The organism is Streptomyces sp. NPDC020996 (genome assembly GCF_040641355.1).
Taxonomy (GTDB): Bacteria; Actinomycetota; Actinomycetes; order Streptomycetales; family Streptomycetaceae; genus Streptomyces.
In genome coordinates, this window is record NZ_JBFADM010000045.1 from 1 (window position 1) to 56,515 (window position 56,515).

Annotated in this window: 51 protein-coding genes, 1 tRNA gene and 3 pseudogenes (1 of these 55 cut by a window edge); 31 read left to right on the forward strand and 24 right to left on the reverse strand. The window is 72.1% G+C overall.

Translation table 11 applies throughout. The features are described from left to right. Positions 1-25 precede the first annotated feature (25 nt). Positions 26-1,192, forward strand: coding sequence for a transposase (locus AB0G63_RS26770; protein ID WP_360754981.1), 1,167 nt, complete (start codon positions 26-28; stop codon positions 1,190-1,192). An 89-nt stretch (positions 1,193-1,281) separates the two neighbouring features. On the opposite strand, the gene AB0G63_RS26775 is transcribed toward AB0G63_RS26770, so the two are convergent. Next, a complete protein-coding gene (locus AB0G63_RS26775) occupies positions 1,282-2,010 on the reverse strand; it encodes a ScbR family autoregulator-binding transcription factor (protein WP_360754984.1) in 729 nt (242 codons plus the stop codon). 232 nt (positions 2,011-2,242) lie between these two features. Here AB0G63_RS26775 and AB0G63_RS26780 point away from each other — a divergent pair, with 232 nt between their 5' ends. The 8 genes and pseudogenes from AB0G63_RS26780 to AB0G63_RS26815 form a co-directional block, all read left to right on the forward strand. Next, the gene (locus AB0G63_RS26780) at positions 2,243-3,235 is read left to right on the forward strand and encodes a ScbA/BarX family gamma-butyrolactone biosynthesis protein (RefSeq protein WP_360755099.1); all 993 of its coding nucleotides are present in this window, start codon (positions 2,243-2,245) and stop codon (positions 3,233-3,235) included. After that, positions 3,232-4,182 carry an NAD-dependent epimerase/dehydratase family protein gene (locus AB0G63_RS26785; RefSeq protein ID WP_360754987.1) on the forward strand — a complete coding sequence of 317 codons (951 nt, stop codon included), beginning with the start codon at positions 3,232-3,234 and terminating at the stop codon, positions 4,180-4,182. The genes AB0G63_RS26780 and AB0G63_RS26785 overlap by 4 nt, the downstream gene beginning before the upstream one ends. Before the next feature lie 266 nt (positions 4,183-4,448). After that, positions 4,449-5,434, forward strand: a pseudogene (locus AB0G63_RS26790) (zinc-binding dehydrogenase). A 56-nt stretch (positions 5,435-5,490) separates the two neighbouring features. After that, positions 5,491-6,162, forward strand: a complete 672-nt coding sequence (locus tag AB0G63_RS26795) for an SRPBCC family protein (protein WP_360754989.1) — start codon at positions 5,491-5,493, stop codon at positions 6,160-6,162. A gap of 73 nt (positions 6,163-6,235) precedes the next feature. After that, the gene (locus AB0G63_RS26800; protein ID WP_360754991.1) at positions 6,236-7,798 is read left to right on the forward strand and encodes an AMP-binding protein; all 1,563 of its coding nucleotides are present in this window, start codon (positions 6,236-6,238) and stop codon (positions 7,796-7,798) included. Next, the gene (locus AB0G63_RS26805; RefSeq protein WP_360754994.1) at positions 7,795-9,810 is read left to right on the forward strand and encodes an FAD/NAD(P)-binding protein; all 2,016 of its coding nucleotides are present in this window, start codon (positions 7,795-7,797) and stop codon (positions 9,808-9,810) included. Before AB0G63_RS26800 ends, AB0G63_RS26805 begins: the two co-directional genes overlap by 4 nt. Then, on the forward strand, positions 9,807-10,115 hold the full coding sequence (locus tag AB0G63_RS26810; protein WP_360754995.1) for a hypothetical protein: 309 nt from the start codon (positions 9,807-9,809) through the stop codon (positions 10,113-10,115). Before AB0G63_RS26805 ends, AB0G63_RS26810 begins: the two co-directional genes overlap by 4 nt. Beyond that, a pseudogene (locus AB0G63_RS26815) lies at positions 10,112-10,303 on the forward strand (3-carboxy-cis,cis-muconate cycloisomerase); the annotation flags it as partial. The gene AB0G63_RS26810 and the pseudogene AB0G63_RS26815, both read left to right, overlap by 4 nt. An 825-nt stretch (positions 10,304-11,128) precedes the next feature. Here AB0G63_RS26815 and AB0G63_RS26820 read toward each other — a convergent pair. From AB0G63_RS26820 to AB0G63_RS26835, 4 genes are all read right to left on the reverse strand, one after another. Beyond that, on the reverse strand, positions 11,129-13,072 hold the full coding sequence (locus AB0G63_RS26820; RefSeq protein ID WP_360754998.1) for an anthranilate synthase family protein: 1,944 nt from the start codon (positions 13,070-13,072) through the stop codon (positions 11,129-11,131). Continuing rightward, positions 13,069-13,692 carry an isochorismatase family protein gene (locus tag AB0G63_RS26825; protein WP_360755001.1) on the reverse strand — a complete coding sequence of 208 codons (624 nt, stop codon included), beginning with the start codon at positions 13,690-13,692 and terminating at the stop codon, positions 13,069-13,071. The genes AB0G63_RS26820 and AB0G63_RS26825 overlap by 4 nt, the downstream gene beginning before the upstream one ends. Before the next feature lie 90 nt (positions 13,693-13,782). Beyond that, the gene (locus tag AB0G63_RS26830; protein WP_360755003.1) at positions 13,783-14,553 is read right to left on the reverse strand and encodes a 2,3-dihydro-2,3-dihydroxybenzoate dehydrogenase; all 771 of its coding nucleotides are present in this window, start codon (positions 14,551-14,553) and stop codon (positions 13,783-13,785) included. A 33-nt stretch (positions 14,554-14,586) separates the two neighbouring features. Next, positions 14,587-15,774 (reverse strand): 3-deoxy-7-phosphoheptulonate synthase, encoded by a 1,188-nt coding sequence (locus AB0G63_RS26835; protein WP_360755006.1) that lies wholly within the window; start codon positions 15,772-15,774, stop codon positions 14,587-14,589. A 401-nt stretch (positions 15,775-16,175) separates the two neighbouring features. Here AB0G63_RS26835 and AB0G63_RS26840 point away from each other — a divergent pair, with 401 nt between their 5' ends. Next, complete coding sequence (locus tag AB0G63_RS26840; protein ID WP_360755008.1) at positions 16,176-16,826, forward strand: restriction endonuclease; 651 nt, start codon at positions 16,176-16,178, stop codon at positions 16,824-16,826. A gap of 116 nt (positions 16,827-16,942) precedes the next feature. Here AB0G63_RS26840 and AB0G63_RS26845 read toward each other — a convergent pair whose 3' ends face one another. After that, positions 16,943-17,644 carry a DUF5324 family protein gene (locus AB0G63_RS26845; protein ID WP_360755011.1) on the reverse strand — a complete coding sequence of 234 codons (702 nt, stop codon included), beginning with the start codon at positions 17,642-17,644 and terminating at the stop codon, positions 16,943-16,945. A gap of 548 nt (positions 17,645-18,192) precedes the next feature. On the opposite strand from AB0G63_RS26845, the gene AB0G63_RS26850 reads away from it, so the two are divergent. Further along, entirely contained in the window at positions 18,193-18,726 is a 534-nt protein-coding gene (locus AB0G63_RS26850) for a peptidylprolyl isomerase (protein ID WP_360755014.1), read from the forward strand. 173 nt (positions 18,727-18,899) lie between these two features. After that, on the forward strand, positions 18,900-19,787 hold the full coding sequence (locus tag AB0G63_RS26855; protein WP_360755016.1) for a rhomboid family intramembrane serine protease: 888 nt from the start codon (positions 18,900-18,902) through the stop codon (positions 19,785-19,787). Positions 19,788-20,088: 301 nt separating this feature from the next. Here AB0G63_RS26855 and crgA read toward each other — a convergent pair whose 3' ends face one another. Then, positions 20,089-20,343 (reverse strand): cell division protein CrgA, encoded by a 255-nt coding sequence (gene crgA / locus AB0G63_RS26860; RefSeq protein ID WP_360755019.1) that lies wholly within the window; start codon positions 20,341-20,343, stop codon positions 20,089-20,091. Between the two features lie 140 nt (positions 20,344-20,483). Between crgA and AB0G63_RS26865 the strand changes: the two genes are divergently transcribed. Genes AB0G63_RS26865 through AB0G63_RS26890 form a run of 6 tightly spaced genes read left to right on the forward strand, consistent with a single transcriptional unit; the run spans position 20,484 to position 24,669 of the window. Next, a complete protein-coding gene (locus AB0G63_RS26865; RefSeq protein ID WP_360755021.1) occupies positions 20,484-21,263 on the forward strand; it encodes a DUF881 domain-containing protein in 780 nt (259 codons plus the stop codon). Between the two features lie 23 nt (positions 21,264-21,286). Further along, positions 21,287-21,997: a class E sortase gene (locus AB0G63_RS26870; protein ID WP_360755024.1), complete on the forward strand. Its 711-nt coding sequence runs from the start codon at positions 21,287-21,289 to the stop codon at positions 21,995-21,997. A gap of 19 nt (positions 21,998-22,016) precedes the next feature. Further along, a complete protein-coding gene (locus AB0G63_RS26875; RefSeq protein WP_324790054.1) occupies positions 22,017-22,214 on the forward strand; it encodes a hypothetical protein in 198 nt (65 codons plus the stop codon). Beyond that, positions 22,211-22,849: an aminodeoxychorismate/anthranilate synthase component II gene (locus tag AB0G63_RS26880; RefSeq protein ID WP_360755026.1), complete on the forward strand. Its 639-nt coding sequence runs from the start codon at positions 22,211-22,213 to the stop codon at positions 22,847-22,849. The genes AB0G63_RS26875 and AB0G63_RS26880 overlap by 4 nt, the downstream gene beginning before the upstream one ends. Next, complete coding sequence (locus tag AB0G63_RS26885) at positions 22,846-23,901, forward strand: class E sortase (RefSeq protein ID WP_360755028.1); 1,056 nt, start codon at positions 22,846-22,848, stop codon at positions 23,899-23,901. The genes AB0G63_RS26880 and AB0G63_RS26885 overlap by 4 nt, the downstream gene beginning before the upstream one ends. Before the next feature lie 15 nt (positions 23,902-23,916). Continuing rightward, positions 23,917-24,669, forward strand: a complete 753-nt coding sequence (locus AB0G63_RS26890; RefSeq protein WP_360755031.1) for a class E sortase — start codon at positions 23,917-23,919, stop codon at positions 24,667-24,669. A gap of 96 nt (positions 24,670-24,765) precedes the next feature. On the opposite strand, the gene pknB is transcribed toward AB0G63_RS26890, so the two are convergent. From pknB to AB0G63_RS26920, 6 genes are all read right to left on the reverse strand, one after another. Beyond that, entirely contained in the window at positions 24,766-26,790 is a 2,025-nt protein-coding gene (gene pknB / locus AB0G63_RS26895) for a Stk1 family PASTA domain-containing Ser/Thr kinase (protein ID WP_360755034.1), read from the reverse strand. Positions 26,791-26,960: 170 nt separating this feature from the next. Next, positions 26,961-28,442 carry a penicillin-binding transpeptidase domain-containing protein gene (locus AB0G63_RS26900; RefSeq protein WP_360755036.1) on the reverse strand — a complete coding sequence of 494 codons (1,482 nt, stop codon included), beginning with the start codon at positions 28,440-28,442 and terminating at the stop codon, positions 26,961-26,963. Then, positions 28,439-29,875 (reverse strand): FtsW/RodA/SpoVE family cell cycle protein, encoded by a 1,437-nt coding sequence (locus tag AB0G63_RS26905; RefSeq protein WP_360755038.1) that lies wholly within the window; start codon positions 29,873-29,875, stop codon positions 28,439-28,441. The genes AB0G63_RS26900 and AB0G63_RS26905 overlap by 4 nt, the downstream gene beginning before the upstream one ends. A gap of 27 nt (positions 29,876-29,902) precedes the next feature. After that, positions 29,903-31,462, reverse strand: a complete 1,560-nt coding sequence (locus AB0G63_RS26910; RefSeq protein ID WP_360755102.1) for a Stp1/IreP family PP2C-type Ser/Thr phosphatase — start codon at positions 31,460-31,462, stop codon at positions 29,903-29,905. 98 nt (positions 31,463-31,560) lie between these two features. Beyond that, positions 31,561-32,073, reverse strand: coding sequence for an FHA domain-containing protein (locus AB0G63_RS26915; protein ID WP_360755040.1), 513 nt, complete (start codon positions 32,071-32,073; stop codon positions 31,561-31,563). Between the two features lie 10 nt (positions 32,074-32,083). Continuing rightward, entirely contained in the window at positions 32,084-32,920 is an 837-nt protein-coding gene (locus AB0G63_RS26920) for a DUF3662 and FHA domain-containing protein (protein ID WP_360755042.1), read from the reverse strand. Between the two features lie 487 nt (positions 32,921-33,407). On the opposite strand from AB0G63_RS26920, the gene AB0G63_RS26925 reads away from it, so the two are divergent. Together AB0G63_RS26925 and AB0G63_RS26930 are read left to right on the forward strand one after the other, a co-directional pair. After that, a tRNA-Leu gene (locus AB0G63_RS26925) sits at positions 33,408-33,491 on the forward strand. Positions 33,492-33,869: 378 nt separating this feature from the next. Continuing rightward, positions 33,870-34,933: pseudogene (locus AB0G63_RS26930) on the forward strand (sodium:proton antiporter). A gap of 13 nt (positions 34,934-34,946) precedes the next feature. Here AB0G63_RS26930 and AB0G63_RS26935 read toward each other — a convergent pair. From AB0G63_RS26935 to AB0G63_RS26945, 3 genes are all read right to left on the reverse strand, one after another. After that, entirely contained in the window at positions 34,947-35,438 is a 492-nt protein-coding gene (locus AB0G63_RS26935; RefSeq protein WP_360755045.1) for a CBS domain-containing protein, read from the reverse strand. 31 nt (positions 35,439-35,469) lie between these two features. Next, positions 35,470-36,003 (reverse strand): TerD family protein, encoded by a 534-nt coding sequence (locus AB0G63_RS26940; protein ID WP_360755048.1) that lies wholly within the window; start codon positions 36,001-36,003, stop codon positions 35,470-35,472. An 82-nt stretch (positions 36,004-36,085) separates the two neighbouring features. After that, positions 36,086-37,078 carry a PP2C family protein-serine/threonine phosphatase gene (locus tag AB0G63_RS26945; protein WP_360755105.1) on the reverse strand — a complete coding sequence of 331 codons (993 nt, stop codon included), beginning with the start codon at positions 37,076-37,078 and terminating at the stop codon, positions 36,086-36,088. 369 nt (positions 37,079-37,447) lie between these two features. Here AB0G63_RS26945 and AB0G63_RS26950 point away from each other — a divergent pair, with 369 nt between their 5' ends. The 3 genes from AB0G63_RS26950 to AB0G63_RS26960 all read left to right on the forward strand — a co-directional run bounded on the left by AB0G63_RS26950 (position 37,448) and on the right by AB0G63_RS26960 (position 40,438). Next, a complete protein-coding gene (locus AB0G63_RS26950; RefSeq protein ID WP_360755050.1) occupies positions 37,448-39,001 on the forward strand; it encodes a DUF2252 domain-containing protein in 1,554 nt (517 codons plus the stop codon). A gap of 123 nt (positions 39,002-39,124) precedes the next feature. Then, entirely contained in the window at positions 39,125-39,946 is an 822-nt protein-coding gene (locus AB0G63_RS26955; protein WP_360755107.1) for a hypothetical protein, read from the forward strand. Positions 39,947-40,108: 162 nt separating this feature from the next. After that, positions 40,109-40,438: a rhodanese-like domain-containing protein gene (locus tag AB0G63_RS26960; RefSeq protein WP_360755110.1), complete on the forward strand. Its 330-nt coding sequence runs from the start codon at positions 40,109-40,111 to the stop codon at positions 40,436-40,438. A gap of 46 nt (positions 40,439-40,484) precedes the next feature. On the opposite strand, the gene AB0G63_RS26965 is transcribed toward AB0G63_RS26960, so the two are convergent. The 6 genes from AB0G63_RS26965 to paaA form a co-directional block, all read right to left on the reverse strand. Further along, entirely contained in the window at positions 40,485-41,618 is a 1,134-nt protein-coding gene (locus AB0G63_RS26965) for an acyl-CoA dehydrogenase family protein (RefSeq protein WP_360755053.1), read from the reverse strand. A 104-nt stretch (positions 41,619-41,722) separates the two neighbouring features. Further along, positions 41,723-42,778 carry a 2Fe-2S iron-sulfur cluster-binding protein gene (locus AB0G63_RS26970; protein WP_360755056.1) on the reverse strand — a complete coding sequence of 352 codons (1,056 nt, stop codon included), beginning with the start codon at positions 42,776-42,778 and terminating at the stop codon, positions 41,723-41,725. Further along, the gene (paaD, locus tag AB0G63_RS26975) at positions 42,778-43,305 is read right to left on the reverse strand and encodes a 1,2-phenylacetyl-CoA epoxidase subunit PaaD (protein ID WP_360755059.1); all 528 of its coding nucleotides are present in this window, start codon (positions 43,303-43,305) and stop codon (positions 42,778-42,780) included. The genes AB0G63_RS26970 and paaD overlap by 1 nt, the downstream gene beginning before the upstream one ends. Continuing rightward, on the reverse strand, positions 43,299-44,036 hold the full coding sequence (paaC, locus tag AB0G63_RS26980) for a 1,2-phenylacetyl-CoA epoxidase subunit PaaC (RefSeq protein WP_360755113.1): 738 nt from the start codon (positions 44,034-44,036) through the stop codon (positions 43,299-43,301). Before paaC ends, paaD begins: the two co-directional genes overlap by 7 nt. A 68-nt stretch (positions 44,037-44,104) precedes the next feature. Further along, entirely contained in the window at positions 44,105-44,392 is a 288-nt protein-coding gene (gene paaB / locus AB0G63_RS26985; RefSeq protein ID WP_324790035.1) for a 1,2-phenylacetyl-CoA epoxidase subunit PaaB, read from the reverse strand. Then, complete coding sequence (paaA, locus tag AB0G63_RS26990; RefSeq protein WP_360755063.1) at positions 44,389-45,384, reverse strand: 1,2-phenylacetyl-CoA epoxidase subunit PaaA; 996 nt, start codon at positions 45,382-45,384, stop codon at positions 44,389-44,391. The genes paaB and paaA overlap by 4 nt, the downstream gene beginning before the upstream one ends. 348 nt (positions 45,385-45,732) lie before the next feature. On the opposite strand from paaA, the gene AB0G63_RS26995 reads away from it, so the two are divergent. The 3 genes from AB0G63_RS26995 to AB0G63_RS27005 all read left to right on the forward strand — a co-directional run bounded on the left by AB0G63_RS26995 (position 45,733) and on the right by AB0G63_RS27005 (position 49,090). Then, complete coding sequence (locus AB0G63_RS26995) at positions 45,733-46,779, forward strand: DUF5819 family protein (RefSeq protein ID WP_360755066.1); 1,047 nt, start codon at positions 45,733-45,735, stop codon at positions 46,777-46,779. Continuing rightward, entirely contained in the window at positions 46,776-48,071 is a 1,296-nt protein-coding gene (locus AB0G63_RS27000) for an HTTM domain-containing protein (RefSeq protein ID WP_360755067.1), read from the forward strand. Before AB0G63_RS26995 ends, AB0G63_RS27000 begins: the two co-directional genes overlap by 4 nt. Before the next feature lie 254 nt (positions 48,072-48,325). Further along, positions 48,326-49,090, forward strand: coding sequence for a TrmH family RNA methyltransferase (locus tag AB0G63_RS27005; protein ID WP_360755069.1), 765 nt, complete (start codon positions 48,326-48,328; stop codon positions 49,088-49,090). 215 nt (positions 49,091-49,305) lie between these two features. Here AB0G63_RS27005 and paaN read toward each other — a convergent pair whose 3' ends face one another. Next, positions 49,306-50,997 carry a phenylacetic acid degradation protein PaaN gene (gene paaN, locus AB0G63_RS27010; RefSeq protein ID WP_360755071.1) on the reverse strand — a complete coding sequence of 564 codons (1,692 nt, stop codon included), beginning with the start codon at positions 50,995-50,997 and terminating at the stop codon, positions 49,306-49,308. Between the two features lie 160 nt (positions 50,998-51,157). Here paaN and AB0G63_RS27015 point away from each other — a divergent pair, with 160 nt between their 5' ends. Beyond that, a complete protein-coding gene (locus AB0G63_RS27015) occupies positions 51,158-52,675 on the forward strand; it encodes a 3-hydroxyacyl-CoA dehydrogenase (RefSeq protein WP_360755073.1) in 1,518 nt (505 codons plus the stop codon). After that, complete coding sequence (locus AB0G63_RS27020) at positions 52,672-53,262, forward strand: TetR/AcrR family transcriptional regulator (protein WP_360755075.1); 591 nt, start codon at positions 52,672-52,674, stop codon at positions 53,260-53,262. The genes AB0G63_RS27015 and AB0G63_RS27020 overlap by 4 nt, the downstream gene beginning before the upstream one ends. Position 53,263: 1 nt before the next feature. On the opposite strand, the gene AB0G63_RS27025 is transcribed toward AB0G63_RS27020, so the two are convergent. Next, positions 53,264-53,782: an Lrp/AsnC family transcriptional regulator gene (locus AB0G63_RS27025; protein WP_360755116.1), complete on the reverse strand. Its 519-nt coding sequence runs from the start codon at positions 53,780-53,782 to the stop codon at positions 53,264-53,266. Positions 53,783-53,969: 187 nt separating this feature from the next. Here AB0G63_RS27025 and pdhA point away from each other — a divergent pair, with 187 nt between their 5' ends. The 3 genes in view from pdhA to AB0G63_RS27040 are tightly spaced (each overlapping or abutting the next) and all read left to right on the forward strand, a layout consistent with a single transcriptional unit that may run on beyond the window. Next, positions 53,970-55,106: a pyruvate dehydrogenase (acetyl-transferring) E1 component subunit alpha gene (pdhA, locus tag AB0G63_RS27030; RefSeq protein WP_360755077.1), complete on the forward strand. Its 1,137-nt coding sequence runs from the start codon at positions 53,970-53,972 to the stop codon at positions 55,104-55,106. Further along, a complete protein-coding gene (locus AB0G63_RS27035) occupies positions 55,103-56,107 on the forward strand; it encodes an alpha-ketoacid dehydrogenase subunit beta (protein ID WP_360755078.1) in 1,005 nt (334 codons plus the stop codon). Before pdhA ends, AB0G63_RS27035 begins: the two co-directional genes overlap by 4 nt. Then, on the forward strand, positions 56,107-56,515 hold the beginning of the coding sequence (locus AB0G63_RS27040; RefSeq protein ID WP_360755082.1) for a dihydrolipoamide acetyltransferase family protein. Its footprint extends 1,100 nt past the window's final position; the window shows 409 of its 1,509 coding nt (coding positions 1-409); it begins with the start codon at positions 56,107-56,109; the stop codon falls past the right edge of the window. The genes AB0G63_RS27035 and AB0G63_RS27040 overlap by 1 nt, the downstream gene beginning before the upstream one ends.

The following is a 56,515-nucleotide window of genomic DNA, read 5'->3' on the forward strand; positions in this document are numbered from 1 at the left end:
ACACGACACACCGAAGGGGGACACTGTGAGCACTGCCGTCCTGAGGCCTGAAACATCTCCCGCGGAGGCCGGCCTGGCCGAACTGACCGACCTGCTCTTCGCCTCGCTGCGGCGGCGGGACCAGCGGGACAAGGGAGCGAAGTACCTGCGCGGACTGCTGACGGCCAAGGGGCGCAAGTCCATCCGCAACATCGCCAGCGTCACCGGCGGCTCGGCCGCCGAGCAGAGCCTGCACCACTTCGTGTCCTGCTCCCCGTGGGAGTGGGCGCCGATGCGCCGCGCGCTCGCGGAGTACGTGCACAAGGCCGTGGAGCCGCAGGCCTGGGTGGTGCAGTCGGTGCAGATACCCAAGGTCGGCGAGCACTCGGTCGGCGTCGGCCGGCATTTCGTCCCGCACCTCGGCCAGACCGTCAACGGCCAGCAGGCATTCGGCCTGTGGCTGGCGGGCCAGCGGGTCAGCGCCCCGGTCAACTGGCGGATGTATCTGCCGGGTTCGTGGCTCGACGACTCCGACCGGCGGCGCCGGGCGGAGATCCCCGAGGAACTGCCCGAGGAGACGCTGGCGGCCTGCGCTGCGGCCGTCGTCCTGGAGGTCGCCGGATGGGGGCTGCCGGTGCGGCCGGTGGTGCTGGACGCCCGCTCCCCCCAGGTGCGGGGCGCGCTCGACACCTTCGCCGCGCTGGGCGTTCCGTTCCTGGCGCGGATCGACCCGGGCGACCGGCTGACCGTCGCGGACCCGGCCCTGCCGGGGTACGGCGCCGGGGCGCTGCCGGCGCAGCACATCATGCGGTCCGTCAGCGGGTTACGCCGTCCCGTCCGGTGGCTGGACCCGAGTGCGCCGACGCCTGCCGCGCGCACCTCGCTGGCGGCGGCGATGCGGGTGGAGCCGGCGCGCGAGCCGTCCCGGCCCGCTGCCGCCGAGGGCGGGCGGGGGCGGATGCTGCTGCTCGGGGAGTGGCGCGATCCCCGGCGCCCGCCGGCCGAGCTGTGGCTGACCGGCATGGGCGCGGCGCCACCGGGCGCGCTGCTGCGCCTGGGCAAGCTGGTGCGCCGGGTGGCCCGCGACTACCGGGATGTGGGTGAGCCGAGCGGGCTCAGCGAGTTCGCGGGCCGTTCCTTCCACGGCTGGCACCGGCACGTCACGCTGGCCTCCGCGGCGCACGCCGCGGCCCTGCTGGGAGAGCGGCGGTGACCGCGTACCGGGCCGTGCCCGCGGTGCTGGTGCCCCGGGGACTCACCCTTCCGGCGGCGGGCATGCCGGCGGAGCCGCGGCCGGGTGCCTCAGCCGGTGCCGGCCGTGACCCCGGCGTCGCGGTCGGTGGGGTCGGCGTCCTGGCCGGTGGTTCCGGTGTCGGCGTCCTGGCCGGTGGTATCGGCATCGGCGTTCCGGCGGGCGACCTGTTCGGCCGGGTCGGTGGCGCCCTCCGGGCGCAGCCGGGCGATGGTGGCCGGGTGGGCGATGGACGGCAGGATGTGACACCACATCACACCGACCCGTACCCGCAGGTCGGCACGCCGGCTGACGGCCTCGGAGACCAGCTGGACCCCGGTGAAGGTGGCCACGACGAACTCGGCGGTCTCCCGTGGTACCACCTGCGGCAGCACCTCGCCCTGTTCCTGTCCCTGGGCCAGCAGCCGCGTGGTGAGGTCGAACCAGTCGTCCCACGGATGGGTGCCGTGGAAGAACACCCCCTCTATGGACAGCCGGGTGCCCGCCCGGGCCAGGGCGTCGTGACGCAGCACGTGCGCGAACTGGTGGGTGATGTCGATGACCGACTGCAGGGGTGACAGCTGCGGGGGGACGGTGACCAGGGAGGTCTGCCCGTCCATGATCGCCTGGGCGAGTGACTCCTTGGACGGGAAGTGGAAGTACATCGCGCCCTTGGTGACGTTCGCCCGCCGCAGGATCTCCGAGGTGGCCGCGCGTTCGTAGCCGTACTCGGCGAACACGCTCGCTGCGGCTTCCACGATCGAGCGCCGGGTCTGCACCGCGCGCGCCTGCTTGGCCATGTCTTCCCTCCGAGGCGATTGCACCGCCATTCTAGCCGACCATGCGGTCTGTTTCCGTAGGTCCCTCGTACCGGCCATGGGCGGAACGTTGCCGTCGAGGGTGGCCTGTCCCCTTATGGGGCAGTTGGGTCACCTGGCAAACGCCCTGGTTTACCTGAAGAAAGAGACCGCTCATCCCGTTTGTTTTCTCGCGACACCGGGCCACTCGCTGAAGGGGACACCACCCGTGACCATGCTCCTCGCCCCGCCCGACCACTCCACCCGCCTGCCGGTCCCGCGGGAGTTCGTCCACCGGAGTGCCGACGACGACGTCCTGATCACCCATTTCCAGACCGGTGCCGACGGAACCCACCGGATGGCCGCCCGCTGGCCCCGCGCCCACGCGCTGTTCGGCCCGGTCGCGGGCGGCGACAACCCGATGCTGATGGCGGAGACGATCCGCCAGGCGGGCGCGGCCGTCGCGCACATGGCCTACGGCGCCCCGACCGACCTGCACTTCCTGCTGTGGGACCTGCGGTACGAGGTGCCCGGCGACGTCCTCGCGGCCGGCGTCCCGCTCTCCCCGGCGACCGCGGTCGTGCGGTGCGACGACGTGCGGCGGCGCGGCGGCCGGCTGGCCTCCTTCCACCTGGAGGTGGACCTCTGGCGCGGCGGCCTCCGGGTCGGCCGCGGCGGCGCCTCGGCGTCCTGCGTCACCCGGGCCGCCTACCGCAGGCTGCGCCCGGCCCGCCCCACGGCGCCGACGGCCGTCGCGGCACCCACCGAAGTCGCGGTGCCTACGGCCGGCATGGCGCCCACCGTCGTCGCGGCGCCCGCCGTCGTCGACGGGCCCGAGCCGGTGACGCCCGCGCTGGCCGGGCGCGCCCGGGCCCGGGACGTGCTGCTCGCGGCCACCGGGACGCCCGGTGTGTGGCGGCTGCGGGCCGAGCGCGGCCACCCGGTGGTCTTCGACAGCCAGAGCGACCACCTGCCCGGCCGCGCGATCGTCGAGGCGATGCGGCAGGCCGCCCAACTGGCCACCGGGTACCCGCACATGGTGGTCCCCTCCCTGGACGCCGGGTTCCGCCGGTACGTGGAACTCGACCGTCCGTGCCACGTCACCACCTCCCTCGGGCGCCCGCTCCCGGGCGGCGGCCTCCCGGTCCGGGTGACCCTGGTGCAGGACGACGAGGTCGCCGCCGAAGGCGTGCTGACGGCGCGTCCGGTCGCCGGCGGTGCGTCGTGACGGGGCGGATCCTGGTCACCGGCGGCACCGGGTTCATCGGCTCGGCGGTGCTGCGGGCGCTGGCCCACGACGACGCGTCCACGGTGACGGCACTGGTGCGCCGCCTGCCGTTCCCGTCCGACGCGGTGCCCGGCGTCGAGTACACCGGCGGGGACCTCACCGATCCCGCCTCGCTGCGCGGCGCGTGCGGCGGCGTGGACACCGTGCTGCACTGCGCCTCCTGCGTCGGCGGCGACGAGGACAGGTGCCGGGCGGTCAACGTCGACGGCACCCGCGCCCTGCTCGCCGAGGCCGCGCGCGCCGGGGTGCGGCGGACCGTCCTGCTCTCCACCACCGCCGTCTACGGCGCCGGACCGCACCGGGGCCTGACCGAGCACGAACGCGAGCCCGCGCCCGCTTCGGCGACCAGCCGCACCCGGCTGCTGGCCGAGCGCGCCGTGCGCGCCGCGGGCGGCACGGTGGTCCGGGCGCCGCTGGTGTACGGCGCCGGGGACGTGTGGGTGGTCCCCTCCCTCGCCGAACTGCTCGACCGCGTACCGGCGTTGCCGGAGGACGGCCGGGCCCGGCTGTCACTGGTGGCGGTCGGCGACCTGGCCCGGCTGCTGGCCGCCCTGGCCCGCGATCCCGGCCTCGCCGCCCCGGGCACCGTCCACCACGCCGCCCACCCGGACACCCTCACCCTGCGCGAGTTCACCGGCCTGCTCGGCGACACCCTCGGCCTGCCCGTGCCGTCGGCCGGCCTGCCCCTGGACGCCTACCTGGCCCGCCTGGCCGAGGCGCCCGGCACCGTCAGCGCGCACCAGGCGCGGCTGCTCGCCGAGGACCGCTGGTACCGCAGCACGCTGTGGTCCCTGACCGGCTGCCCGCCCGGACCGGGCCACGCGGCGCGGCTGGCGGAGGCGGCCGCCTGGTACCGGGGGCACCTCGCGGCACGGAACCGCACCTGACGGCGCCGCACGCCCCGCCTGCCGCACGCCCCGCCTGCCGCACGCCCCGCCTGCCGCACGCCCCGCCTGCCGCATGCTGCTTATCACGCGCCCGCTCCCCGCCATCGCTGCCCTGCTGCCGTCTCCTCGCCGCCGCCTCCCTGCTGCCGCCTCCCCGCCAACGTCGCCCTGCTGCCGCCGCCTACCCGCCGCCGCTGTCCCGCTGCGGCCGTCCCACCGCCGCCGTCCCTCCCGCCCCCGCCCGGATTCCGGAGAGAGACCCGCCCATGCTCGCTGCGTACATCGACCGGTTCGGCCCGCCCGAGGTCATCCGTCACGGAGAGCTGCCCGACCCGGTGCCCGGACCCACGGACGTCCTGGTGGCGGTCGACGCGGTCGCCGTGAACCACGTCGACACCTTCGTCCGCTCCGGCGCCTGGCGCACCCCCGTCCTGTTGCCGTTCGTCGTCGGCCGCGACCTCGTGGGCACGGTCGTCGCGGCCGGGCCCGGCGCGCCCGGCTTCGCGCCCGGGGACCGGGTGTGGTGCAACAGCCTGGGGCACGAGGGGCGGCAGGGCGCCGCCGCCGAGCGGGCGGTGGTCGCCGACCGGCAGTACCACCTGCCGCCCGGCGCCGACCCGCTGGAGACGGTGGCGGTGGCGGTGGCGCACGGCGCGGCGACCGCCCACCTCGGCCTGTCACGCACGGCCGGCTGCGGGCCGGCGAGAGCGTGGTCGTCGTCGGCGCCGCCGGGAACGTGGGCGGGGCGGCGGTGGTGCTGGCCGCCCGCGCCGGGGCCCGGGTCGTCGCCGTGGCCTCGGCGCGCGACGAGGACCGCTGCCGCTCCCTGGGCGCCGCCGAGTTCGTCGACCACCGTGCTCCCGACCCGGCCGCTCGGATCCGGGCGGCCTGCCCGTCCGGCGCCGGGGTGTGGCTGGACCCGGCCGGCGTCAACGACCTGCCGGTCGCCGTGGACGCGCTGGCGCGGCACGGCGCGGCCGGATCGTCCTGCTGGCGGGCCTGCGCACCCGCCCCGCGCTGCCTGCCGGCCCCCTGGACCTGAAGGAGGGCTCGGTGCACGGCTTCGCCATCTCGCACGCCACCGTCCCCGAACTGGCCGAGGCGGCCGCAGCCGTCGGCCGGCTCACCGCGGAACGGGTCCTGGCCCCCCGGGCGACAGAGATGCTGCCGCTGAACGCGGCGGCCGAGGCGCACCGCCGCCTGGGAAAACGGCGAAGTGCGCGGCAAAATGATTCTGATCGTGAGGACTTGACGCACCCTCGAAGAACGCGTTGACCGTACCCGGAGGCGGTCGCGAGGATTTCCGGCATGACGACCGAAAGCATTCCCCACGCGTCCGCGTCCGGTGTCGCTGCCGGCGCCGCATCCGTCATCGACACCGTGCCGCTGTTCGAGTTCCGGGCAGAAATCCAGGTCGCCGCGGATCCGCACGGAGTCTATTCCGTCGTCAGCGATCTGCCGCGCAGCCGCGAATGGAGCCCGGAATGCCGCGGCGGCACCTGGAAGGGCGGTCCGCCCGCCGCCGTGGGCACCGTGTTCCGCGGCGAGAACGAGCGCTCGCCCGAGGTGGTCGGCTGGGCCCCCGTGGTCCGCGGCACCTGGTACACGGAGGCCGAGGTCGTCGCGGCCGAACCCGGCCGCACCTTCCGCTGGGCCATGCTCACCGCCGCCGGCGCGAGGCAGGAGAGCGTCTGGGGCTTCGACATCGAACCCGGCACCGCACCCGGCACCAGCACGCTCGTCCACCACTTCCGTATGGGCCGCGCCACCGAGGGAATCCGCTCGATCACCGCGGGACTCGACGAAGCCGCACGCCGGGATTTCGTCGCCGAATGGGGCGTGAAGCTGGAAAAAGATCTCGCCGCCACAGTACGGCGCATCAAGCAGGTCATCGAAGAGACCGCGGAGAAGGCCACCGAGAAGGTCACCGAGAAGGTCACCGAGAAGGCCACCGAGAACGTCGACGAACAGCAGGGCTGAGCACAGCGGCCTGAAATCGAGTTCCGTCGGTCACCGGCGGCCCGGCCTCTGCGGCAATGCGGGAGGAACGCACATGTTTCTGCAGCGGATAGCTAACAACGGAATCCGGCTGGGAACGCTCTTCGACAGGGCGGCCGCCAGGTTTCCGGCGAACTTCGTGGTGCTCGACCACGACCTCGACTGCGCGCCCGGTTTCGGCCGCCGTGTCACCGTCACCGAACTCGCCACGCTCGTAGACGACTTCGCCGCCCGGCTGTGGGCCGCCCGGGTCCGCCCGGGCGACCGGGTGGTGCTGCACAAGTCCGACGGCTTCGACATCCCCCTGCTCGCCGTAGCCGTTGCCCGCGTCGGCGCGACCGCCGTGCTGCTCTCGCCGAAGCTGGACGGGGCCACGGTCGCCGAACTCGTGCGCCGGGTGAACCAGCCGTACCTGATCACCGACCAGGACAAGCTGGACCACCACCTGCCCGCCGACATCGCCGGCCGCACCCAGGGCGTGCTGCTGGCGGCCGGCCGCCACGAACGGGCCACCGCCCTCGCGGACCTGGCCGGCGCCCCCCGCGTCGACCCGGTGACGATGTCCCCGGACCACCCGGTGCTCATCACCCACACCTCCGGCACCACCGGCATCCCGAAACTCGCCGTCCACACCAACCGCACCTTCCAGGCGCGCTACCGCCCCCAGGCGAGCGTCGTCCGCCTCATCGACAAGCGCGAACCGGTCGCGATGCACATGTCGTTCGTGCACTCCCGGCTGTTCACCGCGATGCCCATCTCCCTCCTCCAGGGCCACCCGCTGATCATGCTGCGGGACGACGAACCGGCGGCCGTGGCCGAGCTGTTCACCCGGGTCCGCCCCGGCATCGTCGAAACCCACCCCAACACCCTGCTGCGCTGGGAGGTCCTGGCCGACGACCCGCGCCGCCCGCTGGCGCACGTCAAGTACTTCTCCAGCACCTTCGACGCCATCCACCCCCGCACCGTCGCCACGATGCTGCGCGCCTCCGAACGCCGCAATCCCCGCTACGCCCAGATCTACGGCCAGAGCGAGGTCGGCCCCGTCGCCGCCCGCACCTACACCGACCGCCACCCCTTCGACGGGCGCTGCGTCGGCATGCCGTTCCCCGGCATGACCGGCGTGCGCGTCGTCAGCCGAGACGGCAACCCGGTCAGCAAGGCCAACCCCGGCTTCATCGAGGTGCGCACCGACGGGCGCATCCTCACCTACCTCGGCGAGCACCCGCGCTGGCAGAAGCAGGTGAACGACGGCTGGTGGCGCATGGGCGACCTCGGCTACCGCACCAGATGGGGCTGCCTGCACCTGCTGGACCGCGAGGTCGACCGCATCCCCGGCATCGACAGCACCCTGGAGATCGAGGACAAGCTGCTCGGCCGGCTGCCCGAACTGATCGAGGTCATCATCGTGCCCGGCTCCGGCGGCGTCCCCTCACCCGTGGTGTGCACCCGCGACGACCTGCCGCTGGACGGCGCCCGGTGGCAGGCCGCCCTGGACGGCCTGCCCGCCCTGGGCGAGCCGGTGCAGTGGCGGCAGCGCGACCTGCCGCAGACGGCCACCACCAAGATCAAACGACTGGAGCTGGCCCGGCTGCTGACCGCCCGGGAGGTACCGTCATGAACGGCCCCCGCACCAGCACCCGCACCGAGATCTGCGTGATCGGGGCGGGCCCGCGCGGCCTGTCCGTGCTGGAGCGGCTGCTCGCCAACGAGCGCTGCACGCCCACGCACGACGAGGTCGTCGTGCACGTCGTCGACCCCGCCGCCCCCGGCGCCGGCACGGTCTGGCGCCCGGAGCAGTCCCGCCACCTGCTGATGAACACCGTGGCCTCGCAGATCACGGTCTTCACCGACGACTCCGTCCGCATCGAGGGCCCCGTCGAACCCGGCCCCACCCTCTACGAGTGGGCCCGCAGCCTGTCCGTCCTCGGCCAGTTCGGCGACTACGACGAACACACCCTGAAGGAGGCCGCCGCCCTCGGCCCCGACACCTACCCCACCCGCGCGTTCTACGGCCGCTACCTGCGCGACTGCTTCCAGCAGATCGTCGCCGGCGCGCCCGCCCACGTCCGCGTGCGCGTCCACCGCAGCCGGGCCCTGGCGATGGCCGACACCCACGGCGTGCCCGGCGGCCCGCAGGGCGTCCGTCTGGAGGACGGCACCCGCCTCAACACCCTCGACGCGATCGTCCTGGCCCAGGGCCACGTACCGGCCCGCCTCACCCCGCGCGAGGCCCGCACCGCCAGCCTCGCCCGCATCCACTACCTGACCTACCTCCCCCCGGCCAACCCCGCCGACCTCGACCTCAGCGGCATACAGCCCGGCCAGACCGTGCTGCTGCGCGGCCTCGGCCTCAACTTCTTCGACCACATGGCCCTGTTCACGGCCGGCCGCGGCGGCGCCTTCGTACGCCGCGGCGACGGCGGGCTGACGTACCTGCCCTCCGGCCGCGAACCGAGGCTGTACGCGTTCTCCCGGCGCGGCGTGCCGTACCACGCGCGCGGCGAGAACGAGAAGGGCGCCCACGGCCGCCACCACCCGCGCCTGCTCACCCCCGGCTTCGTCGCGCGCCTGCGCGGCGGTACCGGACCGGGCCCCCGCATCGACTTCACCGGCGACCTGTGGCCGCTGATCCGCAAGGAGGTCGAGAGCGTCTACTACGGCACCCTGCTGCGCGCCCACGGCCGCGGCGCCGAGGAGGAAGCCTTCGTCGAGCGGTACCTGGCGCTGCCCGAGGACGAGGAGACGGCGCTCCTCGACGCCTTCGGCATCCCCGCGGCCGAGCGCTGGGACTGGGAGAAGCTCTCCCGCCCCTACGGCGACCGGGTCTTCGCCGACCGCGACGACTTCCGCGACTGGCTGCTGGAGCACCTGCGCGACGACGTGCGCGAGGCACGCGCCGGAAACGTCCACGGCCCGCTGAAGGCCGCCCTCGACGTGCTGCGCGACCTGCGCAACGAGATCCGGCTCGCCGTGGACCACGGCGGCCTGGACGGCGCCTCGCACCGCGACGACCTCGACGGCTGGTACACCCCGCTCAACGCGTTCCTGTCGATCGGCCCGCCCGCCTCCCGCATCGAGGAGATGACCGCGCTGATCGAGGCCGGGGTGCTGACCGTCACCGGGCCGGGCACCCGGGTGCGCATCGACACCCGCTCGCCCGCCTTCGTCGCCGACTCCGAGGCCGTGCCCGGACCGCCGGTCCGCGCCACCGTCCTCATCGAGGCCCGGCTGCCGGAACCCGACCTGCGCCGCACCGACGACCCGCTCCTGCAGCACCTGCTGAGCACCGAGCAGGCGGCGCCGTACCGCATCGACAGCGCCCACGGCCCGAGCTACGAGACCGGCGGCCTCGCCGTCACCGAGCGCCCCTACCGCCTCCTCGACGCCCGCGGCCGCGCCCACCCGCGCCGTTTCGCCTACGGCGTCCCCACCGAGTCCGTGCACTGGGTCACCGCCGCCGGCATCCGCCCCGGCGTGGACTCCGTCACCCTCGGCGACTCGGACGCCATCGCCCGCGCGGTCCTCGCCCTCCCGCCGCACGCCCGGCCACCGTCGGGCATCCACCCGGTGGGGACGGACGCGGACACGGACACGGACGCGGACGCGGATGTGACGGAGGTGATCGTGTGAACACCGCGGCCGCACACGCGGATCGCCCGGCCGGAGCCGAGGCCGCCTCCGACGTCGGAGCCGAGGTCAGGGTCGGTGACCGGGGCGCGGTCGAGGCCGGAGCCGGGGCCGGCGTCGGGTCCGTGGGCGAGGTGGTGGCGCGGCGCGGCTTCTCCGGCGCTGCGGCGGGGTCCGTCCTCGTGTTCCCGGCGGTGCGGGCGGCGGCGGACGGGGGGCCGCCGTCGGGGGCCGCGGCGCCGGGCGGTTCCCGGGCCGCGGGGCCGGGGCCGGTCGTGCGGGGCGTGCCGCGGGGGGTGGCCGCCTGAGCGCCGCCGCCCCCGCCGACGCCGGGCCCGGCGACCTCGTGGACGCCGGGCTGCTCTCCCCCGTCCGTGCCGGAACGCCCGTCGAAGCCGCCGTCGGCGACCGGGCCTGGCTGTAGGCCATGCTCGACGCCGGGGCGGCGCTCGCGCGGGCGCAGGCCCGGCTCGGCACGCTGCCGGAACGGGCCGCCGACGTCATCGGCGAGATCCCCGGCCTCGCACTGGACGCGGCGGACCTGGCCGCCCTGTGCGACCCGGCGACGTACACCGGAGCCGCCGCAGAACTGGTCGACCGGGCACTCCACGCGGCAGACACCTGACCGACACCAGCCCCCCACGGCCGCGCCTGGCTGGTGCCGCCACCCGGCCCCAACGACGGCTCCTGGGCTCCGCGGCCGCCGCCGGTCCCACGGTCGTCGCCTGGCCCCACGCCCGGCTCTGGCTCTGCGGTCGACGCCGGTCCCACGGTCGTCGCCTGGCCCCACGCCCGGCTCTGGCTCTGCGGTCGCCGCCGGTCCCACGGTCGTCGCCTGGCCCCACGCCCGGCTCTGGCTCTGCGGCCGCCGCCGGTCCCACGGCCGAAGCCTGGGCCGCCGGTCGACGCCCGGGCCTTCGGCTGGCATCCGGTCCACGGTCGCCACCTGGCCCTCCGGGCCGGCACGTGGCGCTCGGCCGGTGCCTGGTTCTGCGGGTTCGCACCCGCTCCCACGGCACCCGGTCTTGCGGTCGGCATCCCGCTCTGCGATCGGCACCCGGTTCCACGGCTGGCGCCCGGCCCTCCGGCCGGTACGTGGCCCTTGGCCGGCACGTGGCCCTTGGCCGGTACGGCCCTCGGCCGGTACGTGGCCCTCGGCCGGTGTCTGGCTCTGTTGCCGGCACCTGGTCCCACGGTCGGCATCCCGTCCCTGCGGCCGGCACCCGATCCGGCCCCACGACCCGAAGGGGCCGGCCTCCCGATGGACGGAGGCCGGCCCCTTTCCCGTTGCCCGTTCCCGGGGCGCGCGGGTGCGGGTGCGTCACCCGACCGCAACCGCCGGCCGCAGGCCGGTCAGCAGCCGGCCCACCAGGCGCGGCCCGTCCTGCGTGAGCACCGACTCCGGATGGAACTGCACCGACGCGAAGTGCGGCCCGCGCAGGGCGTGCACCTCGCCCGTGTCCGCGTCGCGGCAGACCTCGACGGCGCCGACGCCCGCGCAGTTGACCCGGTCGCCGTGCGAACGGGCCGCGAAGGTGTTGTAGAAGCCCACCCGCGCGCGTGTGCCGAACAGGTCGATCTCGCGCTGCACCCCCTGGTTCGGCACGTCCCGGCGCGCCAGCTCGAAACCCAGCCGCGTAGCGAGCACCTGGTGGCTCAGGCACACCGCGAGGAACGGCCGGCGCCCGGCGATCAACGCGTCGACCGCGGCGCGCAGGTGCGCGATCTTCGGATGCGCGCGCCGGCGCGGATCCCCCGGACCGGGGCCGAGGACGACGAGATCGTGGTCGGCGAAGGAGTAGTCCTCGTCGAAACGGCGGACCGTCACCGCCAGCCCCAGCGAACCCAGCTGCCGCCCGAGCATCGAGGTGAACGTGTCCTCCGCGTCGACGATCAGCACCCGGCCGCCGTCCAGCTGCGGCACCGGCCGCGTCTCCGCCGCCCCGTCGGCCAGCCAGAAACCGGCCAGCGAGGCGTTGCGCAGCTCCAGCGCCGCCCGCACGTTCGGGTGGTCCGCGAACCGCGCCGGCCCCTCCGCCTCCAGCGCGGCCAGCAGCCCCGCCGCCTTGGCGCGGGTCTCGGCGACCTCGGAGGCGGCGTCGGAGTGCCGCACCAGCGTGGCGCCCACCGACAGCCGCAGCCGCCCGCCGGCGTCGATGTCGGCGGTGCGGATCAGGATCGCCGAGTCGAGCGTCCGTCCGCCCCGCGCGTCCCGCCCGATCAGCGCGGCGACCCCGCTGTAGTAGCCGCGCCCGTCCGGCTCGTACCGCTCGACGACCCGGGCCGCGCTCTCCAGCGGGGAGCCGGTGACGGTCGGCGCGAACAGCGTCTCGCGCAGGATCTCCCGCGGGTCGCGGCCGGTGCGGCCCTCGACGAAATACTCGGTGTGCGCGAGCCGCGCCATCTCCTTCAGGTACGGGCCCACCACGCGCGGCCCGTCGTCGCAGATCCGGGCCATCATCTTCAGCTCCTCGTCGACGACCATGTACAGCTCGTCGGCCTCCTTGCGGTCGGCGAGGAAGTCGAGGACGCCGGAGAGGGTGGGACCGGTGGACGGGTAGCGGTAGGTGCCGCTGATCGGGTTCATCACCGCCGCGCCCTCGCGCACGCTGATGTGCCGCTCCGGCGTCGCCCCGACGAGCGTGCGGTCGCCGGTGTGCACCAGGAATGTCCAGTACGCGCCCGACTCCAGCGTCAGCAGCAGCCGGAACAGGGCCGGCGCGGTGGCGGGGCCGTAGTCGGTGAGGTCGGCGACGAAGGTGCGCTTCAGGACGAAGTTGGCGCCCTCGCCGGTGCCGATCTCGTCCCGCACGATCCGCCGGACCAGCTGCGCGTACGCCTCGTCGCCGATGTCGAAGTGCCCGCCCGCCAGCCGCACGGGCGTGCGCGGGGCCCGCGCGAGGAAGTCGTGCACGCGGACCGTCTCCTGCCCGGTGACGGTCATCGCCAGCAGCGGCGTGCCGTCGTCCGGGGCGGCGAAACCGCGCTCGGCGATCTGCCGGTACGGCACCAGCGCCAGCACCTCGTGCCGCCCGGCGCCCGGCTCCCGCCCCACGGGCAGGTCGGCGAGGCGGGCGACCTCCGCCACCTCGCCGGTGAGCACGTCGAGCAGGCCCGGACCGGTCGCCTCCGGCCGGTGGAGAAGCGCGTACGGCACTCCCGGACCGCCGGGAGCCAGCACCCGGTCCAGCAGGCCGCCACCGCCGCTCGTGTCGCTCGTGCCGCTCGTGCCGCTCGTGCCGCTCGTGCTGCTCGTGCCGCTCATGCGAAGACCTCCTTCGCGGTGGTGACCACGGCGCAGCGCCGGGCCGCGTAGTCGAGGGTCGTACGGTGCTCCGCCGCGCCGAAGTCGGCGACGCCGTCGGCCACCAGGAACGGCTGGATGTCGTGGGTGAAGGCGTCCACGGCCGTCATCAGCACGCCCACGTGCCCGTACACCCCGCACACCACCAGCTGGTCACGGCCGTGCGCCCGCATGCGTTCCAGCAGGTCGGAGCCGAAGAAGGCGCTGTAGCGCCACTTGGTGAACAGCCAGTCCCCGTCCCGGGGCGCCAGCTCCTCGACGATCTCCCGGTCGGCCGGCGCGGTACGCATGCCGGGGCCCCAGAAGTCCTTCAGCAGACCGCGCTGTTCGGGGCTCATGCCGCCGGGCTGGGCGGTGTAGGCCACGGGGACGCCGAGGGCCCGTGCCCGGTCGGCCAACGCCGCGACGTTGGCGACCAGCTCCGCGCGCAGGGCCTCGGGAAGCGGGGCGAGGAAATAGCGCTGCATGTCGTGCAGCAGCAGCACCGCCCGCCCGGCATCGGCCGTCCACGCGGCGGTGTTCGCGGGCAGCTCACCCGCGCCGGGCAGGGGATAGGGGGCGATCGTGGGTATGCCTGCCATGGCCGACGGGTCCTTTCGACGAAACCGGAGCGAAACCAGCGGAAGCAGCGAAACCAGCGAGGGGTGTATGAGAGGGGCGTCGGACCGGCCCTAGCTGCCCAGGGACGCGCCGCCGTCGACGGTCAGGACGTGCAGGGTGATGTGGCGGGCCCGGTCGGACAGCAGGAAGACGACGGCGTCGGCGACGTTCGACGGCTGGGCGATGCGGCCCAGCGGGATGCCGGTGCGGAACGCGCCCAGATCGCCTTCGACGGTGCCGGTCCGCCCGCTCTCGTCCCGCCACATGGAGTGCAGCATCGGCGTGTCGGTGGAACCCGGCGCCACCACGTTGCAGCGGATGCCGTGCCGGGCGACCTCCAGCCCCAGCGACTTGGTGAACATCGTGGCCGCGGCCTTGGACGCCCCGTACGCCGCCATCGCCGTACGGGGAGTGCCCGCCGCGTTGGACGCCACGGTGACGACCGAGCCGGCGGCCCGCGGCACCATGCGCCGTACGACGGCCCGGCACATGTGGAAGACGCCGTCGGTGTTCACCCCGAACGTCGCCCGCCAGTCCTCGTCGCTGTAGTCCAGGACCTCGCCCAGACGCAGCACACCGGCCGCGTTGACCAGATGGCCGACGGGCCCGAGCGTGCTCTCCACGTCGTCCACGACCCGTTCCACGTCCGCGCCGTCGGTCACGTCGACCGGGAAGGCGTGCGCGTCGTACCCGTCGCCGCGCAGCTTCTCCACCGTCTCCGTCAACCGGACGGCGTCACGGTCCAACGCGGCGACGACAGTTCCCTGTTCGCACAACGCCCGGGCCACCGCTGCGCCGATACCGCCGGCGGCGCCGGTGACCACGGCGACTCGGTTCTCCATGGTTTCCTCCCGCAACTGGAACAGCCGGAACGGCTAGGACCGCCAGGCCGACACGACGGTGACGGCCTGGCCGAGATTGAGCCGGGGATCGCACAGCGTCGTGTACGACAGCCGCCCACCGTCCCCGGTGAGACCGAGGTCGCACTCGACGACGTCGTGCGGCGTGGTCTCCAGATGGAGGCCGCCCGCGACACCGCCGGAGGACCGCACGGCCCGCTGGAACGCCTCCACCTCCGCGATCACGGCCTCGACGCGGCGGGTCTTCAGCCCGTACTCCGTGCTCACCGTGTTGCCGTGCATCGGATCGGTCAGCCACACGACCGGATGCCGAGCCGCCCGCACCGCCCACACCAGCGCGGGCAGACGTTCGCCCACCAGGTCCGCGCCCATCCGGGCCACCAGCGTCAGCCGGCCGGGCTCGCGGTGCGGATCGAGCCGCGCGCACAGGCGCAGCACGTCGCCCACGCTGGTGTCGGGGCCCACCTTGCAGGCCACCGGGTTCACCACGTCGGACAGCAGGGCGACATGAGGGCCGTCGGGCTGCCGGGTGCGCTCGCCGATCCACGGCCAGTGGGTGGAGGTCAGCAACGGCCGGCCGTGCTCGTCGCAGCGGATCAGCGGCATCTCGTAGTCGAGCAGCAGGGCCTCGTGGCTGGTCCACACCGACGGTTCCCCGCCGCCCGGCCCGCCCCGCTCCCCGAGCCACCCGAGATGCTCCATGGCCTGCCGGGCCGCGGTGTAGCCGTGCAGCAGCCGTAACGGGTCGGGGCGGCGCGCGGCCCGTTCGGGAACCGGCGAGTTGACCATGTGCCCGCGGTAGACGGGCAGTTCGACACCCTCGACGCGCTCGGTCGGCCGTGAGCGCGGCTTCGCGAACTGGCCGGCCATCCGTCCGACCCGCACCACCGGCAGCCGCGTCCGCGCGGTCAGCACACCGGCGAGCGCCTCCAGCAGTCCCGCCTTGCGCGCCACGTGATCGCCGGTGCACTCCGCGAAGTCCTCCGCGCAGTCGCCGGCCTGTACCACCAGGGCACGCCCCGCCGCGACCTCGGCGAGCAGCGCCCGCAGTCGCCGTACGTCCGAGGAGGCCACCAGCGGATCGCTCAGCACCAGTTCCTCCCGCACCGCCGGCAACCGGGGATCCTCGCCCCAGTCCGGCTGTTGCAGGGGCGGGTGTGCCCGCGGGTCGAGCAGAGTTCCGTCCCCTGTCGTCACTGTCACTGGTCGTCTCCCGTTGCGATGGTGAGCTGAGACGGCGGGAATTCGGTGACAGGCTCCCGGAACGAATACGCACTGCCGCCAGATCCTGCCGACACGTGACCCCGAAACACCGGAACCACAGCGGTCCCGCCATGGTGGTCAGCGCTCACCCGGGCGGCAAAGGGTGAGGTGAGAGTAGGTCAGGTGCGGGGGAAAGGTGACAGACAATGCCTGGAAAACCCCCGACACACAGGGGAACGCTTATGCTCCAATGCGGCATACGCCATAAGGCAATTCCGGCCGGACCGCCCGTGAATAGGGATCGTGTCTTCTCATCTGACGAATCGTTGATCGAATGGGGCGGGCGCCACGGCTCTGCCCCGGCCGCCGTGCGGCCGTACCGCTCAACGAACGGGCAGAACATGATCGACGAATCGGTGCTCCTGGAGTCCAAGACGCTGCGCAGCAGCGTGCTCGACCGCACGGACGTCCTCGACCGGGTCAAGGCACTGTCACTGCTGCCGGACGGCATGCACGTGACGACGGCGATGGTGGCGGCATACTTCGACGTCGGTCTCGAAGCCGTCAAGTCGCTGATCAAGGACCACCGGAGTGAACTGGAGGCCAGCGGCTACCGACTGCTGATCGGGGACGAACTGAGGTCCTTCAAGGACCTCAGTGGCATCCAGTCCCGCAGCCGCTCCCTGGCCATCTTCTCCCGTCGAGCCGTCCTCAACGTCGCCATGCTGCTCCGGGACAGCGAAGTCGCACGTCAGGTGCGTGCGTATCTGCTGGACATGGAGTACCTGGCGCGTGCACAGCCTGTGGAAAACTCTGTCCACAGCCCCGCCGACTCCCTCGACGAACGCATCGACCAGCGCATCGCGCACATCCTCGGCAGGACCGTGGTGCCGCTGTTCAACGCACTGATCGAAACCTCCGGTGAACACCGCAGGGAACTGATCGCCCTGCGGGCCGGCGTCCAGCGCATCGAGCGTCGGCTCCACCGGCATCACGCCCGGCTGCAAAGGATGGAACTGAGCGCGGGAAATCCCCTGAAAGCCCTGGATTAGCGGATTCCCGGAGGGGTGACGGCACCCACGCATGCGAAAGGCCCGAAACCGCAAAGAATGGTCACGGTTTCGGGCCTCGCCATGAATACGGGACTTCTCCCGGTGCGGACCGGTTCTCACTGGCCCTCGTCGCGCCGGGCTGCCTCCTCCTCGGCCTGCTTGGCCTGCACCTCCGGGTCGAGCACCGACGGACCGGTGCCGTCCACGGACGTGAGCCGGCTCGACTCGGGGACCTCGGTCGCGGCGGGCGGCTCGACCAGCCAGTCCGGGTTGGCCTGCTTGTCCCACCACTTCCAGGCGGCGAAGGCGCCGCCCGCGACGGCGCCGAAGACCACCAATGCCTTGGCCAGACGGCCCGCCCTGGCCCGCCGCTCCTGCCTGCGGACCAGCTTCCGGATCTGCTGCGCCGTGACCTGGCCGCGCAGTGCGGCCAGCGCGGCCGCGCCGCGCGCCGCGGCCTCGGCGCCGGCGGGCCCGGCCACGGCCACGGCGTGCTCGATCTTCGGCCGGGAGTAGTCGGCGGCCTGCCGGGCCGCCGAACGCGTACGGACGGCGGCCTCACGGGCCGCATGGTCGACTTTCGGCGGCACGTGCGCACGTGCCTGCTCCAGGCGCGGTGCGACATGGACGCCGTACTGGGCGCGGGCCTGCTCTGCGGCCAGCGTCACCTTGGGCGCGAGCCGTACGCGTGCCTCGTGTGCGTAGTGTGCGGCCCTGTCCTTGGCCGTGTCGGCGTAGGGCGCCACCACTTCCGCGGCGTGCAGCACGCTGTCCTTCGCCGAACCGGTCGCGGCGCGCACGCTGTCGATGCGGGTCACGGGTTCCTCCTCCTCGGTGGCGTACGGTATTTCGACTTTCCACCCTTTTACGGATCATGCCTGCCAACGGACCCCGGGGCATGTGAGGGCGGGCATCCGGGTCACACGGCGCGACTCCGGGCCGTCCGGCGGCGCGGAGCCGATCGAGAGCCCGATCGAGTGCCCTGGTCGGGAGAGCCGATCGAGAGCCCGATCGAGTGCCCTGGTCGGGAGAGCCGATCGAGAGCCCGATCGGGAGCCCGGTCGGGAGAGCCGATCGAGAGCCCGGTCGAGCGAGCCGGTCGGGGGGCGCTCGACAGAGCCGGTCGGAAGTCGATCATGAGCCGATCAAGAGTCGACAATCGGATATGAGGATGAATACGGTGCAAGGGGTGCTTGTCGTCGACAATGCCACGGATAGCCGTCGAGCGCCCCCGAACCGGACGCACTCGCCCTGTTCTCCCCCACCGACTTCCCCCCTGACCGCGCCCGGAACCGGCCGACGGGCGACGCGCGGCCCGGACCGTGCGAGGATCAGGGAGTCACAGGAAGACAACGGAAGGCAGATCGTGGCTGAGCAGCTTTACGCCACCCTGAAGACCAACCACGGCGACATCGAAGTCCGGCTCCTGCCGAACCACGCCCCCAAAACGGTCAAGAACTTCGTCGAGCTCGCCAAGGGCGAGCGTGAGTGGACCAACCCCGCCACGGGCCAGAAGTCCACGGACAAGCTCTACGACGGCACGGTCTTCCACCGGGTGATCAGCGGCTTCATGATCCAGGGCGGTGACCCGCTGGGCAACGGCACCGGCGGTCCCGGCTACCAGTTCGAGGACGAGTTCCACCCGGACCTGTCCTTCAACAAGCCCTACCTGCTGGCCATGGCCAACGCCGGTCCGGGCACCAACGGCTCGCAGTTCTTCATCACCGTCTCCCCGACGACGTGGCTGAACCGCAAGCACACCATCTTCGGCGAGGTCACCGACGCGGCCAGCCAGAAGGTCGTGGACGCCATCGCCACCACCCAGACCAACCCGCGCACCGACCGCCCGGTCAACGACGTCGTCATCGAGTCGGTCGTCGTCGAGACCCGCGAGGGCTGAACCGGCACCTGCCGGGAACTGAACCGGCACCCGCCGGTCACGCGCCGGCAGGGCGGGAATCAGTCGGCAGGGCAGGAACCAAACGCCCCGCTCATCCGTAAAGATGGGCGGGGCGGTGCGTATGCGCACAACCGGTATGCGCACACCGCCCGCCGGACGACCGAGGGGAAACCATGGACCACGCGGCAAGCAGCTCGCAGGACGCCATGAGCCTGCCCGGCTGCTACCGCCACCCCGACCGCGAGACGGGCATCCGCTGCACCCGCTGCGAACGCCCGATCTGCCCCGACTGCATGGTGAACGCCTCGGTCGGCTTCCAGTGCCCCGACTGCGCCCGGGGCGGCTCCGGCACCGGCCACGCGCCCGACGCCGCCAGGCCCCGCACCCTCGCCGGCGGCACGGTCGCCGCCGACCCGCGGCTGGTCACCAAGGTGCTGATCGCCGTCAACCTCGCGGTCTTCCTCGTCCAGCTCTCCGTCGGCGACCGCTTCACCGAGCGCTTCGAGATGCTGGGACAGGCCTACGTCCCCGTCCTCGGCTCCGTGCACGGGATCGCCCAGGGCGAGTGGTACCGGCTGCTGACCCCGATGTTCCTGCACGGCAGCTACATCCACATCCTGTTCAACATGCTCAGCCTGTGGTGGCTCGGCGCCCCCCTGGAGGCGGCCCTCGGCCGCGCCCGCTACCTCGCGCTCTACTTCACCTCAGGCCTGGCCGGCAGCGCCCTCACCTACCTGATCGCCGCACCGAACCAGCCCTCGCTGGGCGCGTCCGGCGCGATCTTCGGCCTCTTCGGCGCCACCGCCGTGCTGATGCGCCGGCTCAACTACGACATGCGGCCGATCATCGCCCTGCTGGTGATCAACCTGATCTTCACCTTCGGCTGGAGCAACATCGCCTGGCAGGCCCACATCGGCGGCCTCGTGGCCGGCGTGATCACCGGCTACGCGATGGTCCACGCCCCCCGCAGACACCGCGCCCTCGTGCAGTACGGCACCTGCGCCGTGGTACTCGTCGCCGTGGTCGTCATCACCCTGCTCAGGACGGCTCAGCTCACCTGAGGTGCCCGGTTGTCCACAGCGTGTGGCCAATCTTGTGCATGGAGTGCGGGAAGCAGCGCGCCCCCTGACTCGACCCGCGTTCACGCAGGTCAAGCAGGGGGCGAACAGGCGTCCGGGTGACGGTGTGACAGTCGTACCGGTGTCAATGGACGGGGAGTTATCCACAGATCGTCGTTTCTTTTCCCCAGGTGGCCTGTGGATATTTCCGCGATCTGTGGATAACCCGCCGGTCCCGTGGGTGCCGCCGGTCCCGTGGGCCGCCGGTCCCGCGGGTCCCGGCGCTCCTACGGCGCTGGCGGCGCTACTTCCACTGGGTGGAGACGGCGAAGCCGGCCGCGATGAACCCGAAGCCGACCACGATGTTCCAGTTGTCCAGCTTGTCGATCGGCAGTGAGCCGTCGGTCACATAGAAGATGACGATCCAGGCGAGCCCGATGAGGAACATGGCCAGCATCACGGGCGCGACCCAGGCGCGGCTGTTCAGCTTGATGGCGGTCGCCTGCTTCGCGGGCGGCGGCGTGTAGTCGGCCTTCTTGCGGATACGTGACTTCGGCACGAGGGTCTCTCCTGTCGATGCGCTGCGTGGCCGCGCAGGTAACTGGGTCGGGCTCGGGGGCGGTGCAAGGGGACTCTTAGCGCTCCCCCGGGCGTCCGTTAGCGTAGTGCTTCCGCGGCGCCGAAGGAGATAAGGGTACGTTGAGCAATTCTGCCGACTCTCCCCAGTCCGGTTCCACCCCTGCCCGCGGGCGCCGTTTCCGGCCCGTGCGGGTGCTCACGGTGGCCGTCTTCGCGCTCGCCGGGCTTATTTTCTTCACCAGTTTCGACACCGCCAAGGGCACCAACATCCGCACGGACACCTCCCTGCTGAAGCTCTCCGACCTCATCCAGGAGCGCAGCCGCAAGAACGGCGAGCTGGACGAGTCCAACGGCTCGCTGCGCGGCGAGGTGGAGTCGCTGGCGGCGCGGGACGACGGCAGGACCAAGGCGGAGGACGAGAAGCTCAAGGCCCTGGAGCACCGGGCGGGCACGCAGAAGCTGACGGGCGAGGCGATCACGGTCACGCTCAACGACGCTCCGCCGGACGCGACCGCCAAGCTGCCCGGTTATCCCGAGCCGCAGCCCGACTACCTGGTCATCCACCAGCAGGACCTGCAGGCGGTGGTGAACGCGCTGTGGCAGGGCGGCGCCAAGGGCATCAAGGTCATGGACCAGCGGCTGATCTCCACCAGCGCCGTGCGCTGCGTCGGCAACACGCTGATCCTGCAGGGCCGGGTGTACTCGCCGCCGTACAAGATCACGGCGGTCGGTGATCCGGAGAAGCTGAACAAGGCGCTGTCCGACTCCCCGGCGATCCAGAACTACATGGTGTACGTGAACGTCTACGGCCTGGGCTGGAAAGTCACCGAGAACGGGACGGTGACTCTGCCCGGTTACTCGGGCACAGTGGATCTGCACTACGCCGAGCCCGTGGGGTGAGCTGAGCCGTTCAGGAGCTGCCGGTGCGCGTCGTCGTCAGGACCGTCAGCGAGCTGTGCATCACCGTGGGCGCCCTGATCGTGCTGTTCGTCGTCTATGTGCTGTTCTGGACGGGTGTGCGGGCGGACGGCGCGATGGATCACCAGATCGACGTCCTGCAGGACCGGTGGGCGCGGCAGAGCGTGCCGTCGTCGGCGGCTGCCGGGACGTCCGCGTCCCCCGCTCCGGCCCCGGCCCCGGCCCCGAAGAGTCCGGCGCCGTATGCCGCGGGCAGGGCCTTCGCCATCATGTACATCCCGCGTCTTGGTTTCACGTGGAACAAGCCGGTCCTGGAGGGCACGGCCGTGGACACGCTGAAGAAGGGGCTCGGGCACTACGCGGGCACCGCCCGGCTCGGGCAGCGGGGGAACTTCGCGGTGGCCGGTCACCGGCGGACGTACGGCGATCCGTTCAAGGACTTTCCGAGGCTGCGCCGGGGGGACGCGGTGGTGCTGACGGACGGGACCACCTGGTTCACGTATCGGATCGACAAAGGGCCTTACAAAACGGTTCCGGCGGACGTTGAGGTGATCGACCCTGTGCCACGTAAGTCGGGGTATACACGCGAGGGCCGTTACCTGACGCTGACCACCTGCGATCCGGAGTGGGGGCACAGTCACCGGCTGATCGTGTGGGCACATCTGGACTCCACGCGGCCCGTCGAGGCAGGCAGGCCGGGCGCTCTGCGCCGTTAGTCTGGTGCCGGTACGGCGAATGGGTCCGGTGCCGTGGTGGAACGGAAGGGACGGCATGTACGGCTGGATCTGGCGGCATCTGCCGGGGAACGCGTGGGTGAAGGCGCTGATCTCACTCGTGCTGGTTCTGGCGGTGGTCTACATCCTGTTCCAGTACGTGTTTCCGTGGGCCGAGCCGCTGCTTCCCTTCAACGATGTGACGGTGGACAACCAGTGAGCGCGCGGATTCTCGTCGTCGACAACTACGACAGCTTCGTCTTCAACCTCGTCCAGTACCTGTATCAGCTGGGTGCGGAGTGCGAGGTGGTGCGCAACGACGAGGTGTCGACGGCGCATGCCCAGGACGGCTTCGACGGCGTCCTGCTCTCGCCGGGTCCGGGGACGCCGGAGGAGGCGGGCGTCTGCGTCGACATGGTCCGCCACTGCGCGGCGACCGGGGTGCCCGTCTTCGGGGTGTGCCTGGGGATGCAGTCGATGCAGGTGGCGTACGGCGGTGTGGTGAGCCGTGCCCCCGAACTGCTGCACGGCAAGACGTCGTTGGTGGAACACGGGGGCAAGGGCGTCTTCGCGGGCCTGCCGTCGCCGTTCACGGCGACGCGCTACCACTCGCTGGCCGCCGAGCCGGCGACGGTGCCGGCGGAGCTGGAGGTCACCGCCCGTACGCACGACGGCATCATCATGGGCCTGCGCCACCGCGAACTGCCGGTGGAGGGAGTGCAGTTCCACCCGGAGTCGGTGCTCACCGAGCACGGTCACCGGATGCTGGCCAACTGGCTGGTGGAGTGCGGCGACGAGGACGCGGTGGCACGGTCTGCGGGGCTCGCCCCGGTGGTGGGCAGGGCCACGGCGTGACCGCGTTGCGTCCCGAGCGCGAGTCCGGCGCCTCGTACGGGCAGGAGCCGTACGAGGCGTCCGGGGCGTTCGCGGACTGGTCGGCGGGGCAGCAGGCGCCCGAGGCGCCGACGCTGCCGCCGATCGACGAGGAGACGGTGGCGCTGCGGATCCCCGATCCGCCGCCGGAGCCGTCCCCGTCGCCCTCTGCGGCCCTGTCCGTCACTTCGGTCACAGGAAGCCCTTCCGGCGGCCGCGCGGCCCGGAGAAAGGCCGCCAAGCGCCGTCACGGGCGTCACGGGGGCGCCCGCCCGGCGTCCGCTGCCGCCGCTGCGGCGCCGGAGCCTTCGGGCGCGCCGCTGTCCCGGGTGGAGGCGCGTCGGCGGGCCCGCGCGAGCAAGGCGAGCCCGGCGGTCGTGGCGAGCCGGGTGATCGGCGAGGTGTTCATCACCACGGGCGTGCTCATGCTGCTGTTCGTCTCGTACCAGTTGTGGTGGACGAACGTCCGGGCGCACGCGCAGGCGGACAAGGAGACCAGCAGCCTCCAGCACGACTGGGCGGACGGCAAGCGCGCGCCGGGGAGCTTCGAGCCGGGGCAGGGCTTCGCGATACTCCACATCCCGAAGCTGGACGTGGTGGTGCCGATCGCGGAGGGCGTCAGCAACAAGAAGGTGCTCGACAAGGGCATGGTGGGGCACTACAGCGAGGGCGAGCTGAAGACGGCGATGCCGTCGGCGAAGACCGGCAACTTCGCGCTGGCCGGGCACCGCAACACGCACGGGGAGCCCTTCCGGTACATCAACCGGCTGCGGGAGGGCGACCCGATCGTCGTCGAGACGCAGGACGAGTACTACGTCTACACGATGACGTCGACGCTGCCGGTGACCCCGCCGAGCAACACCAGCGTGATCGGGCCGGTGCCGCCCGGCTCGGGGTTCACGCAGCCCGGCCGCTACATCACCCTGACGACCTGCACGCCGGAGTTCACCAGCAAGTACCGGCTGATCGTCTGGGGCAAGATGACCGAGGAACGGCCGCGCAGCAAGGGGAAGCCGGATGCGCTCGTCGAATAGGGGCGGTTGAACAACGTGGCAGCGACCACCGGCGGCACGCAGCACGAAGAGCACACCGGGGACTCACCGCCGGACGACGCGGCCCCCCGGCGTCCGGGCCGCATCGCGTTCGCGGTGAGCGTCTTCGGCGAACTGCTGATCACCTCGGGCCTGGTGCTGGGCCTGTTCGTCGTCTACTCGCTGTGGTGGACGAACGTGGTCGCGGACCGCAGGGCCGACCGGCAGGGCGACAAGGTCCGTGACGGCTGGTCCCAGGGACCGACCGGACCGGGCGCGCTCGACACCAAGGACGGCATCGGCTTCCTCCACGTGCCCGCCATGAAGAACGGCGAGGTCCTGGTGGAGAAGGGCACCTCGGCGAAGGTCCTCAACGACGGCGTGGCCGGCTACTACACGGACCCGATGAAGGCGACGCTCCCGATGACGGGCAAGAAGGGCAACTTCACCCTCGCCGCCCACCGGGACGGCCACGGCGCCAAGTTCCACAACATCGACAAGGTGAGGAAGGGCGACCCGATCGTCTTCGAGACGAAGGACAAGTGGTACGTCTACAAGGTGTACGCGGTCCTCGCCGAGACCTCGAAGTACAACGTGAAGGTCCTGTCGCCGGTGCCGAAGGAGTCCGGCCGCAAGAAGCCCGGCCACTACATCACCCTGACGACGTGCACCCCGGTGTACACGTCCCGCTACCGCTACGTCGTATGGGGCGAACTGGTCCGGGCCCAGAAGGTGGACAACAAACGGACCCCGCCGAAGGAACTGCGGTGACCGGCCGGCCGCGCTGACGGTCGGGCGGCTTCCGACGACGAGAGCCCCGGGCCCTTGCGGGCGCCGGGGCTCTCGTGTGTGCCGGGTGCGGGCGGGTCAGTTCTCCTGGCGGTACGCCACTCCGTTCACGCCGCCGAAGAAGTTGGTGCCGCCGTTGTCGTTGCCGCCGTTGTTGTTACCGCCCTGGCCGACGGTGATGAGGTCGACCGAGGTGCCCTTGTCGACGGTGCTGCCCTGGCTCGGGTTGGAGCCGAAGACCAAGGCGTTGTCGTCCGTCGATCCGGTGACGTTGCCGACTTGGAGACCAACCTGCTGGAGAGCCTTCCTGACGTCCTTGAGCTTCTGGCCCTGGATGTTGGGAACCTGGACCTGCTGGTTCTCCTTCGCCTTGCCGATCTGGATGGTCACCGCGGAGTTCTTCTTCACCTGGGTGCCGGCCGCCGGGCTGGTGCCGACGACCTTGCCGACCAGGGCGGCGTTGTCGGTCTCCACGTCGGTGCAGTTGCCGACGAGGTTGCTGGCCGTCATCTGGGCCCTGGCCTCGTCGCAGGTCTTGTTGGCGACGTCCGGGACCGTGACCGTCGCGGCGGCCTTGGCGATGGTGAGGGTGATCGTCGATCCCTTCTCCACCTCCTTGCCGAGCTTCGGGTCCTGGTCCAGAACCGTGTTCGGGTCCTCCGAGGACTCCTGCGTCTTCGTCTCGACCTGGAACTGGTAGTCGTCGCCCTCCAGCTTCGACTTGGCCTCGTCGAGGCTCAGCCCGATCACGCTGGGCACCGTGACCTTCGGGGCGCCCGTGGACACCACGAAGTTGACGGTGGAGCCCTTCTTGACGTCGGTGTTCTTGCCCGGGTCCTGCGAGCAGACCTTGCCCTTGCTCTGGGCCTCGCAGGGCTTGCGGGTGATCTCGCCCACTTCGAGGTCGCTGTTGGCCAGCAGCTTCTTGGCGTCGTCCTCGGTCTGGCTGACCAGGTTGGGCACCGGGACCGTGTCGTTGCCGGCGCCCCCGCCGCTGACGGCCAACTTCCCGATCAATATGGCGCCGATCAGCACCAGGACGCCCGCGACGACGAGGAGGATCGTGGAGGCGTTGTTCTTCTTCTGGCGGCGGCGGTCCGGACGGTCGTCGTAGCCGTAGCCGCCGTCGTCCGGGTTCATGGGCGGCAGCATCGACGTGGCGCCGGCGCCGGTGCCCGCGTCGGCGCGCAGGGCCGTGGTCGGCTGGTCGTCGGGGTAGCCGCCGTAGCCCACCGGGCTCATGGCCGCCGCGGCGGCGACGGGCTGGCCGTCGAGGCAGGCCTCGATGTCGGCGCGCATCTCGTCCGCGGACTGGTAGCGGTAGTTGGGGTCCTTGGTCAGGGCCTTCAACACGATCGCGTCCATCTCGGGCGTGATCTCGGGGTCGAAGACGGACGGCGGCTGGGCCTCTTCCCGCACGTGCTGGTAGGCGACCGCGACCGGGGAGTCGCCCACGAACGGCGGGCGGACCGTCAGCAGCTCGTACAGCAGGCAGCCGGTGGAGTACAGGTCGGAACGGGCGTCGACCTGCTCGCCCTTGGCCTGCTCCGGCGAGAGGTACTGCGCGGTGCCGATGACCGCCGCCGTCTGCGTCATCGTCATGCCGGCGTCGCCCATGGCGCGGGCGATGCCGAAGTCCATCACCTTGACCTGGCCGTTGCGCGTCAGCATGACGTTGGCCGGCTTGATGTCGCGGTGGACGATGCCGTTGCGGTGGGCGTACTCCAGGCCCTGGAGGATGCCGATGGTCATCTCCATGGCCCGCTCCGGCAGCAGCTTGCGGCCGGAGTGCAGCAGCTCACGGAGCGTGGAGCCGTCGACGTACTCCATCACGATGTACGGGATCGAGACCCCGTCGATGTAGTCCTCGCCCGTGTCGTAGACCGCGACGATCGCGGGATGGTTGAGCGAGGCGGCCGACTGGGCCTCCCGGCGGAACCGGGCCTGGAAGGACGGGTCGCGCGCGAGGTCGGCGCGCAGCGTCTTCACCGCCACGGTGCGGCCGAGGCGGGTGTCGTGCGCGAGGTAGACCTCCGCCATGCCACCACGGCCGAGCACCTGGCCCAGCTCGTACCGGCCGCCGAGGCGACGCGGCTCTTCCATAGCTTCCTACCAGCCCTCTCCGTCGGTCCCGACCGACACTGCTGTGCGGTCGGAGGCTGCCGTCCGGGCCCTACCGTACCCGGACAGCTGTGTGCGACTTGGCCGAGCCCGTCACCCGATACAGGACCGGTATCGCAACGTGCACCGATGCGTTGGGGACGTGACCGGGGTCACTTCTTGGAGTCGATGACCGCCTCCATCACGCTCTTGGCGATCGGCGCCGCGAGACCGCCACCGGAGATGTCGCCGCGGTTGGCCTTGTCGTCCTCGATCACGACGGCGACGGCCACCGGCGTGCTGCCGTCGCTGAGCTTGGCGTACGAGATGAACCAGGCGTACGGGTTGTTGCTGTTGTTGATGCCGTTCTGGGCGGTACCGGTCTTGCCGCCGACGGTGACACCGCTGATCTGCGCGTTCTTACCGGTGCCGTCCTTGACGACCGTCTCCATCATCGACTGCAGGATCTGGGCGTTCTCCGAGGACAGCGGCTGGCTCAGCTCCTCGGGGTCGGTCTGCGCGATGGTGTCGAGGGTCGACGACTGGAGCTTGTCGACCATGTACGGCTTCATCAGCTTGCCGTTGTTGGCGACCGCGGAGGCCACCATGGCCATCTGCAGCGGCGTAGCGGCGGTGTTGAACTGGCCGATGGACGACAGCGCCGTCTGCGACGGGTTCATGTTGTCGGAGAAGATGGATGCGCTGGAGCGCACCGGCGTGAACTGCTCGGAGGTGAAGCCGAACTTCTTCGCCTCGGCGAGCATCTTGTCGTTGCCGAGGTCGGAGCCGATCTTGCCGAAGACGGTGTTGCAGGAGTACCGCAGCGCGATCCGCATGCTCGCGTTCTTGCAGGGGATGCTGCCCTCGTTCTTCAGCTCGGTCGTGGTGCCGGGCATCGTCCACGGCAGCGGCGTCTTGGTGTCCTGGTCGGCGGAGGTGTACAGCCCGTTCTCCAGCGCGGCCGCGGCGGTGACCACCTTGAAGGTGGAGCCCGGCGGGTAGGTCTCGCGCAGCGCCCGGTTCAGCATCGGGTCGTCGGGGTTGTACTTCTTCTGCAGCTTCTTCCAGGCGGCGGCGTCGTCGTTGGAATTGCCGGCGAAGGCCGAGGGGTCGTACGACGGGAACGAGGCCAGCGCCAGGATCTTGCCGGTGGACGGCTCCAGGGCCACGACGGCGCCCTTGCCGTGGCCCTTCAGCCCGTTGTACGCGGCCTTTTGCGCGGCGGCGTTCAGGGTGGTGACGACGTTTCCGCCCTGCCGCTGCTTGCCCGTGATCATGTCGAGGGTGTTGCGGAAGAAGAGCCTGTCGTCGTTGCCGGTGAGGATGCCGTCCTCGATGGACTCCAACTGGTTGGCGCCGAAGGCCTGGGAGGCGTACCCGGTGACCGGCGCCCACATGGGGCCGTTCTTGTAGGTGCGCTTGTACTTCAGGTCGTTCAGGCCGTTGCGTTTGGTCTCGGCCGACCCGGTGACCGGGCTGCCGCCGACGATGATGTCGCCGCGCGGGGTGGAGTAACGGGCGATGGTGACGCGGCGGTTCTTGGGGTCGTCCTTCAGGCTGTCGGCCTTGACGTACTGGAGCCAGTTGTCGCGGATGAGCAGTGTGAGGACCAGGAGGCCGCAGAAGATCGCGATCCGGCGCAGGGGCTTGTTCACGGGCGGACCACCTGGGTCATCTCGGCGTCGGGGTTGGAGGCGGGGGCGGGCGCCGGTCGGCGCGCGGTGTCACTGATCCGGATGAGGATGCCGACGAGAGCCCAGTTGGCAATGACGGAGGAACCGCCGTACGCCACGAAGGGCATCGTCATACCGGTCAGCGGGATGAGGCCCATCACACCGCCGGAAACGACGAAGACCTGCAGAGCGAAGGCCCCGGAGAGGCCGATGGCGAGCAGTTTGCCGAATGGGTCGCGGGCGGCCAGCGCGGTGCGCACGCCGCGCTCGGCGATCAGGCCGTAGATGAGCAGGATCGCCATGATGCCCGCGAGGCCGAGCTCCTCGCCGAAGGTGGCGAGGATGAAGTCGGAGTTGGCGGCGAAACGGATGAGTTCGGAGTGGCCCTGGCCGAGGCCGGAGCCCAGGGTGCCGCCGGAGCCGAACGCCCACAGCGCTTGCATCGACTGCTCGGAGTGGCCGGCCACGCCCGCCTGGCTGAGCGTGTACTCCCGCATCGGGTCCAGCCAGGCCTGGACACGCATCTTTACGTGCGGTTCGAAGCTTGCCACGCCGACGGCGCCGGCCGCGGACATCAGCAGACCGAAGACGATCCAGCTGGTCCGCTCGGTGGCGACGTACAGCATGATGACGAACATTCCGAAGAACAGCAGCGAGGTGCCGAGGTCTGTCTCGAAGACCAGGATGAGGATCGAGATGAACCAGACGACCAGGATCGGGCCCAGGTCACGGCCGCGCGGCAGGTACAGACCCATGAAGCGGCGGCTGGCCAGGGCCAGCGCGTCCCGCTTCACCATCAGGTAGCCGGCGAAGAAGATCGCGAGCACGATCTTGGCGAACTCACCGGGCTGGATGGAGAACCCGGCGACCGAGATCCAGATCTTGGCGCCGTAGATGTTCGCGCCGAGGCCCGGCACCAGTGGTAGCAGCAGCAGGAACAGCGCGCCGACCATGGAGATGTAGGTGTAGCGCTGCAGGACTCTGTGGTCCTTGAGGAAGATCAGCACCACGATGAACAGAGCGATACCCATCGCCGTGTACAGCAACTGCCGGGGCGCTGCCGTGCCTGCCTGATTGATGGACTGCAGCAGCTTGGACTGGTCCAGACGCCAGATGACGACCAGCCCGAGTCCGTTCAGCAGCGTCGCCAGCGGCAGCAGCAGCGGGTCCGCGTACGGCGCGAACTTGCGCACCGCGAGGTGGGCGATGCCGGCCAGGAGGCCGAGGCCGAGGCCGTAGCTCAGCAGGCCGGCGGGCACCTGGTCGTCGATGGCCAGTCCCACGTTGGCGTAGGCGAAGATCGGGATGACCACGGCGAACACCAGCAGCGCCAGCTCGGTGTTGCGCCGGCTGGGCGCGCCGATCGCGCCGATCGTGGACGTGTGGTGCGTCGACGGATTGGTAGTACTGCTCATCGTGTGACGGGGCCTCTCACGGCTTGCCTACTGCTTACCGCACAGCGAGACGACCTTCTGCTCTTCCTCCGAGAGGGTCGGGCCGGGGCTGGGAGTGGCGGTCGGGGACGCGGACGGGGACGGGGACTTGGTGGCCGACGGGCTCGGCGACGCCTTGGACGCGAGGGAGGTGGTGGTGGTTCCCGTGGTGCCGCCGGCCTGGCCCTCGCCGGTCTTGGCGTTGTTCTCGCTGTCGGCCGCCTCCCGCTGGGCCTGCTTCTTGCACGCGGAGGCCTGCACGGCGAGTTCGTCGACCTTCGAGGCGGCGTCCTTCAGGCCGCCCTCGGCGATCGTGGCCTTGACCTGCTTCTGCTGGTACACCGGCAGGTACTTGAGTTCGATCTCGGGGTGGTCCTTCTCCACCTTCGACAGCGACACCCAGGCCAGGTCCTGGCTGATGCCGCGGTACAGCGCGACGTGCTCGCCGTTGGCGCCGACGTAGTACTGCGTCTGCGTCCAGCGGTAACCGCCGTACAGGCCACCGCCGATGACGGCGAGTGTGACCACGCTGTAGAAGGACCTCTTCAGCCATCTGCGGTTCTTGCGCGGCTTGACGAAGTCGTCGTCGGTGTAGTCGCCGAAGCCGCCCGTCGGGACGAAGCCGGTGATGTCGCCGGAGCCGGGCGGGCCGAACTCGCCGCCGCCGCCCTGCCCGTGGCCCTGCCGGCCGAGGCCGGAGGCGCGGCCGGCCGGGGTCTGCATGATGTTGTTGTCGTGCAGCTGGTTCTGGTTCTCGGCGACGGCGCCCACCACGACAGGCGTGTCGGACAGCTGCCCGGCGAGGGTGTCCCCGGTGTCGAGGTCGAGGACGTCGGCGACGATGACGGTGATGTTGTCGGGGCCGCCGCCGCGCAGCGCGAGCTGGATGAGCTCCTGGACGGTCTCCTGGGGGCCCTGGTAGCTGGCGAGGGTGTCCTCGAGGGTCTGGTGGGAGACGACGCCGGAGAGGCCGTCGGAGCAGATCAGATAGCGGTCGCCGGCCCGCACCTCGCGGATCGACAGGTCCGGCTCGACGTGCTCGCCGCTGCCCAGCGCCCGCATGAGCAGGGAGCGCTGCGGGTGGGTGGTGGCCTCTTCCTCGGTGATGCGGCCCTCGTCGACCAGCCGCTGTACCCAGGTGTGGTCCTGGGTGATCTGGGTGAGGACGCCGTCGCGCAGCAGGTAGGCGCGGGAGTCGCCGACGTGCACCAGACCGAGGCGCTGGCCGGTCCACAGCAGGGCGGTCAGCGTGGTGCCCATGCCCTCGAGCTGGGGGTCCTCCTCGACCATGGCGCGCAGCTGGTCGTTGGCGCGCTGCACGGCGGCGCCGAGGGAGGTGAGGATGTCGGATCCGGGCACGTCGTCGTCGAGGGCGACGATGGTGGAGATGGCCTCCGAGGAGGCGACCTCGCCGGCGGCGGCGCCGCCCATGCCGTCGGCGATCGCGAGCAGCCGCGGGCCGGCGTATCCGGAGTCCTCGTTGCCCTCCCGGATCATGCCCTTGTGCGATCCGGCGGCGAAGCGCAGTGACAGACTCATGCGCACCTCGCCCGTCGGCTCCGGGTACATCCGCACGGTGCCCACCCTCCGGTCGGGAGCGCGCCGGGGCCCTGGGTGACGGCCGCCGCTGCGTGCTCGCTCCGCTCGCGCTCATTCATGACGTAGCACTACTTCCGCAGCTCGATGACGGTCTTGCCGATGCGGATCGGCGCGCCCAGCGGGATCGGCGTGGGGGTCGTCAGCCGGCTCCGGTCGAGGTACGTGCCGTTGGTGGAGCCCAGGTCCTCGACGATCCACTGGCCGTCGCGGTCCGGGTAGATCCTGGCATGGCGGCTGGAGGCGTAGTCGTCGTCCAGCACGATCGTGCTGTCGTGCGCCCGGCCCAGCGTGATGGTCTGGCCCTGCAGCGCGACGGTGGTGCCGGTGAGTGTGCCTTCGGTCACCACCAGCTTGGTGGGGGCGTTACGGCGCTGGCGCCCGCCCGACTGCTGGCGCTGCGGCGGAGGCGCGGCCTGCTGGCGGGCTGCCTGCTGCGGCCGCGCGGCCTCCCGCCTGGAGCCGCGCTGGGTGACGCGCGTACCGAACAGGTCGCTGCGGATGACCTGCACGGCCACGATCACGAACAGCCACAGTACGGCCAGGAAACCCAGCCGCATGACCGTGAGGGTCAGCTCTGACATTGCCCCCGCTTCACCCTTCGGCTTGCCTATAGATAACGGTGGTGCTGCCCACGACGATCCGCGAGCCGTCGCGGAGCGTAGCGCGGGTGGTGTGCTGTCCGTCCACCACGATGCCGTTGGTGGACCCGAGATCCTGGATCGTCGAGGGCATTCCGGTCCGGATCTCACAGTGCCGGCGCGAGACGCCGGGGTCGTCGATCCGCACGTCGGCGTCGGTGCTGCGGCCCAGCACCAGCGTCGGGCGGGAGATCTGATGGCGCACGCCGTTGATCTCGATCCAGTAGCGGGTGCGTCCGCCGGCCGTCGGCGCGGCGCCCGCGGGCTGCGGGTAGCCGTAGCCGCCGGGGCGTCCGCCGGGCGGCGGCGCGGCCGGCATGGGCGGGGCGCCCGCGGGGGCTCCGGGCGGCGGGTAGCCGTAGCCGCCGTGCCGGGGCGCGGCCGGGGCGGCGGGCGCGGCGGACTGCTGGTTGGTGGAGGAGGCGAGCGTACGGCTGCGCACCCGGTACAGGCCGGTGTCGAGGTCGTCCGCCTTCTCCAGGTGGACCTTGATGGGGCCCATGAAGGTGTAGCGCTGCTGCTTGGCGTAGTCGCGCACCATGCCGGCGAGTTCGTCGCCGAGCTGGCCGGAGTAGGGGCTGAGCCGCTCGAAGTCCGGCGTGCTCAGTTCCACGATGAAGTCGTTGGGCACGACGGTGCGGTCGCGGTTCCAGATGGTCGCGTTGTTGTCGCACTCGCGCTGGAGCGCTCCCGCGATCTCCACGGGCTGGACCTCGGACTTGAACACCTTTGCGAAGGTGCCGTTGACCAGACCTTCGAGACGCTGCTCGAACTTCTTCAGGACTCCCATGGGGCACCTCCTCCGTAGCTGCTGCCGTCCGTCGTCCCGCCCTGCGGGCACTGTCTTACCTGGTACTGCTTACTGATCGTATCCACGCGCCGGTGAATCGGCCGGTTCCCCCTGTCGACCCCGTCGACGGGTGTCGACGCCTGACGAAGTTCCCTGCGGAGCAGTCGTTCGAACTCCTCCCGCGAACTCCTTCTGCCCAGGATCGTAGAGGCGGCTGCAGACCAGTGTCCCGCACCCGGCTGTGCACCTGTCCCGGCGCCGGGGGAGACGGGCCGGACCGGTACGAGGTTGATACGCGATCCGGTACGCCCTGAGACACCTCGGCGGGGAGCGGGACAGGGGGAAACTGCCCGGCGGACGCACGACTGCGCTGGTCGGAGGCCGCCCCGGGACAAGTGATGTGAACCCACCCCGCCCAGCGTGCTAATGTTCTGCGTGTCGGAAGGCGCCGGACCGAAAAGCCCGGAGCCCGAGGACAACACCCAATGCGCGGGTGGCGGAATAGGCAGACGCGCTGGATTCAGGTTCCAGTGCCCGCAAGGGCGTGGGGGTTCAACTCCCCCCTCGCGCACAGAAGCGAAGCGGTCCCATCGTGATCACGGTGGGACCGCTTCGCTGTGTCCCCGGCCCGGCGGTTCCGGCGCGGTGTGATGATGCTTACACACCGAAGTTCGGCTTCCGGTCCGGCAGATCCGGTGGTCCTCCCGGCGGATCCGGCTCGTTTTCGTGTCGTCGCGGTACCGCTCGGTGAACTGCCGGAGCCGGGTCGAGGACATGTAAGGTTCCCCGCGGTGTGCCGGGAAGCCTGGTCGGCGAGCAGGAGAGCGATCTCTCTTCCGATCGGGGTGACGGTCACGGTGCTCGTGGTGGTGTCCGGTGCCGCGCTGCCGGCGGCGTGCGCGGACGGCTGCCCGTGCCGCCCGCCCCCGACCAGGCCGGGGGCCCGTGCGTGAACGATTGGCAGAGCTGGGCGGCGGTCGTCGTCTTCGTCGGCGCGTACGCCCTGATCATCAGCGAGAAGATCCACCGCGTCGCCGTCGCCCTCGGCGGGGCCGGCCTGATGCTGGCGGTCCGGGCGACCGACGACAGGTCGGCCTTCTTCTCCGAGCACAGCGGCGCTGCCGGCGGCGCCGTTCCTGATCGCCGAGGTCATGGCGGCGAACATCGGGGGGACCGCGACCCTGGTCGGTGACCCGCCCGACATCATCATCGCCAGCAGGGCCGGACTGACCTTCAACGACTTCCTGGTCCACCTGGCCCCGATCGTGGCCGTCCTGCTGGTCGCCCTGCTCCTGGTGTGCCGGGTGATGTTCCGCGGGACGTTCCGCTACGACGGGGACCAGGCCGCCGAGATCATGGAGCTGGAGGAGCGCTGAGGCCATCAGGGATCCCCGGCTGCTCGTGCAGGGCCTGGCGGTGCTGGCGCTCGTGGTCGCCGGCTTCGTCCTGCACCCGGTGCTGCACTACGCGCCCAGTGTCGTCGCCCTGCTCGGCGCCGGACTGCTCATCGCCGTCTCCACGGCGGAGACCCGTGAGGTCCTCGACGAGGTGGAGTGGCCCACCCTGGCCTTCTTCGCGGGTCTCTTCATCATGATCGGCGGTCTGATCGAGACCGGTGGGATCGGCGAGATCTCCAAGACCCTGGCCGACACGATCGGTGACGACGAGCCGGCCGGTTCGATGACCCTGCTCGGCGCCTCCACGGTCCTGTCCGGCGTCGTCGACAACATCCCCTACGTCGCCACGATGGCGCCCATCACCAGCGATCTCGTCCAGAACATGGGCGGCGGCGCGGACCACGTCATGTGGTGGGCGCTGGCCCTCGGCGCCGACCTGGGAGGCAACGCGACGGCCATCGGCGCCTCCGCCAACGTCGTCGTGCTCGGCATCGCCGAACGCAACCGGCAGCCGATCTCCTTCTGGCAGTTCACCAAGTACGGCCTGGTCGTCACCGGCGTGACCGTGGCGCTCGCGCTCGCGTACGCGTGGCTGCGCTACTTCTCGCTGGGCTGACGCCGCTCGTGGATCAGGAGGGGTCCGGCGGGTGGGCGGCCCCGAGCAGCTCGTGCAGCAGGTGCGAGGCGGTGATCACACCCAGCAGACGCGTGCCGGCTTTCCCGCGCCCGCCCTTCGTCCGTTCCGCCACGGCCACCAGCGGGCTGCGCACCCGCGCCATCAGCGCGGCCACCTCCAGCGCGGTGTCGTCCGGGGCGGCGATCGGCGGCGGGTCCGCCTCCTGCGGCAGACAGCCTCCGACGCTCCGGCCCGTCAGGGCCCGGCAGAGCCTGTCGGCGTGCTTCTCGTCGACCACGGCGGCGAGCGTCGGGTCCTCGACGACGTAGGCGGGCACGAGCGCCTTGACCATCTGGGAGGCGGGAAGGATCGCCTTCGGTTCGCCCAGCTCGTCCACCACGAGCAGCCCCGGCAGCCTGTGCTCGGCCATCACCCGGGCCGCGTCCTCGGCGGCGCTGTCGACGCTCACCGTCTTGTACTCGACCGCCAGGTCACGTGCGCGCACGGCGGGTCCTCCTCGTCCGCTGGAGGTTCGGTCAGGGCTGTGGAGCGGCGCCCATCTCCTGGGCGAAGGTCACCGCATCGCTGTCGAACCCCCGGATCATGTCGTGGAACTCCCACGTCCCCGAGTCGTCTCTGCGGAACTCGGCGACGGTGCCGGCGGTGGATCCGGCGATCTGCCCGAAGTCGTCCTTCAGCAGCTCCGTGTACCCCTCCACGACCAGGACTCCGGTGTCCGAGATGTCGCCGAAGGTCTTGGGACCGCTGTCCTGGTGGATCACGACCCCCACGACGACCCGTGCGAAGGAGGGTGCGAGCCGGTCGAGTTCGAGCGTCATCGCCTCGACGTAGCCGAAGCCCTGGCCGGTCTGGCTGTGCCGGCTCATGTTGATGGTGCCGTCCGGTGAGCGGCTGTCGTAGTGCACCACGTACACCGGCCGCCCGTAGGGGGCGTCCGCCGAGTAGGTGGTGGCGACGATGTCGAGGTGATGAGGCGGCTGACCCAGGGGACTCGGGTCCCACTTGAGCCGCACCTCGACCTTCTTCACTCCCTTGCTGCCACTGCTCACCGGAAACCGCCCCTCTTGCCGTCATGGGCCGTCACGGGACGCCCCCCGTAGGTCAAGTATGGCTGTGGGCATTGCTTTTGATTCACCGGTAGCGCAACAGCAGCATGGCGGCGTCGTCCTGGATCGGGCCGTCGATGTGCCGGAGCACGTCCTGGCGGAGGGCCTCCAGGGCCTTCTCGGGATCCTGCTCCTCGAGCAATCGGGCGCGTTCGGCGAGCGGGTAGAAACGGCCGCCGCGGTCGCGGGCCTCGATGATGCCGTCGGTGTACAGCAGCAGTTGATCGCCCGGGCGGAAGGCCGCTCGGTACGGCTTCGGTCCCGCGGTGCCGTGTGCGCCCAGGCCGAGCGGCAGTGCGTAGGAGTCCGGTTCGGGCAGCTCGACCCTGCCGCCGTCGCGGACCAGCATCGGGGCGGGATGGCCGAAGTTCAGGAAGGTCACCTGCTGGGCGTTCACCTCGGCGAGGATGGCGGTGACGAACCGCTCGCCGTCCAGTTGCCGGTCGACGGAGCGGGCCAGTCTGCTGCCGACGTCCACCAGATCCGCCTCGTCGAGAGCCGCCTCGCGGAACGCTCCGAGGACCAGCGCCGCCGTCTCCACCGCCTCCAGCCCCTTGCCCTGGACGTCCCCGACGATCACCCGCACGCCCTGCGGCGCGGCGACGACCTCGTACAGATCTCCGCCGATACGGGCCTCGGCCACGGCGGACGTGTAGGAGACGGCCGCCCGCAGCGGGCCGGCGTGCTTCGGCACGGGTTTGAGCAGGACCCGCTGCGCGGCCTCGGCGATCGACCGTACGCTTTCGAGCTCCGCCTCCTGCTTGCGGCGCAAGGACACAGCCACCAGTCCGGCGACGGTGACCCCGAGGACCGATGCGAGGGCCACGGCTCCGCGCGGCACGGTGGTCAGATCGTCGTACCAGGCCAGGGCGAGGCAGAGCAGCAGGGACAGTCCGCCGACGCAGGCGGTGCGCTTCCAGCCGCCCACGAGCGGAGCGAGGGCGGGCCCGACCGCGACCAGTGGCAGGAAACCCAGTGAAGGGCCGGCCACGACGTCCGCCACGGCGACCGCGCCCATGACCGCGAAGGGCAGCACGGACAGCACCCTGGACTGGCGGCTCTGTGCGGACACGTCCTGGAAAGCCTCCCCTCACGCCCGATCCGGCACGACGCATCATCGCAGACGTACCCGCTGCTGCCCGTGAATAGGCGACAAGGCGGTTGATAGCCGCAAATAGCCGCGAAACGGGCCAGGGTCGGCGTGCGGTCCGCCGCACGGCCCGGTCGGCGGGGTTCTCCACAGCGGGTCCGTTGTCCACAGCGGCTGGGTTGTCCACAGCGGCTGGGTTGTCCACAGGGTCTGACGCGTCCGGGCCGTCGGCTGTACGGTCTGCACGAGTTGATGTTCGTACGGGCGCGGGTGCGCATTTCGGGGGAGGCGGTCGACATGACCGGTAGCGGTGCTGGTGCTGTGGAGACTGCGGGGACGGCCACGGAGTCGGCGGCCGCGGAATCGGCGGCCATTGAGCCGGCGGTGGCGGCGGCGGTGGCGATGGCGTCGGCAGGGGCGGCGGCGGGAGCGGTCGGAGCGGTCGGAGCGGGTGCGCAGGCGGTGGCGCGGCGGCTGCCGCCGGTGCCCGGGTTCGCCCGGTGGCCCGTCGGAGGGTCGCCGAAGGACGAGGGCAAGGAGCTGCGCCGACGTGTCCCGCGCAGCGCCCACGCCACCCTCGACGTGGACGTCTCCCGGCCCGACGCGGTCGCGGCGGTGGAGGAGTCCAACCGTGACCGGCTCCCCGAGCTGACCCCGATACGGGTGGGCCGGATGGTGGCGACGCCCTTCGCCTTCCTGCGCGGTTCGGCCGGTCTCATGGCTCACGACCTGGCCCGCACGCCCATGACCGGGATCCGCGCGCAGATCTGCGGCGACGCGCACGCGGCGAACTTCGGCCTGTACGGCGACGCGCGCGGCGGCCTGGTCATCGACCTCAACGACTTCGACGAGACGGTGGACGGCCCCTGGGAGTGGGACCTCAAGCGGCTCGCCGCCTCGCTCGTGCTCGCCGGCCGGGAGGCCGGCGCGGACGAGGACACCTGCCGTCAGGCGGCGCACGACGCGGTCGGCGCCTACCGGCGCACCATGCGGCTGCTGGCCAAGCTCTCCGTCCTGGACGCGTGGAACGCCATCGCGGACGAGGAACTCGTCTCCCACGCCGACGCCCACGACCTGCTCGGCACGCTGGAGCGGGTCTCGGAGAAGGCACGGGCCAACACCAGCGGGCGGTTCGCGGCGAAGTCGACCGAGCCGACCGCGGACGGCGGCCGCCGCTTCGTCGACGCGCCGCCGGTGCTGCGCCGCGTGCCGGACGCGGAAGCCGCGACGGTGGCGTCGTCCCTGGAGCACTACCTGACCACGCTCTCCGAGGACCGCCTCCCGCTGCTGGCCCGGCACACGGTCCACGACGTGGCGTTCCGTGTCGTCGGCACGGGCAGCGTCGGCACCCGGTCGTACGTCGTGCTGCTCCTGGACCACCGCGGCGCGCCGCTCGTCCTTCAGGTGAAGGAGGCCCGCCCCTCCGCGCTGGTGCCGCACCTGGCGGCCGCCGGCTTCGACGTGCCGCCCGTCGAACACGAGGGGCGCCGGGTCGTCCTCGGGCAGAAGCGCATGCAGGTCGTCAGCGACATCCTGCTGGGCTGGACGTCGGTGGACGGCCGCCCCTTCCAGGTGCGGCAGTTCCGCAACCGCAAGGGCAGCGTCGACCCGGCCGCGCTGGCCGCCGACCAGGTGGACGACTACGGCCGCATGACCGGCGCCCTGCTGGCCCGCGCCCACTCCCACAGCGCCGACCCGCGCCTGATCGCCGGGTACTGCGGCAAGAACGAGGAACTGGACGACGCCGTCGCCGCGTTCGCCGTCGCCTACGCCGACCGCACGGAGGCCGACCACGCCGACCTGCTCGCCGCGGTGCGCAACGGGCGGGTGGCGGCCGAGACGGGGGTGTGAGGCGGGGGTGTGAGGGGACTGTGAGGCGGCGGCAGTGGGCCGCGCGGGGCGTCTGCCCGCGTGGCCTAGGCTGGTCGGGTGACGAGCTCGGAAGCTGATGGTGGTGGCGCCGGTGAGGCCGAGGTGACCGGTGAGGCCGGTGAGGTCCGGGTGACCGGTGAGAGCGGTGCGGCGCGGCCCGAGGAACGGCTGGAGCGTGCCGTACGGGCCGCCGAGCAGGCGTTGATCGAGTACGAGATCGCGGTGGAGACCTTCCGCATCGAGGTCGAGAACTTCTCCCGGCTGCACCACCAGAAGCTGGGCCCGATGTACGCCCGTCTCGACGAACTGGACGCCCAGATCCTCGAGGCCAAGGCCGCCCGCACCGGTGACCCCGAGGACCGGCGCAAGGCGGACGAGGCGCGTGCCCGGGTGATGCCGATGCCCGGCGTCGAGGAGCTGTTCCACGGCTGGATGGACGGGGAGGGGCTGTTCCCGGAGGCCGCGGCGATGCTCACCGACCAGCCGGTGCGGCCGCCGCAGCGGGTGCGGCCCAGCGACGAGGCCCGCAAGCTCTACCGCGAACTGGCCCGCAAGGCGCACCCGGACCTGGCGCAGGAGGACGGCGAGCGGCAGCGCCGCGAGGAGTTCATCACCCGCGTCAACGCCGCCTACGCCCTCGGCGACGAGGCCCTGCTGCGGGAACTGGCCGAGGAGTGGGCCAAGGGCCCGGCACCGGCCGAGCGCGGCCCGAGCCACAGCGAGGAGCTCTACGCCCGCCTGGAGTGGCTCGCCCAGCGCAAGGAACTGCTCACCCTGATCGCCCGCGATCTGGAGGAGGGCGCGATCGGCTCGATGCTCCGGCTGGCCCCGGACGACCCGGACCGCCTGCTGGACGAGATCGCCGAGCAGCTCCTGGGCGAGGTCGCCGAGCGGGAGCGCGAGCTGGCGGCGCTGCTGGGGTAGCGGCCCTGCTGAGGTGGCGGCCCTGCTGGGGTGGCGGCCCTTCCCGGGTAGCGGCGCTGCTGGGTCGGAGGCGGGGTCGGGAGCCACGGTTCCCCGGCGGGTGACTGCGGTCGCGGGCGGTCGGCGGTCGGGTAGCGTCAGAGCATGCATTTCGGAGCTGGTGTGCCCACGATCGAGGTCGGCGACCTCAAGGACGACGACTTCCTGCTGGACGTCCGCGAGGACGACGAGTGGAAGGCGGGACACGCGCAAGGGGCGCTGCACATTCCCATCAGCGAGTTCGTGGCCCGTTACGGCGAACTGACCGAGGCCGCGCCGCAGGACGGCCGCGTCCACGTGATCTGCCGCTCCGGCGGTCGTTCGGCCCAGGTCGCGATGTATCTGGTCCAGCAGGGCGTCGACGCCGTGAACGTCGAGGGCGGCATGCAGGTGTGGGCGGCCGCGGGCCGGCCCGTCGTGACCGACGAGGGCGGGCCGGGCTTCGTCCTGTAAGCAGGAGGACGGAGCCGGGCTTCGCCCGACAGGACGGCGGCGACGGTCAGCCGAGCGGGTGGGCTGCCAGCAGGTCTCCCAGGGCCTCCTCGTGCGCGGGCGCCGGGCCGAGCGACAGTTCCAGGTGCTTGGCCCAGGCGTGGTATCGGTGCAGCGGGTAGTCGACGTCGGCCCCGAACCCGCCGTGCAGGTGCTGCGCGGTCTGCACGATCCGCCGTACGCCGTCCGACGCCCAGATCTTGGCGACGGCGACGTCGCCGGAGGTGGGCAGCGCGCCGGGCGCCCCCGAGGCGATCCGCCAGGCCGCCTGCCACAGCGTGGCCTCCATCGCGCGCAGGTCGATGAAACGGTCGGCGGCCTGCACCGCCACGGCCTGGAAGGTCGCGATCGGGTGCCCGAACTGCTCCCGCCCGCCGGTGTATTCGGCGGTCATCGCGAGGACCCGCTCGCCCAGACCGAGGGCCAGCGCGCAGGTACCGGTCGCCAGCAGCTCGCGCAGCCATTCCCACGCGCCGTCGGCGTCGACGACGTCATGGGCCGCGATCCGCGCGGAGTCCAGCCGCAGTTCGCCGAGCCGCTCGCCGGTGGTGGAGACCTGCTCGCCGATCGTGATGCCCGCGTGGGCGCGGGGCAGCACGGCGAGGAGGGTCCGGTCGTCGGGCGTACGTGCGGGCACGACGATGTGGTCGGCGGTGTGGGCCCACGGCACCGCGGTCTGTGTCCCGTCCAGGATCCAGGCGTCGCCGTCCCGCCGTGCGGTGACGGCGAGTTCGGCCGGGTCGTGGCCGGTGCGGCCGTTCGCGGCGACGGTCAGCACGACCTCGCCGCGGGCCGCCCGGGCGAGCAGGCCGGACCTCAACTCCTGGCCCCCGTAGGCCTGGACGGCGGCCGCGGCCGCGCTGCTCTCCAGCAACGGGACACGCGCCAGCACCTTCGCCGCCTCCCGCAGCACCAGGCACAGCGCGATGGCGTCCAGGCCGGCGCCGCCGTACTCCTCGTCGAGCAGCAGGCTCAGCAGGTCGGCCTCGGCGAGCCTGGCCCACAGCGGGCGGTCGAAGTCGTCGGCGACGGCGCCCGTGACGAGTGAGGGGCTGGGCACCGCGTCGGACGCGACGCCGGCGAACACTCCGCGTGCCGCCTCGGCCGCCGCCTGCTGCTCCTCGGTGAAGGTGAAGTCCACGGTCCTGTCCTTCCGGCCGGATCCGCTCAGCCGAAGCTGATCTGACGGGCCGTCAAGATAGAACAGGTTCTAGGAGAAGGGAACGGTGACGCCCCCGGTCGGTCTCACCGGTCGAAGTCCAGTTCCACCTTCTCCGTCACCGGATGCGACTGGCAGGCCAGCACGTATCCCGCCTCGGTCTCCTCCGTCTCCAGCGCGAAGTTGCGGTCCATGCGGACCTCGCCCGAGACCAGGAAGGCCCGGCAGGTGCCGCACACACCGCCCTTGCAGGCGTAGGGCGCGTCGGGCCGGTTGCGCAGCACGGTCTCCAGCAGCGACTCGCCGTCCTCGACGGGCCAGGTCCCGCCGCGGCCGTCGAGCCGGGCGGTCACCGTGCTGTGCGCGGGGGCGGGCACGGGCCTCGCGGGGGCGACGGGGTCCACGTGGAAGATCTCCTCGTGGATCCGGGCCCGGGGGACGCCGAGGTCCCGCAGCGCCCGTTCGGCGCCCTGCACCAGTCCGAACGGCCCGCACAGGAACCACCCGGCGACCTCCGGCACCGGCAGCAGCGCCGGCAGCAGGGAGGTCAGCCGCTCCCGGTCGAGCCGCCCGGACGGCAGCCCGGCCTGCTGCTCCTCCCGGGACAGCACCGTCACCAGCTGCAACCGCTCGGGGTACCGGTCCTTCAGGTCGGCGACCTCGTCCAGGAACATCGTGGAGGCCGTCGTACGGTCGCTGCGTATCAGGCAGAACCGGGCCGCCGGCTCGCGCTCGAGCAGCGTCGAGACGATCGACAGCACCGGGGTGATGCCGCTGCCGCCGACGATCGCCGCGTACCGGCCGGGAGCGGGCCGGAGGGTGAAGCGTCCCGCCGGTGTCATCACCTCCACCTCGTCGCCTACGCCGATCTCCTTCAGGGCGTAGGTCGAGAACGCGCCGCCCTCCACCAGGCGCACCCCGACCCGCAGTTCCCGCGGACCCTCGGAGTCCGGTGCGGGGGAGCAGATCGAGTACGTGCGCCGTATATCCCGGCCGTCGACGGTGCGCCGCAGGGCGAGGTGCTGGCCGGGGGCGTGCCGGTAGTCCTGCCTCAGCTCGGGGGGCACGGCGAGGGTCAGGGCCACGGAGTCGTCGGTGAGCCGGTCGACCGCCGCCACCCGGAGCGCGTGGAAGCGGGCCATCACAACTCCTTGAAGTGGTCGAACGGTTCACGGCAGGCGAGGCAGCGCCGCAGCGCCTTGCACGCGGTGGAGGAGAACCGGCTCAGCAGCTCGGTGTCGGCGCTGCCGCAGTGCGGACAGCGGACTGGTTCCTCGCCCGCGTCGCGGGTCCGGACCGGGCCGAGGGAGACGGCCACCGGGCCGGACTCCCGCCGCACGCGGGGCGGGGCGATGCCGAACTCCCGCAGTTTGCGTCGCCCTTCGGTACTGATGTCGTCCGTCGACCAGGCGGGAAGCAGCACCTTGCGGACGGTCACCTCGCGCACGCCGTGCGCGTGCAGCGCCCGTTCTATGTCCAGGCACATCGCCTCGACGGCCGGGCAGCCGGTGTACGTGGGGGTCAGCTCGACGTCGACCGAGTCCGCGTCGCGCACGTGCACCGCGCGCACCACGCCCAGCTCCCCGAGGGTGAGCACGGGCAGCTCGGGGTCGGGCACCGACCCGGCGATCTCCAGCAGCTCCGCCTCCAGCGGGGTGGCCGTCACCATGACGCCCCCGGGTGGCTGCGGTGCAGGTGCTGCATCTCGGCGAGCATCCGGCCGAAGGGCTCGGTGTGCAGGCCCTGGCGACCCGCCCCGGCCGTCCACGCCCCGGACCTCGGTCCCTCGGGCACCGCCAGGGTCGCCCGGCGCAGCACGTCCCCGACGGACTCCAGCCACGCCGACTCCATGCCCGCCCGGTCGACGTCCAGCCCGTCCACCGGCTGGAACATCTCGCCGGTGAACCTCCACAGGGCCGTGCACGCCCGCCGCATCCGCTCGTGGCTGACCTCGGTGCCGTCGCCGAGCCGCAGCGTCCACTGCTCGGCGTGGTCGCGGTGGTAGGCGACCTCCTTGACGGCCTTCGCGGCCAGGCCGGCGAAGGGACCGTCCCCGCCGGCCAGTTCGGCGTACAGCAGGTGCTGGTAGGTGGAGAAGTACAGCTGACGGGCGATGGTGTGGGCGAAGTCGCCGTTCGGCTGCTCGACGAGCTGGAGGTTGGTGAAGGCGCGCTCCTCGCGCAGGTAGGCCAGTTCGTCCTCGTCGCCGGCCATCGACAGCAGCACGCGGGCCTGGCCGAGCAGGTCGAGGGCGATGTTGGCGAGGGCGACCTCCTCCTCCAGGACGGGGGCGTGGCCCGCCCACTCGCCCAGGCGGTGGGAGAGCACCAGCGCGTCGTCGCCGAGGGCGAGCGCGGCCGTCGCGGGGACCGGGGCCGGTGTGGAGGCCGGAGCCTGCACCGGCGCGGGGGCCGGCGCGGGGGCCGGGGTCTGCCCGGGCGCGGGGGCCGGGGTCGTCTGCGGAGCCGTCACAGGTGCTTCACCCCCTCCGGGATGTCGTAGAACGTCGGGTGCCGGTACGGCTTGTCGGCGGCCGGTTCGAAGAACGGGTCCTTCTCGTCGGGGGAGGACGCCGTGATCGCGGACGAGGGGACGACCCAGATCGAGACGCCCTCGCCGCGGCGGGTGTACAGGTCGCGGGCGTTGCGCAGGGCGAACTCCGCATCGGGGGCGTGCAGGCTGCCGGCGTGGGTGTGCGCGAGGCCGCGGCGCGAGCGCACGAAGACCTCCCACAGGGGCCAGTCGGTGTTCGTCATGCTCGCTCCGCTCCGTCGCCGCCGGTGTGCTTGGCCGCGTACGCCGCGGCCGCCTCCCTGACCCAGGCGCCCTCCTCATGGGCCCGCCTGCGCTGGGTCATCCGCTGTTCGTTGCACGGGCCGTTGCCCTTGAGGACCTCCCGGAACTCCGCCCAGTCGATCGGGCCGAAGTCGTGGTGTCCCCGCTCCTCGTTCCACTTCAGGTCCGGGTCGGGGAGCGTGAGGCCGAGGGACTCGGCCTGGGGCACGCAGATGTCGACGAAGCGCTGGCGCAGCTCGTCGTTCGAGTGCCGCTTGATCTTCCACGCCATCGACTGCGCCGAGTGCGCCGACTCGTCGTCGGGCGGACCGAACATCATCAACGACGGCCACCACCAGCGGTTCACCGCGTCCTGGGCCATCGCGTGCTGCGCCGGGGTGCCGCGGCTGAGGGCGAGCAGCAGCTCGTAGCCCTGGCGCTGATGGAATGACTCCTCCTTGCAGACGCGGACCATCGCGCGGGCGTACGGGCCGTAGGAGCAGCGGCACAGCGGCACCTGGTTGGTGATCGCGGCGCCGTCCACCAGCCAGCCGATCGCGCCCACGTCCGCCCAGGTCAGCGTGGGGTAGTTGAAGATCGAGGAGTACTTCTGGCGGCCGGAGTGGAGCTTGTCGAGCAGCTCCTCGCGGCTGGTGCCCAGCGTCTCCGCCGCGCTGTAGAGGTACAGCCCGTGTCCCGCCTCGTCCTGGACCTTGGCCATCAGGATGGCCTTGCGGCGCAGCGAGGGCGCGCGGGTGATCCAGTTGGCCTCCGGCTGCATGCCGATGATCTCGGAGTGGGCGTGCTGGGCGATCTGGCGGACGAGCGTCGTGCGATAGGCGTCGGGCATCCAGTCGCGCGGCTCGATGCGCTCGTCGGCAGCCACGGCCGCGTCGAAGGCGCGCTCGTACGCATCGGTGCCGGCGGTCTTCTCCTCGGTGCCGTACGTCTGGTGCGCGGCTGCTGTCGCCATTTGAGGTCCCCCTCGACCTGGGCTCTGCCGGAACTGACTCCCGACCGATCGTTCGGTCCGTGCGATTCCATGGTGGGTCGGCCGCCGTGAGGTGTCAACCACTGTGGAAAACGTGCGGCGCCCCCGGTGGATCCTGTGGACAACCGCGCCGCTCCGCCCCGAGGCCGTCGGGCGGGACGCCGGTGGGCGGGTGTGGCCATGGCCACGTCGAGATCTCCCGACAAGGCTGTGCCGGGTGCCCGGGCCTGAGTACCGTTCCGTGCGAGTGCCGCGGAGCCGGTGCCGCAGGCGGCGGAACGCCGTGCGGCCGGAGGCCGGACGGCGACGGCAATCGGAAGACGGGGCGCAATGGACGCGTACGACGCAGGCTCCCAGGCCCGGCACGGGCCCGACGAGCCAGACGGGCCCGACGGGCCCGACGAGCCCGATGGGCTGGACGGGTCCGCCGGGCCTGGCGTGTCCGGCGGGTCGGGCGGGCTCGATGGGTCGGGCGGGCTCGATGGGTCGCTCGGTGCCTCGGAGTCCGATGAGCCCGGGCCCGCCGTTGCCTCCGAGCCCGGTGGGCCTGCTGCCTCTAAGGTCGGTGCGCCCGGCGATGCCTCGGAGTCAGGTGGGGCGGAGCAGGACGGGCCCAGTGCTGCGTCGGAGCCCGACCAGCCCGACCTGCCCGACCTGCCCGATCAGCCCGACCGGGCCGCCGAGCCGCAGGACTCCGCGTCGAGCGCCCTGGCCGGCCCCGCCGCTCCCCGCACCGGCGTCGCCGCTCTCGGGCTGCGCTATCAGATAGCCGCGGCCGTGGCCCTCGCGGTCGTCGCCGTCGCCGTCTGCGTGCATCTCGGCATGGTCTTCCTGCACGTCGCACCCTCGAACACGCTCACCAAGCAGCACGGGAAGGCGATCGACGACTGGGTCTACCCGGAGTTCGAGCAGAACTGGAAGCTCTTCGCGCCGAACCCGCTGCAGCAGAACATCGCCGTGCAGGTCCGCGCGGACGTCAGCACGGGCGACGGGAGCGTGCGGACCACCGGCTGGTACGACCTGTCCGCGCGGGACGGCCGCGCGATCGACGGCAACCCGCTGCCCAGCCACACCCAGCAGAACGAACTGCGCAGGGCCTGGGACTTCTTCGTCGCCACCCATGACAGCCAGAACCGCCCGACCGGCCTGCGCGGGGCCCTGTCCGAGAGGTATCTGCGGCGCATCGTGGCGCTGCGCCTGGACCGGGAGGATGCGGCGGGCCAGGGCGGCGTCGTCCAGCGTGTCCAGGTCCGTTCCCGTACCGCGGACGTCCCGCCGCCGAAGTGGAGCGGGGAGCAGGTGGCCGTCCGGCCCGTGTACCGCGTGCTGCCGTGGTGGTCCCTCTCGTCCGTCGACACCGGGGGAGGCACCGGGTGAACCGCTTCGCGCTGTCGGTGTCCGCAGGCATCGCCCGCGTCACCGAGTCCGCGCTCGGCCCGTACCAGAGCGCCGTGATCCGCATCGGCTTCAGCACGACCTGGCTGCTGTTCCTGCTGCGCGAGCTCCCGCACCGCCGCGAGCTGTACGGTCCCGACGGGCCGTGGAGCTGGGCCCTGGCCCAGCAGCTGATCTCGGTCAACCACGCCTTCACGGCGCTGATGTGGTCCGACAGCTCCGTCTGGTTCGAGATCGTCTACGCCGTCGCCGTGCTGTCGAGCGTCCTGCTGCTGCTCGGCTGGCGCACGCGCGCCATGTCCGTGCTGTTCATGGTCGGAGTGCTGTCGTTGCAGAACCGCAGCGTCTTCATGGGCGACGGCGGGGACAACGTCCTGCACCTGATGTCGGTCTACCTCGTCTTCACGCGCTGCGGCCGGGTGTGGTCGCTGGACGCCCGCCGGGCACGGCTCGCAGGCGAGGCACGCGCGCGCGGCGAGCGGGTCGCCGATCCGGCGGGCCCCGTCCTGTGGGGCGTGCTCGGGTTCGTGCTGGTCGCGGTGACCGCCGGCGGCCGGTTCCACGGCGTCGATCCGACGGTGCCGGTGATCCTGTGGACCATGTGGCCGGCGTCGGCCCTGTACTGGGTCGTCGCGCGCCGTGCGAGGAGCGACCAGCCGCGGATCCTGCTGGACGTCGTCGGCAACATCGTGCACAACGGCGCCCTGCTCGTGATCATGGCCGAGGCCTGTCTGATCTACGCCACGGCGGGCTGGTACAAGATCCAGGGATCGCGCTGGCAGGACGGCACCGCGGTCTACTACCCGCTCCACCTCGACTACTTCTCGCCCTGGCCCGCTCTCGCCGACGCGCTGTCGGCCGGCGGCACGATGGTGATGCTGGTGACGTACGGGACGGTCGTCGCGCAGGTCGCCTTCCCCTTCACCCTGTTCAACCGGCGGGTCAAGAACGTCCTGCTGGTGGGCATGATGACCGAGCACGCGGTGATCGCCGTGGTGCTGGGGCTGCCGTTCTTCTCGCTGGCGATGATCGCGGCGGACTCCGTCTTCCTGCCGACCTCGTTCCTGCGCAGGCTGGGCGGATGGGCGGCACGCGCGCGTGGACGCGTGCTCCGGCGGGACGTCCGTACGGCGCCGCCCGCGCCGGGGGCCGTGGACGGCTCCGGGCGCCCGCAGGCGGGGCCGACGGCGCCGGCGGACGGGGAAGCGGCCAAGGGCATCCCCCGGCCACGCGCACACGGGGTGGACGACGACGTGACCGCGCACCGGCCCTGACCCGTCGGCCCGCGTCGGTTCCCCCGCCGTACGGCACGTCGGCCCGCGTCGGTTCCCCCGCCGTACGGCACGTCGGCCCGCGTCGGTTCCCCCGCCGTACGGCACGTAGGCCCGCGTCGGTTCCCCCGCCGTACGGCACGTCGGCCCGCGTCGGTCCCCCCGCCGTACCGCACGTAGGCCCGCGTCGGTTCCCGCGCCGTGCCACCACATGGGCCCGCGTCGGTCCCGCCGCGCCCGCACGTAGGCTTCATGCCATGACCGATCCGGCCGCCCCCGACCCCGTGCGCACCTGGCACCGGCTCGCCGACGCCTGCGTCCTGCTCGACGGCTTCCACGCCCTCAAGCACGCTGTGCGCTTCGGGGCCGAGGTGCCGGTGGCGGTCGCCGTCGACCGGCGGGCGGTGCTGGCGCTGGCCGACGAACTGGCTCCCGACGTGCGGTCCACGCTGGCCGCGCTGGTGGCGGAGGTGCCCGAGGCGGCGTACCGCGGCCTCGTGCCCCGGCCGCATCCGACCGGGGTCGCCGCTCTGGCGGTACGTCCGTCCCGCGAGGCCAACCTGGCGAGGCTGACGCACACGCCGCGCACCGCCCCGGTCGTCGTCCTGGACAATCCGCGCAACCTCGGCAACGCGGGCGCCGTGATCCGGCTGGCGGCCGGCTTCGGGGCGACCGGTGTCGTCACCACCGGCACGCTCGACCCCTGGCACCCCACGGTGGTGCGCGGCGGGGCCGGGCTGCACTTCGCCACCGCCGTGGAGCGGCTGACCGTCGGCGAACTGCCCGGCGGACCGGTGTTCGCGCTGGACCCGGAGGGCGAGGACGTCCGGGGCGTGAAGCTCCCGGACGACGGCGTCCTCGCCTTCGGATCGGAGCGAAGCGGGCTGTCGCAGGAGCTGCGCGCCCGTGCCGATCACCTGCTCGCGCTGCCGATGCGCCCGCAGGTCTCCAGCTACAACCTCGCCACCAGCGTGGCCATGACGCTGTACCACTGGAGCGCGGGCGCCGGCCAGCCGGCATGACCCGCCGGCCGGCATGACCCGCCGGCCGGCTGTCCCACGCCTCCCGGCGTGACCCGCCGGGTCGGCCTGTCCTCCGGCTCCCGGCGTGACCCGCCGCGCCGGGCTGCCCTCCGGCTCCCGGCATGACCCGCCGGCCGGCTGTCCTCTACCTTCCGGCGTGACCCGCCGGCCCGGCTGTCCTCCGTCCCCGGCGTGACCCGCCCCGCCGGGCTCTCCTACGCCTCCCGGCGCACCTCCACCACCCGGAAGCGGTTGGCGACGAACGCCCCGTCGGTGAGCGCCGCGTTCGCCGCCGGGTTGCCGCCCGAGCCGTGGAAGTCGGAGAAGGCGGCCGTCTGGTTGACGTACACCCCGCCGGTGAGGTTGAGGGACAGCTGGGCCGCCTCCTCCAGGCACACCTCCTGGATCGCCTGTTCGGCCTCGGCGTCGGTCGTGTAGGCGCCGACCGTCATCGCGCCCTTCTCGCGGATCGTGCGCCGCAGCAGCTCCACCGCGTCGGCCGTGGAGTCGACCGCGACGGCGAAGGAGACCGGGCCGAAGCACTCGCTCATGCAGACGGCCTGGGCGTCCGGCTTGGCGCCGTCCAGGGTGACGATCACGGGCGTCCGCACGACCGCGCCCGGGAACTCCGGGTTGCTCACCTCCCGTGAGGCCAGGGCGACCTCGCCCAGGCCCGCGGCCGCCTCCAGGCGCGCCTTCACGTCGGGGTTGACGATGGCGCCGAGCAGGGCGTTCGCGCGCGCGTCGTCGCCGAGCAGGCCGTCGACCGAGCGGGCCAGGTCGGCGACCACCTCGTCGAAGGTCTTCGGGCCCTCGTCGGTGCGGATGCCGTCGCGCGGGATCAGCAGGTTCTGCGGGGTGGTGCACATCTGGCCGCTGTACAGGGAGAGCGAGAAGGCCAGGTTGGAGAGCATCCCCTTGTAGTCGCCGGTGGAGTCCACGACGACCGTGTTGACGCCGGCCTTCTCGGTGTAGACCTGCGCCTGGCGGGCGTTGGCCTCCAGCCAGTCGCCGAACTGGGTGGAACCCGTGTAGTCGATAATCTTGATCTCCGGCCGGGTGGCGAGCGTCTTGGCGATGCCCTCACCGGGCCGTTCCGCGGCCAGCGCCACCAGATTCGGGTCGAAGCCGGTCTCGGCGAGGACCTGGCGGGCGACCTGCACGGTGAGCGCGAGCGGCAGCACCGCGCGCGGGTGGGGCTTGACCACGACCGCGTTGCCGGTGGCCAGGGAGGCGAACAGGCCCGGGTAGCCGTTCCACGTGGGGAAGGTGTTGCAGCCGATGACCAGGGCGGTGCCCCGGGGCACCGGGACGAACTGCTTGGTCAGCGCGAGCGGGTCGCGCTTGCCCTGGGGCTTGGTCCACTCCGCCGTGTCCGGGGTGCGGACCTGCTCCACGTAGGCGTACGCCACCGCCTCCAGGCCGCGGTCCTGGGCGTGCGGGCCGCCCGCCTGGAAGGCCATCATGAAGGCCTGGCCGGAGGTGTGCATGACCGCGTGCGCGAACTCGTGCGTCCGGTCGCTGATCCGCTTGAGGATCTCCATGCAGACCACCGCGCGCATCTCCGCGCCCGCGTCCCGCCAGGCCCGCTGACCGGCCCGCATCGCGGGCAGCAGCACGTCGAGGTCCGCGTGCGGGTACTCGACCCCCAGCTCGATGCCGTACGGCGAGACCTCGCCGCCGACCCAGTCGTCCGTGCCGGGCTGGCCGAGGTCGAGACGGGTGCCGAGCAGCGCGTCGAAGGCGGCCTTGCCCGCCGCCATGTCCAGGCTGCCGTTCTCGCCGTAGGCCTTGGGGTGCTCGGGGTGCGGGGACCAGTACGCGCGCGTGCGGATCGCGTCCAGCGCCCGGTCGAGGGTGGGCCGGTGCTTGGCGATCAGCTCGTGCGCGGTCAGTTCGGCGGCCATGCGGGACCAACTCCTCGTCTTGTGAACTCTCCGTTGAGCTCATGACCTGGGCAGAAACATGGGCGGGACGGTGCCGTGAGAGTTAGAGTAACCGAACGATCGGTCGGGACAAGGGGGCCTGCCGCATCTGTGGAAAACCCCGTGCGGGAGGATCGCGCACATGACAGCACTCGACCTCAGCAGCCCCGTGGCCGTCGTCGGCACCGGCACCATGGGCCAGGGCATCGCCCAGGTCGCGCTGGTCGCCGGACACCCCGTGCGGTTGTACGACGCCGTACCGGGGCGGGCCCGGGAAGCGGCCGAGACGATCGGCGCCCGCCTCGACCGGCTCGTCGAGAAGGACCGGCTCACCGGCGCCGACCGCGACGCGGCCCGCGCCCGGCTCAGTCCCGTCGAGAGCCTCGCCGGACTCGCCGACTGCGCCCTCGTCGTGGAGGCCGTGCTGGAGCGGCTCGACGTCAAGCAGGAGCTGCTGCGGGAGCTGGAGGGCATCGTCGGCGAGGACTGCCTGCTCGCCACCAACACCTCCTCCCTGTCGGTGACGGCCATCGCCGGCGCCCTGCGGAACCCCGGCCGCTTCGTCGGCCTGCACTTCTTCAACCCGGCCCCGCTGCTGCCGCTGGTCGAGGTGGTCTCCGGGTTCGCCACCGACGTCACCTCGGCCACGCGCGCGTACGAGACGGCGCGCGCCTGGGGCAAGACGCCGGTGGCCTGCGCCGACACCCCGGGTTTCATCGTCAACCGCATCGCCCGGCCCTTCTACGCCGAGGCGTTCGCGGTGTACGAGGACCAGGGCGCCGACCCGGCCACCATCGACGCGGTCCTGCGCGAGTGCGGCGGCTTCCGGATGGGCGCCTTCGAGCTGACCGACCTGATCGGCCAGGACGTCAACGAGTCCGTCACGCACTCCGTGTGGCAGTCCTTCTTCCAGGACGTGCGCTTCGCGCCCTCCCTCGCCCAGCGCCGCCTGGTCGAGTCCGGCCGGCTCGGCCGCAAGAGCGGCCGCGGCTGGTACGACTACGCCGACGGCGCAGACCGTCCCGAGCCGCACACCGCGGAGAAGCACCGGCCGCCCGCCTACGTCGTAGCCGAGGGCGGCCTGGGGCCGGCCGGGGAACTGCTGGCGCTGATCCGGGAGGCGGGCATCCAGGTCCGCGAGGAGGACGACGACCACGGCACCCGCCTGGTGCTGCCGAGCGGCGGCCAGCTGGCGCTCGCCGACGGGCAGACGTCCGTGGAGTTCCGTGACGTCGTCTACTTCGACCTCGCCCTCGACTACCGCCGGGCCACCCGCATCGCCGTGTCCGCCTCCCAGGACACCGCCCCGCGGACCCTCTCCGAGGCCATCGGCCTGTTCCAGGCGCTCGGCAAGGACGTCAGCGTCATCGGCGACGTCCCCGGCATGATCGTCGCCCGCACGGTCGCCCGGATCGTCGACCTCGCGCACGACGCCGTCGCCAAGGGCGTGGCCACCGAGGAGGACATCGACACCGCGATGCGCCTGGGGGTCAACTACCCGCTCGGCCCCTTCGAGTGGAGCCGCAAGCTCGGCCGGATGTGGGCCTTCTCCCTCCTGGACGACCTGCACGACCGTGACCCACGCGGCCGCTATGCGCCCTCGCTCGCGCTGTACCGGCACGCCTTCGCCACCGACAAGCGGGAGGGCGGCACCTCATGACCACCGCCAAGCGCGACACGTACACCCCCGAGACACTGCTGTCCGTCGCCGTCCAGGTCTTCAACGAACGCGGCTACGACGGCACCTCCATGGAGCACCTGTCCCGCGCGGCGGGCATCTCCAAGTCGTCGATCTACCACCACGTCACCGGCAAGGAGGAACTGCTGCGCCGGGCCGTGCGCCGGGCGCTGGACGGCCTGTTCGCCATCCTCGACGAGGAGCACGCGTGCGAGGGGCGCGCCGCCGACCGCCTGGAGTACGTCGTACGGCGCATGGTCGAGGTGCTCATCGCCGAGCTGCCGTACGTGACGCTGCTGCTGCGCGTGCGGGGCAACACCGAGACCGAGCGGTGGGCCCTGATGCGGCGCCGCGAGTTCGACCGCCGGGTCGCCGAGCTGCTGAAGGCGGCGGCCGCCGACGGTGACGTACGGGGCGACGTCGAGGTGCGGCTCGCCACCCGGCTGGTCTTCGGGATGATCAACTCGATCGTCGAGTGGTACCGGCCGGACGGCCGGGGCATGAACGAGCGGGACGTGGCCGACGCGGTCGTGCGACTGGTCTTCGGCGGGCTGCGCCGGGCCGGCTGAGTCAGCCCTGCGGCTCGAGGTCCTCCTCCTCGAACACCAGCAGCGTGCGCGTGCTGAGCACCTCCGGCATGGCCTGCAGCCGGGTGAGCACCAGCTCGCGCAGCGCCTTGTTGTCGGAGGTGTGCACCAGCAGCAGCACGTCGAAATCGCCTCCGACCAGGGCGATGTGCGAGGCCCCCGGCAGTTGCCTGAGCTGTTCGCGCACCGTGCGCCAGGAGTTCTGGACGATCTTCAGGGTGATGTAGGCCGACGTGCCCTGACCTGCGCGTTCGTGGTTGACCCGGGCGCCGAAGCCGCGGATGACGCCGTCCTCGAGGAGGCGGTTGATGCGGGCGTAGGCGTTGGCGCGCGAGACGTGGACCCGTTCGGCGACCGACCGTATCGAGGCGCGGCCGTCTGCCTGGAGTATCTGCAGGATGTCCAGATCGATGGCGTCCAGGGGTCTCGCGGGCGGCGGGGCGCCTCCCTCGGCGGGCCGCGCGGGCGGCAGAGCGTCGTCGGCCTCCGGTGCGTCGGCCATTTGTTCAGGTGTCATGTCCCCCCGCCTTCCCGTCATGGACGTCCTGCGTTCATTGCAGGTTGTGGAGAACCGTTTGTCCACAGCCTGGAGGGCCCTGTAGCCAAACTGTGCCGACGACCGAACAATCGGTAGGTGAGGCGCGTCACACAGGTGCCGTGCCGCAAACCGCCCACGAGGAGGTTCCGTCATGACGGTCATGGAGCAGCGGGGTGCCTACCGGCCGTCCCCGCCGCCCGCCTGGCAGCCCCGCACGGACCCCGCGCCGCTGCTGCCCGACGCGGAGCCGTACCGCGTCCTCGGCACGAAGGCAGCCGCCGAGGCCGACCCGGCCCTGCTGCGCCGCCTGTACGCCGAGCTGGTGCGCGGCCGCAGGTACAACGCGCAGGCCACCGCCCTCACCAAGCAGGGCCGCCTCGCCGTCTACCCCTCCACCACCGGCCAGGAGGCATGCGAGGTCGCCGCCGCGCTGGCCCTCCAGGACCGCGACTGGCTCTTCCCCAGTTACCGGGACACGCTCGCCGCCGTCGTCCGCGGCGTGGACCCGGTCGAGGCACTGACCCTCCTGCGCGGCGACTGGCACACCGGATACGACCCGCGCGAGCACCGCGTGGCCCCCCTGTCCACCCCGCTCGCCACCCAGCTCCCGCACGCCGTCGGCCTCGCGCACGCCGCCCGCCTCAAGGGCGACGACGTGGTCGCGCTCGCCATGGTCGGCGACGGCGGCACCAGCGAGGGCGACTTCCACGAGGCGCTGAACTTCGCCGCCGTCTGGCAGGCGCCGGTCGTCTTCCTGGTCCAGAACAACGGCTTCGCCATCTCCGTGCCGCTCGCCAAGCAGACCGCGGCCCCGTCGCTGGCCCACAAGGCCGTCGGCTACGGCATGCCCGGCCGGCTGGTCGACGGCAACGACGTCCTCGCCGTGCACCAGGTGCTCGGCGAGGCGGTACGCCGCGCGCGTGCGGGCGGCGGCCCCACGCTCATCGAGGCGATCACCTACCGCGTCGACGCCCACACCAACGCCGACGACGCCACCCGCTACCGCAGCGACGCCGAGGTCGACACCTGGCGCGAGCACGACCCGATCGCCCTGCTGGAACACGAACTGACCGGGCGCGGCCTGCTCGACGAGGACGGCGTCCGGGCCGCCAAGCAGGACGCGGAGGCCATGGCGGCCGCCCTGCGCGAGCGCATGAACCAGGACCCGGTGCTCGACCCCATGGATCTGTTCGCCCACGTGTACGCGGAGCCCACCCCGCAACTGCGCGAACAGCGCGCGCAGCTCCAGGCGGAACTCGAGGCGGAGCAGGAGGGAACCCACCGATGACCACCGTCGCCCTCAAGCCGGCCACCATGGCGCAGGCCCTCACGCGCGCGCTGCGCGACGCCATGGCCGCCGACCCGAGCGTGCACGTGATGGGCGAGGACGTCGGCACCCTCGGCGGCGTCTTCCGGGTCACCGACGGGCTGGCCAAGGAGTTCGGCGAGCACCGCTGCACGGACACCCCGCTCGCCGAGGCGGGCATCCTCGGCACGGCCGTCGGCATGGCGATGTACGGGCTGCGCCCGGTCGTGGAGATGCAGTTCGACGCGTTCGCCTACCCGTCGTTCGAGCAGCTGGTCTCGCACGTGGCCCGCATGCGCAACCGCACCCGCGGCACGATGCCGCTGCCGATCACGATCCGCATCCCCTACGGCGGCGGCATCGGCGGCGTCGAGCACCACAGCGACTCCTCCGAGGCGTACTACATGGCGACTCCGGGGCTCCATGTCCTCACGCCCGCCACCGTCGCCGACGCCTACGGAATGCTGCGCGCCGCGATCGCCTCCGACGATCCGGTGGTCTTCCTCGAACCCAAGCGCCTGTACTGGTCGAAGGACTCCTGGAACCCCGAGGAGCCGGCAGCCGTCGAACCGATCGGCCGCGCGGTGGTGCGGCGCTCCGGCCGGAGCGCCACGCTCATCACGTACGGGCCGTCGGTGCCCGTCTGCCTCGAAGCCGCCGAGGCGGGCCGGGCCGAGGGCTGGGACCTGGAAGTCGTCGACCTGCGCTCCCTGGTGCCGTTCGACGACGAGACGGTCTCCGCCTCGGTACGGCGGACCGGGCGAGCGGTCGTCGTGCACGAGTCGGGCGGGTTCGGCGGACCGGGCGGGGAGATCGCGGCCCGTGTCACGGAGCGCTGCTTCCACCATCTGGAGGCGCCGGTGCTGCGCGTGGCCGGGTTCGACATCCCCTACCCGCCGCCGATGCTGGAGCGTCACCACCTGCCCGGCGTGGACCGGATCCTGGACGCCGTGGGGCGTCTGCAGTGGGAGGCCGAGGGCTGATGGCACAGGTGCTGGAGTTCAAGCTCCCCGACCTCGGGGAGGGGCTCACCGAGGCGCAGATCGTGCGCTGGCTGGTCCAGGTCGGCGACGTCGTCGCCATCGACCAGCCGGTCGTCGAGGTCGAGACCGCCAAGGCGATGGTCGAGGTGCCCTGCCCCTACGGCGGCGTGGTCACCGCCCGCTTCGGTGAGGAGGGCACGGAGCTTCCCGTCGGGGCTCCCCTGCTGACCGTCGCGGTGGGCGCGCCGGCCGCCGGCTCCCCGGCCGGGGGCGAGCAGCACGGCGAGGGCTCGGGCAACGTACTGGTCGGTTACGGCACCTCGCAGGCGCCCGCCCGCCGGCGCCGGGTCCGGCCGCAGGCGCCCGCCGCCTCCCACGCGTCCGTGGCGCCCGCACGGCAGCCCGTGC

Coding starts and splice junctions, on each gene's coding strand:
- AB0G63_RS26805 (WP_360754994.1), top strand. CDS start 7,795: ATGAACGGCCCCCGCACCAGCACCCGCACCGAGATCTGCGTGATCGGG.
- AB0G63_RS26915 (WP_360755040.1), bottom strand. CDS start 32,073: ATGTCAGAGCTGACCCTCACGGTCATGCGGCTGGGTTTCCTGGCCGTA.
- AB0G63_RS26825 (WP_360755001.1), bottom strand. CDS start 13,692: ATGGCAGGCATACCCACGATCGCCCCCTATCCCCTGCCCGGCGCGGGT.
- pdhA (WP_360755077.1), top strand. CDS start 53,970: ATGACGGTCATGGAGCAGCGGGGTGCCTACCGGCCGTCCCCGCCGCCC.
- AB0G63_RS26775 (WP_360754984.1), bottom strand. CDS start 2,010: ATGGCCAAGCAGGCGCGCGCGGTGCAGACCCGGCGCTCGATCGTGGAA.
- AB0G63_RS26855 (WP_360755016.1), top strand. CDS start 18,900: ATGGACCACGCGGCAAGCAGCTCGCAGGACGCCATGAGCCTGCCCGGC.
- AB0G63_RS26910 (WP_360755102.1), bottom strand. CDS start 31,462: ATGTACCCGGAGCCGACGGGCGAGGTGCGCATGAGTCTGTCACTGCGC.
- AB0G63_RS26820 (WP_360754998.1), bottom strand. CDS start 13,072: ATGAGCGGCACGAGCAGCACGAGCGGCACGAGCGGCACGAGCGGCACG.
- AB0G63_RS26780 (WP_360755099.1), top strand. CDS start 2,243: ATGCTCCTCGCCCCGCCCGACCACTCCACCCGCCTGCCGGTCCCGCGG.
- AB0G63_RS27020 (WP_360755075.1), top strand. CDS start 52,672: ATGACCACCGCCAAGCGCGACACGTACACCCCCGAGACACTGCTGTCC.
- paaB (WP_324790035.1), bottom strand. CDS start 44,392: ATGACGAACACCGACTGGCCCCTGTGGGAGGTCTTCGTGCGCTCGCGC.
- AB0G63_RS26840 (WP_360755008.1), top strand. CDS start 16,176: ATGATCGACGAATCGGTGCTCCTGGAGTCCAAGACGCTGCGCAGCAGC.
- paaA (WP_360755063.1), bottom strand. CDS start 45,384: ATGGCGACAGCAGCCGCGCACCAGACGTACGGCACCGAGGAGAAGACC.
- AB0G63_RS26875 (WP_324790054.1), top strand. CDS start 22,017: ATGGGTCCGGTGCCGTGGTGGAACGGAAGGGACGGCATGTACGGCTGG.
- AB0G63_RS26950 (WP_360755050.1), top strand. CDS start 37,448: ATGACCGGTAGCGGTGCTGGTGCTGTGGAGACTGCGGGGACGGCCACG.
- AB0G63_RS26945 (WP_360755105.1), bottom strand. CDS start 37,078: ATGGGCGCGGTCGCCGTGGCGGACGTCGTGGCCGGCCCTTCACTGGGT.
- AB0G63_RS26830 (WP_360755003.1), bottom strand. CDS start 14,553: ATGGAGAACCGAGTCGCCGTGGTCACCGGCGCCGCCGGCGGTATCGGC.
- AB0G63_RS27015 (WP_360755073.1), top strand. CDS start 51,158: ATGACAGCACTCGACCTCAGCAGCCCCGTGGCCGTCGTCGGCACCGGC.
- paaD (WP_360755059.1), bottom strand. CDS start 43,305: ATGGTGACGGCCACCCCGCTGGAGGCGGAGCTGCTGGAGATCGCCGGG.
- AB0G63_RS26920 (WP_360755042.1), bottom strand. CDS start 32,920: ATGGGAGTCCTGAAGAAGTTCGAGCAGCGTCTCGAAGGTCTGGTCAAC.
- AB0G63_RS26970 (WP_360755056.1), bottom strand. CDS start 42,778: ATGGCCCGCTTCCACGCGCTCCGGGTGGCGGCGGTCGACCGGCTCACC.
- AB0G63_RS26795 (WP_360754989.1), top strand. CDS start 5,491: ATGACGACCGAAAGCATTCCCCACGCGTCCGCGTCCGGTGTCGCTGCC.
- pknB (WP_360755034.1), bottom strand. CDS start 26,790: ATGGAAGAGCCGCGTCGCCTCGGCGGCCGGTACGAGCTGGGCCAGGTG.
- AB0G63_RS26995 (WP_360755066.1), top strand. CDS start 45,733: ATGGACGCGTACGACGCAGGCTCCCAGGCCCGGCACGGGCCCGACGAG.
- AB0G63_RS26905 (WP_360755038.1), bottom strand. CDS start 29,875: ATGAGCAGTACTACCAATCCGTCGACGCACCACACGTCCACGATCGGC.
- AB0G63_RS27025 (WP_360755116.1), bottom strand. CDS start 53,782: ATGGCCGACGCACCGGAGGCCGACGACGCTCTGCCGCCCGCGCGGCCC.
- paaN (WP_360755071.1), bottom strand. CDS start 50,997: ATGGCCGCCGAACTGACCGCGCACGAGCTGATCGCCAAGCACCGGCCC.
- AB0G63_RS27005 (WP_360755069.1), top strand. CDS start 48,326: ATGACCGATCCGGCCGCCCCCGACCCCGTGCGCACCTGGCACCGGCTC.
- AB0G63_RS26800 (WP_360754991.1), top strand. CDS start 6,236: ATGTTTCTGCAGCGGATAGCTAACAACGGAATCCGGCTGGGAACGCTC.
- AB0G63_RS27035 (WP_360755078.1), top strand. CDS start 55,103: ATGACCACCGTCGCCCTCAAGCCGGCCACCATGGCGCAGGCCCTCACG.